The 57,671-nt window shown below is 65.6% G+C and carries 51 protein-coding genes and 1 tRNA gene (1 of these 52 running past the window's edge); 15 read left to right on the forward strand and 37 right to left on the reverse strand.

Features of this window, described 5'->3' with window-relative positions; genetic code table 11:
* Window positions 1-128: 128 nt before the first annotated feature.
* The 3 genes from ACWDTD_RS10340 to ACWDTD_RS10350 are packed head-to-tail and all read right to left on the reverse strand — an operon-like array spanning window position 129 to window position 2,781.
* Window positions 129-902 carry an amino acid ABC transporter ATP-binding protein gene (locus ACWDTD_RS10340; protein WP_449747017.1) on the reverse strand — a complete coding sequence of 258 codons (774 nt, stop codon included), beginning with the start codon at window positions 900-902 and terminating at the stop codon, window positions 129-131.
* Complete coding sequence (locus tag ACWDTD_RS10345; protein ID WP_449747018.1) at window positions 889-1,848, reverse strand: amino acid ABC transporter permease; 960 nt, start codon at window positions 1,846-1,848, stop codon at window positions 889-891. The genes ACWDTD_RS10340 and ACWDTD_RS10345 overlap by 14 nt, the downstream gene beginning before the upstream one ends.
* 3 nt (window positions 1,849-1,851) lie before the next feature.
* Window positions 1,852-2,781, reverse strand: a complete 930-nt coding sequence (locus ACWDTD_RS10350; RefSeq protein ID WP_449747019.1) for an ABC transporter substrate-binding protein — start codon at window positions 2,779-2,781, stop codon at window positions 1,852-1,854.
* 265 nt (window positions 2,782-3,046) lie between these two features.
* Between ACWDTD_RS10350 and ACWDTD_RS10355 the strand changes: the two genes are divergently transcribed.
* Window positions 3,047-4,312, forward strand: coding sequence for a lipase family protein (locus tag ACWDTD_RS10355; protein ID WP_449747020.1), 1,266 nt, complete (start codon window positions 3,047-3,049; stop codon window positions 4,310-4,312).
* A 13-nt stretch (window positions 4,313-4,325) separates the two neighbouring features.
* Here the strand turns inward: ACWDTD_RS10355 and ACWDTD_RS10360 are convergent, their stop codons facing one another.
* The 9 genes from ACWDTD_RS10360 to ACWDTD_RS10400 all read right to left on the reverse strand — a co-directional run bounded on the left by ACWDTD_RS10360 (window position 4,326) and on the right by ACWDTD_RS10400 (window position 14,925).
* Entirely contained in the window at window positions 4,326-5,414 is a 1,089-nt protein-coding gene (locus ACWDTD_RS10360) for an isocitrate/isopropylmalate dehydrogenase family protein (protein WP_449747021.1), read from the reverse strand.
* Complete coding sequence (gene polA, locus ACWDTD_RS10365; protein WP_449747022.1) at window positions 5,398-8,187, reverse strand: DNA polymerase I; 2,790 nt, start codon at window positions 8,185-8,187, stop codon at window positions 5,398-5,400. Before polA ends, ACWDTD_RS10360 begins: the two co-directional genes overlap by 17 nt.
* A 42-nt stretch (window positions 8,188-8,229) precedes the next feature.
* A complete protein-coding gene (locus ACWDTD_RS10370; RefSeq protein WP_449747023.1) occupies window positions 8,230-8,802 on the reverse strand; it encodes a GNAT family N-acetyltransferase in 573 nt (190 codons plus the stop codon).
* A gap of 35 nt (window positions 8,803-8,837) precedes the next feature.
* A complete protein-coding gene (locus tag ACWDTD_RS10375; RefSeq protein WP_449747024.1) occupies window positions 8,838-9,608 on the reverse strand; it encodes an ABC transporter ATP-binding protein in 771 nt (256 codons plus the stop codon).
* Window positions 9,592-10,563 (reverse strand): ABC transporter ATP-binding protein, encoded by a 972-nt coding sequence (locus tag ACWDTD_RS10380; protein ID WP_449747025.1) that lies wholly within the window; start codon window positions 10,561-10,563, stop codon window positions 9,592-9,594. Before ACWDTD_RS10380 ends, ACWDTD_RS10375 begins: the two co-directional genes overlap by 17 nt.
* Window positions 10,560-11,783: a branched-chain amino acid ABC transporter permease gene (locus ACWDTD_RS10385; protein ID WP_449747026.1), complete on the reverse strand. Its 1,224-nt coding sequence runs from the start codon at window positions 11,781-11,783 to the stop codon at window positions 10,560-10,562. Before ACWDTD_RS10385 ends, ACWDTD_RS10380 begins: the two co-directional genes overlap by 4 nt.
* Entirely contained in the window at window positions 11,780-12,826 is a 1,047-nt protein-coding gene (locus ACWDTD_RS10390) for a branched-chain amino acid ABC transporter permease (protein WP_449747027.1), read from the reverse strand. The genes ACWDTD_RS10385 and ACWDTD_RS10390 overlap by 4 nt, the downstream gene beginning before the upstream one ends.
* Before the next feature lie 82 nt (window positions 12,827-12,908).
* Window positions 12,909-14,135: a branched-chain amino acid ABC transporter substrate-binding protein gene (locus ACWDTD_RS10395; protein WP_449747028.1), complete on the reverse strand. Its 1,227-nt coding sequence runs from the start codon at window positions 14,133-14,135 to the stop codon at window positions 12,909-12,911.
* 166 nt (window positions 14,136-14,301) lie between these two features.
* A complete protein-coding gene (locus ACWDTD_RS10400) occupies window positions 14,302-14,925 on the reverse strand; it encodes an ANTAR domain-containing response regulator (protein WP_449747235.1) in 624 nt (207 codons plus the stop codon).
* Window positions 14,926-15,072: 147 nt separating this feature from the next.
* On the opposite strand from ACWDTD_RS10400, the gene ACWDTD_RS10405 reads away from it, so the two are divergent.
* Window positions 15,073-15,146: transfer RNA gene (locus tag ACWDTD_RS10405), tRNA-Leu, on the forward strand.
* 17 nt (window positions 15,147-15,163) lie between these two features.
* Here ACWDTD_RS10405 and ACWDTD_RS10410 read toward each other — a convergent pair.
* The 6 genes from ACWDTD_RS10410 to ACWDTD_RS10435 all read right to left on the reverse strand — a co-directional run bounded on the left by ACWDTD_RS10410 (window position 15,164) and on the right by ACWDTD_RS10435 (window position 20,074).
* Window positions 15,164-15,892, reverse strand: coding sequence for a hypothetical protein (locus tag ACWDTD_RS10410; RefSeq protein WP_449747029.1), 729 nt, complete (start codon window positions 15,890-15,892; stop codon window positions 15,164-15,166).
* A 76-nt stretch (window positions 15,893-15,968) separates the two neighbouring features.
* The gene (locus ACWDTD_RS10415) at window positions 15,969-16,370 is read right to left on the reverse strand and encodes a winged helix-turn-helix transcriptional regulator (RefSeq protein ID WP_449747236.1); all 402 of its coding nucleotides are present in this window, start codon (window positions 16,368-16,370) and stop codon (window positions 15,969-15,971) included.
* Between the two features lie 151 nt (window positions 16,371-16,521).
* The gene (locus ACWDTD_RS10420) at window positions 16,522-16,782 is read right to left on the reverse strand and encodes an alpha/beta fold hydrolase (protein WP_449747030.1); all 261 of its coding nucleotides are present in this window, start codon (window positions 16,780-16,782) and stop codon (window positions 16,522-16,524) included.
* Between the two features lie 45 nt (window positions 16,783-16,827).
* Window positions 16,828-17,388 carry an alpha/beta fold hydrolase gene (locus ACWDTD_RS10425; protein WP_449747031.1) on the reverse strand — a complete coding sequence of 187 codons (561 nt, stop codon included), beginning with the start codon at window positions 17,386-17,388 and terminating at the stop codon, window positions 16,828-16,830.
* A gap of 53 nt (window positions 17,389-17,441) precedes the next feature.
* The gene (locus tag ACWDTD_RS10430) at window positions 17,442-19,166 is read right to left on the reverse strand and encodes an FAD-dependent oxidoreductase (protein ID WP_449747032.1); all 1,725 of its coding nucleotides are present in this window, start codon (window positions 19,164-19,166) and stop codon (window positions 17,442-17,444) included.
* 86 nt (window positions 19,167-19,252) lie between these two features.
* Window positions 19,253-20,074, reverse strand: coding sequence for a helix-turn-helix transcriptional regulator (locus ACWDTD_RS10435; protein WP_449747033.1), 822 nt, complete (start codon window positions 20,072-20,074; stop codon window positions 19,253-19,255).
* A 241-nt stretch (window positions 20,075-20,315) separates the two neighbouring features.
* On the opposite strand from ACWDTD_RS10435, the gene ACWDTD_RS10440 reads away from it, so the two are divergent.
* A complete protein-coding gene (locus ACWDTD_RS10440) occupies window positions 20,316-21,134 on the forward strand; it encodes an alpha/beta fold hydrolase (protein ID WP_449747034.1) in 819 nt (272 codons plus the stop codon).
* The gene (locus tag ACWDTD_RS10445) at window positions 21,131-22,255 is read left to right on the forward strand and encodes an SLAC1 family transporter (protein WP_449747035.1); all 1,125 of its coding nucleotides are present in this window, start codon (window positions 21,131-21,133) and stop codon (window positions 22,253-22,255) included. Before ACWDTD_RS10440 ends, ACWDTD_RS10445 begins: the two co-directional genes overlap by 4 nt.
* Here ACWDTD_RS10445 and ACWDTD_RS10450 read toward each other — a convergent pair.
* Window positions 22,162-22,800, reverse strand: a complete 639-nt coding sequence (locus tag ACWDTD_RS10450) for a TetR/AcrR family transcriptional regulator (protein WP_449747036.1) — start codon at window positions 22,798-22,800, stop codon at window positions 22,162-22,164. The genes ACWDTD_RS10445 and ACWDTD_RS10450 overlap by 94 nt on opposite strands.
* A gap of 212 nt (window positions 22,801-23,012) precedes the next feature.
* On the opposite strand from ACWDTD_RS10450, the gene ACWDTD_RS10455 reads away from it, so the two are divergent.
* The 3 genes from ACWDTD_RS10455 to ACWDTD_RS10465 all read left to right on the forward strand — a co-directional run bounded on the left by ACWDTD_RS10455 (window position 23,013) and on the right by ACWDTD_RS10465 (window position 28,126).
* Entirely contained in the window at window positions 23,013-24,047 is a 1,035-nt protein-coding gene (locus ACWDTD_RS10455; protein WP_449747037.1) for an agmatine deiminase family protein, read from the forward strand.
* Entirely contained in the window at window positions 24,044-26,101 is a 2,058-nt protein-coding gene (locus ACWDTD_RS10460) for an amidase (protein ID WP_449747038.1), read from the forward strand. The genes ACWDTD_RS10455 and ACWDTD_RS10460 overlap by 4 nt, the downstream gene beginning before the upstream one ends.
* A gap of 519 nt (window positions 26,102-26,620) precedes the next feature.
* Window positions 26,621-28,126: an MFS transporter gene (locus ACWDTD_RS10465; protein ID WP_449747039.1), complete on the forward strand. Its 1,506-nt coding sequence runs from the start codon at window positions 26,621-26,623 to the stop codon at window positions 28,124-28,126.
* Between the two features lie 21 nt (window positions 28,127-28,147).
* Here the strand turns inward: ACWDTD_RS10465 and ACWDTD_RS10470 are convergent, their stop codons facing one another.
* The gene (locus ACWDTD_RS10470; protein WP_449747040.1) at window positions 28,148-28,906 is read right to left on the reverse strand and encodes a glutamine amidotransferase; all 759 of its coding nucleotides are present in this window, start codon (window positions 28,904-28,906) and stop codon (window positions 28,148-28,150) included.
* Between the two features lie 66 nt (window positions 28,907-28,972).
* Here ACWDTD_RS10470 and ACWDTD_RS10475 point away from each other — a divergent pair, with 66 nt between their 5' ends.
* On the forward strand, window positions 28,973-31,204 hold the full coding sequence (locus ACWDTD_RS10475; protein ID WP_449747041.1) for a GH92 family glycosyl hydrolase: 2,232 nt from the start codon (window positions 28,973-28,975) through the stop codon (window positions 31,202-31,204).
* Between the two features lie 49 nt (window positions 31,205-31,253).
* Here ACWDTD_RS10475 and ACWDTD_RS10480 read toward each other — a convergent pair whose 3' ends face one another.
* The 6 genes from ACWDTD_RS10480 to ACWDTD_RS10505 form a co-directional block, all read right to left on the reverse strand.
* A complete protein-coding gene (locus ACWDTD_RS10480) occupies window positions 31,254-31,472 on the reverse strand; it encodes a hypothetical protein (protein WP_449747042.1) in 219 nt (72 codons plus the stop codon).
* Between the two features lies 1 nt (window position 31,473).
* Window positions 31,474-32,802 (reverse strand): ammonium transporter, encoded by a 1,329-nt coding sequence (locus tag ACWDTD_RS10485; RefSeq protein ID WP_449747043.1) that lies wholly within the window; start codon window positions 32,800-32,802, stop codon window positions 31,474-31,476.
* Between the two features lie 474 nt (window positions 32,803-33,276).
* Window positions 33,277-33,831, reverse strand: a complete 555-nt coding sequence (locus ACWDTD_RS10490) for a hypothetical protein (RefSeq protein WP_449747044.1) — start codon at window positions 33,829-33,831, stop codon at window positions 33,277-33,279.
* 30 nt (window positions 33,832-33,861) lie between these two features.
* On the reverse strand, window positions 33,862-34,749 hold the full coding sequence (locus ACWDTD_RS10495; protein WP_449747045.1) for a sucrase ferredoxin: 888 nt from the start codon (window positions 34,747-34,749) through the stop codon (window positions 33,862-33,864).
* Between the two features lie 9 nt (window positions 34,750-34,758).
* On the reverse strand, window positions 34,759-35,976 hold the full coding sequence (locus ACWDTD_RS10500) for a cupin domain-containing protein (protein ID WP_449747046.1): 1,218 nt from the start codon (window positions 35,974-35,976) through the stop codon (window positions 34,759-34,761).
* 6 nt (window positions 35,977-35,982) lie between these two features.
* Window positions 35,983-36,237 carry a BatC protein gene (locus tag ACWDTD_RS10505; protein WP_449747047.1) on the reverse strand — a complete coding sequence of 85 codons (255 nt, stop codon included), beginning with the start codon at window positions 36,235-36,237 and terminating at the stop codon, window positions 35,983-35,985.
* 211 nt (window positions 36,238-36,448) lie between these two features.
* Between ACWDTD_RS10505 and ACWDTD_RS10510 the strand changes: the two genes are divergently transcribed.
* A complete protein-coding gene (locus tag ACWDTD_RS10510) occupies window positions 36,449-37,081 on the forward strand; it encodes a DUF2461 domain-containing protein (protein ID WP_449747048.1) in 633 nt (210 codons plus the stop codon).
* Between the two features lie 92 nt (window positions 37,082-37,173).
* Window positions 37,174-38,814, forward strand: coding sequence for an APC family permease (locus ACWDTD_RS10515; RefSeq protein WP_449747049.1), 1,641 nt, complete (start codon window positions 37,174-37,176; stop codon window positions 38,812-38,814).
* Window positions 38,815-38,840: 26 nt separating this feature from the next.
* On the opposite strand, the gene ACWDTD_RS10520 is transcribed toward ACWDTD_RS10515, so the two are convergent.
* On the reverse strand, window positions 38,841-39,248 hold the full coding sequence (locus ACWDTD_RS10520; RefSeq protein ID WP_449747050.1) for a YchJ family protein: 408 nt from the start codon (window positions 39,246-39,248) through the stop codon (window positions 38,841-38,843).
* 94 nt (window positions 39,249-39,342) lie between these two features.
* On the opposite strand from ACWDTD_RS10520, the gene ACWDTD_RS10525 reads away from it, so the two are divergent.
* The 4 genes from ACWDTD_RS10525 (at window position 39,343) to ACWDTD_RS10540 (ending at window position 42,618) form a co-directional block, all read left to right on the forward strand.
* Entirely contained in the window at window positions 39,343-39,660 is a 318-nt protein-coding gene (locus tag ACWDTD_RS10525) for a hypothetical protein (protein WP_449747051.1), read from the forward strand.
* A gap of 298 nt (window positions 39,661-39,958) precedes the next feature.
* Complete coding sequence (locus ACWDTD_RS10530; RefSeq protein WP_449747052.1) at window positions 39,959-40,780, forward strand: SDR family oxidoreductase; 822 nt, start codon at window positions 39,959-39,961, stop codon at window positions 40,778-40,780.
* Complete coding sequence (locus ACWDTD_RS10535) at window positions 40,777-41,874, forward strand: NAD-dependent epimerase/dehydratase family protein (RefSeq protein ID WP_449747053.1); 1,098 nt, start codon at window positions 40,777-40,779, stop codon at window positions 41,872-41,874. Before ACWDTD_RS10530 ends, ACWDTD_RS10535 begins: the two co-directional genes overlap by 4 nt.
* A gap of 9 nt (window positions 41,875-41,883) precedes the next feature.
* Window positions 41,884-42,618, forward strand: a complete 735-nt coding sequence (locus tag ACWDTD_RS10540) for a DUF998 domain-containing protein (RefSeq protein WP_449747054.1) — start codon at window positions 41,884-41,886, stop codon at window positions 42,616-42,618.
* Here ACWDTD_RS10540 and ACWDTD_RS10545 read toward each other — a convergent pair.
* Window positions 42,611-43,057: a GNAT family N-acetyltransferase gene (locus ACWDTD_RS10545; RefSeq protein WP_449747055.1), complete on the reverse strand. Its 447-nt coding sequence runs from the start codon at window positions 43,055-43,057 to the stop codon at window positions 42,611-42,613. The two genes, ACWDTD_RS10540 and ACWDTD_RS10545, sit on opposite strands and share 8 nt — an antisense overlap.
* A 69-nt stretch (window positions 43,058-43,126) precedes the next feature.
* Here ACWDTD_RS10545 and ACWDTD_RS10550 point away from each other — a divergent pair, with 69 nt between their 5' ends.
* Window positions 43,127-43,642 (forward strand): hypothetical protein, encoded by a 516-nt coding sequence (locus ACWDTD_RS10550; protein ID WP_449747056.1) that lies wholly within the window; start codon window positions 43,127-43,129, stop codon window positions 43,640-43,642.
* Window positions 43,643-43,694: 52 nt separating this feature from the next.
* Here ACWDTD_RS10550 and ACWDTD_RS10555 read toward each other — a convergent pair whose 3' ends face one another.
* From ACWDTD_RS10555 to trpB, 9 genes are all read right to left on the reverse strand, one after another.
* On the reverse strand, window positions 43,695-45,608 hold the full coding sequence (locus tag ACWDTD_RS10555; protein WP_449747057.1) for an ABC transporter ATP-binding protein/permease: 1,914 nt from the start codon (window positions 45,606-45,608) through the stop codon (window positions 43,695-43,697).
* Window positions 45,609-45,727: 119 nt separating this feature from the next.
* A complete protein-coding gene (locus ACWDTD_RS10560) occupies window positions 45,728-46,183 on the reverse strand; it encodes a hypothetical protein (RefSeq protein ID WP_449747058.1) in 456 nt (151 codons plus the stop codon).
* 41 nt (window positions 46,184-46,224) lie between these two features.
* Window positions 46,225-47,103, reverse strand: coding sequence for an acyl-CoA thioesterase (locus ACWDTD_RS10565; RefSeq protein ID WP_449747059.1), 879 nt, complete (start codon window positions 47,101-47,103; stop codon window positions 46,225-46,227).
* A 23-nt stretch (window positions 47,104-47,126) separates the two neighbouring features.
* Entirely contained in the window at window positions 47,127-48,560 is a 1,434-nt protein-coding gene (gene pyk, locus ACWDTD_RS10570; protein WP_449747060.1) for a pyruvate kinase, read from the reverse strand.
* 110 nt (window positions 48,561-48,670) lie between these two features.
* Window positions 48,671-50,176 carry a glutamate synthase subunit beta gene (locus ACWDTD_RS10575; protein WP_449747061.1) on the reverse strand — a complete coding sequence of 502 codons (1,506 nt, stop codon included), beginning with the start codon at window positions 50,174-50,176 and terminating at the stop codon, window positions 48,671-48,673.
* Window positions 50,169-54,740 carry a glutamate synthase large subunit gene (gltB, locus tag ACWDTD_RS10580; protein ID WP_449747062.1) on the reverse strand — a complete coding sequence of 1,524 codons (4,572 nt, stop codon included), beginning with the start codon at window positions 54,738-54,740 and terminating at the stop codon, window positions 50,169-50,171. The genes ACWDTD_RS10575 and gltB overlap by 8 nt, the downstream gene beginning before the upstream one ends.
* Before the next feature lie 130 nt (window positions 54,741-54,870).
* A complete protein-coding gene (lgt, locus tag ACWDTD_RS10585) occupies window positions 54,871-56,697 on the reverse strand; it encodes a prolipoprotein diacylglyceryl transferase (protein ID WP_449747237.1) in 1,827 nt (608 codons plus the stop codon).
* Window positions 56,698-56,752: 55 nt separating this feature from the next.
* A complete protein-coding gene (gene trpA, locus ACWDTD_RS10590; protein WP_449747063.1) occupies window positions 56,753-57,574 on the reverse strand; it encodes a tryptophan synthase subunit alpha in 822 nt (273 codons plus the stop codon).
* Window positions 57,571-57,671, reverse strand: the 3' portion of a protein-coding gene (trpB, locus tag ACWDTD_RS10595) for a tryptophan synthase subunit beta (RefSeq protein WP_449747064.1). Its footprint extends 1,219 nt past the window's final position; 101 of the gene's 1,320 nt are visible here — the last part of the coding sequence; its start codon lies beyond the right edge, outside the window; the stop codon is at window positions 57,571-57,573. Before trpB ends, trpA begins: the two co-directional genes overlap by 4 nt.

Raw genomic sequence — 57,671 nt, forward strand, 5'->3', positions numbered from 1 at the left:
CATCCCCAGACTCACCGCCCACACCCCGCGACCTTGCTCACCCACATCTTGTGCCCGCGAGAACCCGTTCTACGCACCGTCAATTCGGAAGAGCCGGTTAGCGCAGCCGTCGGTGAGCCGACCGACGGTCAGAGCAGTTTGGACAAGAACGTCTTGGTGCGTTCGTGCTGCGGATTGGCGAGCACTTCTCGTGGGTCACCCTTCTCGACCACCACCCCGCCGTCCATGAAGACGAGCTGATCGGCAACCTCACGGGCGAAACCCATCTCGTGGGTCACCACGAGCATCGTCATCCCGGACGCCGCGAGTTCGCGCATCACCCCGAGCACGTCACCGACGAGTTCCGGGTCGAGCGCCGAGGTCGGCTCGTCGAACAGCATCAGCTTGGGGTCCATCGCCAATGCTCGGGCGATGGCGACGCGCTGCTGCTGACCGCCCGACAGTTGCGCCGGGTAGGTCTCGGCCTTGTCGGCGAGGCCGACGCGGTCGAGAAGGTCCTTGGCCCGCGCGACGGCGTCGTTCTTCTTCTGCTTCTTGACCTGGGTGGGCGCCTCGATCACGTTCTCCAACGCGGTGCGGTGCGGAAACAGGTTGAAGTGCTGAAACACCATGCCGATGTCGCGGCGTTGTTTGGCGGCGTCCTTGGGGCTCATCTCGTAGAGCTTGTCGCCTCGCTCCCGGTAGCCGATCAGGTCACCGTCGACGTAGAGGCGGCCCGCGTTGACCACCTCGAGGTGATTGACGCACCGCAGGAAGGTCGATTTCCCCGACCCGGACGGACCGATGAGGCAGAGCACCTCGCCGCGCGCCACCTCAAGAGTGATGCCCTTCAGAACCTCTAGCGACCCGAAGTTCTTGCACACCCGGTCGGCGAGCACCATCGGCTGCTCAGCGGCGCTCATCGCTCTCCTCGGTGATCGGCGTGTTCAGTGCGTTCGCCTGCGCCTTGAGTTGGCGAGCCGTGAGCTGCCTGCTGGCCCCCTTGGAGTAATAGCGCTCCAGGTAGTACTGCCCCACCATGAGCACGCTTGTCACCGCGAGGTACCAGGTCGATGCCACCATCAGCAGCGGAATCGGCTGGAAGATGACTCCCGAAATGTCGCGGGCACGTCCGTACAGTTCGAGACTGAACGGCACCGCGGCCACAAGGCTGGTGGTCTTCAGCATGCTGATCACCTCGTTGCCGGTCGGCGGGATGATCACGCGCATGGCCTGCGGAAGAACGGTCCGCCGCATCGTCTGCGTCCACGACATGCCCAGCGCAACCGATGCCTCGGTCTGGCCCTCACCCACCGACGAGACGCCGGCGCGGACGATCTCCGCCATGTATGCCGCCTCGTTGAGTGCGAGTCCGATGACGGCGAAGGCGAATGCCGCATTGAGAGCCTGAATGTCGAAGTGGGCGAACTGCACGACGAACGGAATACCGAGATCGATGCGCTTGTAAATCGACGGGAACAGACCCCAGAACACCAACTGCACGTAGACCGGAGTGCCACGAAAGATCCACAGATACACCCACGACGTGGCCCGTAACACCGGGTTTGGGGAGAGACGCATGATCGCCAGGAGGATACCCAGCACAATCGCGATGACCATCGACAGAACAGTCAGCGCAAGGGTGTACCCGACACCCTGCAGGATTCGGGTGTCGAACAAGTACTTGGCATAGGTGTCCCACGCGTATGCGCCGTTGGTGGCCGCCCCGTACACGAACAGGGCGACCAGGATCAACACGATGATCGCGGTGACCCACTGGCCGGGATGCCGGAGTGGTACGGCCTTGATCGGGGAAGGCTCCGAGGTGTCGGTGCCGACCCCGATGGGACCCGTTGAGGGTGCGCTCACCAGCTAGCTGACGGCGCCGTTGATGACCGAAGTCGGAATCATGCCGCCCTCGAGTCCCCAGTTCGCCGCGATCTGCTTGTACTGGCCGTTGTCAATCAGGTGCTGTACCGCCTGCTGCATGGCCTTCCCCAGCGGTGACCCCTTCTGGACCGGATAGCCGTACGGGGCCGAATCGAAAACCCCACCCGCAGCTTCGAGCTTGCCGTCGGATCGCTTGATCGCGTAGGCGGTGACCGGCGAATCCGCCGACATCGCATCAACCTTGCCCAGCACCAGCGCGTTGGTCGCCTCGTCCTGGCTGTCGAACTTCACCTTGTCGATGGCGGGCTTACCGGCATCGGTGCACGCTTTGCTCTTGGCCGGGATCTCGTCTGTGTCCTCGGTGGTGGTGGCCTGCACTGCGACCCGCTTGCCGCAAGCGTTGTTTGGGTCGATGTTGCCGCCCTTCTGCTGGGCCCACTGCACTCCCGCGTTGTAGTAGGTGACGAAGTCGACCTGGTTCTCGCGTTCCTTGCTGTCAGTGAACGAGGACATACCTACGTCGTAGGTACCCTGCTGGATAGCCGGAATGATCTTGTCGAAATCGGCTTCCTTATAGACGGCGGTCAGCCCCAGTACGCCGGCGACGGCGTTCATCAGGTCGACGTCGAATCCGATGATCTTGCCACTCGGGTCCTTGAACTCATTGGGTGAGTAGGGGACGTTTACACCAACAGTCAGTTGACCGGTCTGACGGATTTTCTCGGGTACCAGCGCAGCAATCGAGTCGACCTTGGCAACCTCGACGGGCTTTGACGAACTGGCCGCGGCCTCGCCGCCGCTCTCATCGTTGTTCGAGCATCCCGCCAGGACCATGGCGACCACGGCCATCAGAACCGCGAGAATGAACGGAAGTCGCTTTGAGCCGGCCCTGAACGATCGGAGATCGCGCATCACAGTCCCTTCGTGCCCCGCGCTCCGGAGCAGCTGTCACAGTTGTGGCGACCCCGTGTCCCCACCCCGGGGAACTCTAGTGGCTCGGCGCCCACTTCACCGGCGAGTTACGCAGGATTTACCGACCGCCCGAAGGCGTGGGACGCCGCCGGGGCGGCGATCCAGCGGGCGCGCCGCCGGCAGTCGCCGCGCGGTATTCCGACATTCTTCTGATTTCGCATTTCACGTAGATGCTTATCTGAAGATTCCCGGTTAACATCCGTCCGTGAGAAACAAGCTGACCGTCCTCGTGATTCTGCTGGCGGTATTCGCCACCGGTTTCGGGGCACTCCTGAGCACGCCCGGAAAGGCCACGGCCGCGCCGCTCGTTCCGCCGTCGCATGACCCCTTCTACTCCACCGATCGAAACCTGCACAAGGTGTCGCCGGGGGCCCCGCTCAAGACCCGTGTGGTTCAACTCGCATATGGCGACAAGCGTTTCGCGGCGGTCGCCACGCAGATTCTGTTCCGCACCACCGATCAGTTCGGCATCCCCACCGCGGCGGTCACCACGATCCTCGAGCCTCCGGTGCCGGGTCCGCGCAAAATCATCTCCTATCACTCCCCCTATGACGCGCTCGGCTCACAATGTGATCCCTCCTATGCCCTTCGCGGCGGTAATACCGGACGTGGACCGGAATTCGACGACATCACCATTTCCTCGATGCTCGCCCAGGGGTACACCGTGGTCGTGCCCGATTACGAGGGCCTGAAGATGCGCTGGACGATGGGCCGTGAATCGGCACAGACCGCGCTCGACAGCATCCGCGCGTCCGAACGCCACCTGCGACTGCCCTCGTCGACACCCGTCGGCCTCTTCGGCTACTCGGGCGGTTCGGTTCCGACCGGTTTCGGTGCGGACCTCGCCCCGACCTATGCGCCCGAACTCAACATCGTCGGCGCGGCCGCCGGCGGCGTGCTGGTGCAGCCCTCCCACAACCTGCCGTACGTGAACGGCAGCACGCAGTGGGCGGGTGTCATCCCGGCGTTGATGAACGTGTACAACGACGTCTTCGACCTCAACATTCAGCAGTACCTGTCGCCCAAGGGCAAAAGCGTGCTGGCGCAAACCCAGGGCCAGTGTCTGATCGACTTCGCCACGAAGTATCCCGGGCTCACCGACACCCAGCTCCTTCTCCCTCAGTACCCCGGACTGCTGACCGTTCCGGGCATTCCCGCCGCGTTCAACCAGAACATCATGGGCTGGGTGGGTAAACCGAGGAACCCGATGTTCCTCGGCGTCGGCAATGTCGACGGTATCGGCGACGGAATCATGATCGACGGCGACGTGCAGGGTCTGGCGACTCGGTACTGCCGAGAAGGCGTGCCCACCCAGTACAAGACCTATCCGAAGCTCAGCCACTTCGAGGCGTTCTTGCCGTGGGCACCCGACGCCGAGGCGTTCCTCGCGGACCGGTTTGCGGGCCGCTCGGCCACCTATTGTTCTGGTATCCCGACCGGCAATCGGCTCGGTCCCATACCGACGAACTGACCGGTCTCCGCGTTTACGGCGCAGACGTGACGTGCGTGACGACGCCGGCCCCGAGATCGGCGGTGGTGGCCGTGCCACCGAGATCCGGGGTCAGCGTTGCGTCTGCGAGAACCGCGTCGACTCCTGACTCCATCCGTTCGGCCGCCCGGATCAGGCGATCGTCGCCGATGTGAGTACCCAACCATCGCAACGCCATCGACGTCGATGCGATGATCGCCACGGGATTCGCGATCCCCTGTCCTGCGATGTCGGGCGCTGCGCCATGGGAGGCCTGGGCCATCACCCTGGTGTCGGAGCAGTTGACCGATCCGGCCAGGCCGATCGACCCGGACAACTCCCCCGCGAGATCGGACAGGATGTCGCCGAACAGGTTCTCGGTGACCAGGACATCGAAGTCGGCGGGCCGGCGCACCAGCAGCGCGGCCATCGCATCCACGTGCTGCTCGTCGACCACCACATCGGGGTAGTCGGCCGCAACGGCGAGGCAGGCGTCGCGGAACAATCCGGTGGTCAGCGTGAGCACGTTCGCCTTGTGCACGATCGTGACGTGTTTTCCTCGATGCCGCGCGAGTTCGAACGCTTGGCGTGCGATCCGTTCGCTCGCCGATCGGGTGATCACTCCCACGGCGAGCGCGACATCGGGAGTGGGCATGAACTCGCCGGAGCCCACGGCCATGTTCCGGTCGGCGTAGAGCCCCTCGGAGTTCTCCCGGACGATCAGCACGTCGATGCCGGGTGCCACCGCGGGCACCCCCCGATGGGCGTGGCAGGGACGCAGATTCGCGTACAGGCCGAAGTGTTTGCGGATGAGGCCGCCCGGCGGTGCTTGCCGTCGAAACCGGTCCGGGTAGGCCGCGGAGTCGTGCGGACCCATCACCCAGATCGTCAGGCCGTCGAGGACGTCGAGAGTGCGCTGCGGAACGGGAACCCCCTCGCGTTCGATGGCGCCGAGTCCGATCGACGCGGGCACCCAGTCGAACGCGAATCCCTCCCGGGCGGCGGCCGCGTCGGCTGCCGCGACCGCCCACGGCACGATCTCGGGGCCGATGCCGTCGCCGTCAAGGACCCCGATTCGCACTCGGTCGCTAGTGGGCTGCGTCATCCCACGACCTGCCGAAGCCGACCGACACCTCGAGCGGCACGGATAGGTCGATCGCGCTACCCATCTCCTCGCGCACGACTTTCTCGGCCCGCTCGCGCTCGCCGTGGGCGACCTCGACGACGAGTTCGTCATGTACCTGCAACAGCATCCGGGATTTCAGGTTCTCGGCGGCGATCCGCTTGTGCACGTTGATCATCGCCACCTTGATGATGTCGGCGGCGGTGCCCTGGATCGGTGCGTTCAGGGCCATTCGCTCGGCCGCCTGACGCCGTTGCCAGTTGTCGCTGTTGAGGTCGGGCAGATAGCGCCGACGACCGAACAGGGTGGCCGTGTACTCGTTTCGACGTGCCTCCACCACCACGTCGTGGAGGTAGTCGCGAACTCCGCCGAATCGGTCGAAGTAGGCTTCCATCTGGTCTTTGGCCTCGTCGCGGCTGATGCGCAGCTGCGCCGCGAGGCCGAACGCCGACAAGCCATAGGCCAGCCCGTAGGACATCGCCTTGACGCGGTGACGCATCTCGGTGGTGACCTCGTCGATGGGCACCCCGAAGGCACGCGACCCCACGAAGTTGTGGAGGTCCTCGCCGGTGTTGAACGCCTCGATCAGGCCGGCGTCACCGGAGAGATGGGCCATGATGCGCATTTCGATCTGGCTGTAGTCGGCGGTCATCAGCGTCTCGTACGGTTTTCCCGAGCCGCCGGGACCGGTGTCGCTTCCGACGACGAATCCGTGGCGGATTTCCCTGCCCGCTTCGGTACGCACCGGGATGTTCTGCAGATTGGGTTCGGTCGACGAGAGCCGACCCGTCGCCGCGACGGTCTGATTGAACGTGGTGTGGATTCGGCCGTCGTCGGCAACGGACTTCAGCAGACCATCGACGGTGACCTTCAGCCGCGTCGCATCGCGGTGCTCGAGGAGGTAGGCGAGGAAAGGGTGCTCGGTCTTCTCGTAGAGCGTCTGCAGCGCATCGGCGTCGGTGGTGTAGCCGGTCTTGGTCTTCTTGGTCTTGGGCATGTCGAGTTTGTCGAACAGCACCGTCTGCAGTTGCTTGGGCGAGCCGAGGTTGATCTGCTCACCGATCACCTCGTACGCCGACTCGGCGGCGGCACGGATGCGCTCGGAGAACGTCTCTTCGAGTTCGCCGAAATGCTCGACGTCGACGGCGATGCCGGCGGCCTCGAGGTCGGCCAGCACGAACAGCAGCGGCAGCTCCATCTCGGTGAGCAGCGGCTTGGAGTCGATCCGGTCGAGCTCGGTGTCGAGGGTGTCGGCCAGTTCGGCAACCGCGCGCGCTTCGAGCATCGCCTGCTCGGCGATCTTGCCCGCACCGCCGTCATCGTCGAGGAGTGAGAGTTGCCCGGAGTCGGTGGCATCGTCTGCGCGCAGCTCGCGCCGCAGGTAGCGGAGAGCGAGATCGTCGAGATTGAAGGAGCGCTGACCCGGGCGTACGAGATATGCGGCGAGTGCGGTGTCGCTGGTGACGCCCGCAAGCGTCCACCCACGCGACCGGAGGGCGTGAATGGCCCACTTCGTCTCGTGCAGCGCCTTCTCGATGGCCGAATCGGCGAACCACTCGCCGAGCGCCTTCTCGTCGTCGGGTCCCAGCGCGGTGACGTCGACGTACCCCGACGTCCCGTCGGCCGCGGCGATGGCGACTCCGCTCACGTCGGCGCCGACGACCTGATGCGGCGCGGTCACGGTGAGCCCGCTGCGGCCGGTGCGCGCGTGCGCGTCGAGCCAGTCACGAACCTCGCCGTCGCCGAGGATCGAGCCGTCGAGCTCGAATCCCGCTTCCGCCTCAGGCTCCACCGAACTCAACGTCGAGAACAGCCGGTCGCGCAGCACACGGAACTCGAGGTCGTCGAAGAGGTGATGGATGCGGTCGCGATCCCACCCGACCATGGCCAGGTCGTCGGGGCCCGACGGCAACTGCATGTCGCGGACCAGTTCGGTCAACTGGCGGTTGGTCTGCACCGACGCGAGGTGCGCGCGCAACGCGTCGCCGACCTTGCCCTTGACCTCGTCGACGTGATCGATGAGCGACGCGAGAGAGCCGTACTCACGAATCCATTTCGACGCCGTCTTCTCCCCCACCCCGGGGATGCCGGGCAGGTTGTCGCTCGGGTCGCCGCGGAGCGCCGCATAATCCGGGTACTGCGTGGGTGTGAGGCCGTACTTCTTCTCCACCTCTTCCGGGGTGAACCGTGTCAGGTCGGAGACTCCCTTGCGCGGATAAAGCACCGTCACCGAGTCGTCGACCAATTGCAGGGAGTCGCGATCGCCGGTGACGACGAGGACCCGGTAGCCCTCGGCCTCGGCCTGCGTCGCGAGCGTGGCGATGATGTCGTCGGCCTCGTAACCCTCGATCGCCATGACCGGGATACCCAGCGCGTCGAGAACCTCCTTGGTGAGGTCGACCTGTCCGTTGAACTCGTCGGGAGACTTGGAGCGCTGCGCCTTGTAGTCCGGATACATCTCGGACCGGAACGTCTTGCGCGACACGTCGAATGCCGCGGCGATGTGGGTGGGCTCCTCGTCGCGCAGCAGATTGATCAGCATCGAGGTGAACCCGTACACCGCGTTGGTGGTCTGACCGGTCGCCGTCTTGAAGTTCTCCGCGGGCAGCGCGAAAAATGCCCGATAGGCCAGGGAATGCCCGTCGAGCAGCATCAACACGGGCCGGCGGGCCTTGCCGGCACCGCCCGCGGCGCGTGCACCGGTGGTAGCGGGCCTGGTCGATGCTGGGCCGACGGAACTCTGCGCTGGACTCACACAGGCGAGTCTAGTGACGACCGGTGACAGCCCATCGCCGACTCAGCCCGGCCGGTACATCGGCCACACGGTGGGCCCGTCGTGTGGCAACACCACCTCGCCGGTCACCTCGAAACCCCACCGCTCGTACAGCGGGATGTTGGCCCTGTTGGAACTCTCCAGATACGCCGGACCGGTGATGCGATCAAGTTGCGCCGCCAGCAGCGAGGTACCCACCCCACGCCCCGGGGTCACCGACCCCAGGAACGCCAGATACCAGTGCGGCTCGGAAGGCCGCTGCGGAGCGAAGAGGCGTTCGAGTTCGGTGCCGTACCTCACCCTGGTACCGATCGCGCCGATGAACCACGGCAGGGATCGCAGGACGTCGCGGGCCGACGGCTCGAATCCGGGAGGAGCGTCCCACACGGCGGCACCAGCGGGAATCCCGTCGCAGTAGGCAACCTCGATTCGGCCCCTCCGCCCGTGCCCGGCGCGAAACAGTGCGTCGAACAGGCGACGATGGCGACGCGTGTCTGGTTGGAGCCAGCGCACCACCGGATCGTCGACAAATGCTTGCGCGAGCAGCGACGCGGCGAGCCGCGTGTCGTCGGAGGACCGCACATCCACCTGGGTCACGCCTGCCACCGTACTGCCACTCCGCCTCGGCGAGGTCACGCCACCCCGAGGTAGGCCTCCCGCACCGCGTCGTCGACGAGCAGTTCCTTACCCGGACCCTCCTTGGTGATGGCGCCGGTCTCGAGGATGTATCCCCGGTCGGAACGGCTCAGCGCCTGCTGCGCGTTCTGTTCGACCAGCAGGATGGTGGTGCCGGTCTCGTTGATCTGCGCGATGATGCGGAATATCTGCTGGATCACCATGGGCGCCAGGCCCATCGACGGTTCGTCGAGGAGCAGCAGGGTGGGTCGCGCCATCAGCGCCCGACCGATGGCCAGCATCTGTTGTTCCCCACCGGACATCGTGCCGCCGTACTGTTTACGGCGTTCACCGAGCCTGGGGAAGGTCTCGAAGACGTGGTCGAGGGCTGCGTTGTAGGCCGCCTTGTTCTCGAATTTCCTTCCGTAGCAGCCCATGTCGAGGTTCTCGAGCACGGTCATGCCGGGAAAGATGCGGCGTCCCTCGGGCACCTGGATGATTCCGCGCGACACGCGTTCATGCGGTGAGAGGCGGGTGATCGATTCGCCGTTGAAGCGGATGTCTCCGGCGCTGAGCTTGTTGAGCCCGGAGATGGCCCGCATGGTGGTCGATTTGCCGGCACCGTTGGCTCCCAGCAGGGTCACCAGTTCTCCGGCACCAACGGCCAGGGAGATGCCGTGCAGCGCGCGGATGCGGCCGTAGTGGACCACCACGTCGTCGATCTCGAGGACCGGCCTGGTCGACGGCGCATCGTGCGGAACGGACTGCTCCTCAGGCGATTTGGTCATCGGGTACCCCCAGGTAGGCGGCGACGACCGCCGGGTTGTCGCGGACTTCCTTCGGTGTGCCGTCGGCGATCTTGCGTCCGAATTCGAGTACCACGATGCGGTCGGTGACACCCATGACGAGTCTCATGTCATGTTCGATCAGCAGCACGGTGTAACCGTCGTCGCGGATCTTCTGGATCAGACCCATCAGCGCGGTCTTCTCACTCGGGTTGAACCCGGCCGCGGGTTCGTCGAGGCACAGCAGTTTGGGTTCGGTGGCCAACGCCCGGGCGATCTCGAGTCGACGCTGGTCGCCGTAGGGCAGGTTGGAGGCCTTCTCGGCGGCGCGGGGGCCGATGCCCACGAACTCCAGCAGCGCCATGCCGCGGTCGACGGCGTCACGCTCCTCGTGATAGAGCCGGGGGGTACGGAAAATGCCGCTGAACACCGAACTCTTGTGCCGCGCATCGGTGCCGACGCACACGTTCTCCAGTGCGGTCATCTCCCCCCAGAGCCGCACGTTCTGGAAGGTGCGGGCGATGCCGCGCCGGGTGATCTTGTGCTGCTTCATCCGGCCGAGCGGGGCGCCGTCGAAGGTGACGGTGCCGCGACTGGGCCGGTATACGCCGGTGATGGCGTTGAAGCACGTGGTCTTGCCCGCGCCGTTGGGGCCGATGAGACCGAGGATCTCGCCGCGTTTGATGTCGAAGGTGACATCGTCGAGGGCGGCGAGCCCACCGAATTCGACGGTCAGTCCCTCCACGGTCAGCAATGGTTCGCCCAGTGCCGTGGCGATGTCGCGCTGCGGCGCGACGGCCTCGGCCACCGCCTCGGGGTCGGCCAGATCGGGATCGACGTCGGCCGGGTCGACGAACGTCGTGGCCTCCGGGTCGGATTCGGCCTCGGCGAGTTGCTCCTCGTTGTCGATGATCTCGTCGGGGACCCGATCCGGATCGTCGGGCAGACGATGGGTCATGCGTGGGCCTCCTCGCTGCCGGAAGGTGCGGGTTTCGGATTGCGTTGCACCGCGGCGTACACCTGGCGTCCGAACGTGACCAGGCGCGCCCGCGCCGGGAACAGTCCCTGCGGGCGGAAGATCATCAGCACCACCAGGGCGACACCGAAGAACAGGTACTTGAACTCACTCAACGACTGTCCGCCCACCTCGACGCCCTGCACCCGCGCGGGCAGGTACACAATGATGAACGCGCCGGCGATCACCCCGAGCTTGTTGCCCTGACCACCGAGCACCACCGCACACAGGAACAGCATCGAGTTGATCACCGTGAACGCCTTGGGATCGATGTACTGCACCTGGCCGGCGTACACCGCGCCGGAGAGCCCGCCGATTCCCGCGCCGATGACGAACGCCCACAGTTTGTACTTGAACGTCGGCACACCCATGATCTCGGCGGCATCCTCGTCCTCGCGGATCGCCACCCACGATCGGCCGACGCGGCTGCGTTCGAGGTTGCCGATCACGATGAGCACGAGGATCACCAGCACCATGCCCAGCCAGTACCACCACACGCCGTAGTTGAGCGTCGAGGCGTTGTTGGCACTGGAGAACACCCCTTCGGGGTGTTCTGCGGAACGGCCGACCTCGGGGAACAGCACGCCCTGCAGGCCGGAGGCGCCGTTGGTGACGTCGTCGAGGTTGTCGGCGAGCAGCCGCACGATCTCACCGAAGCCGAGGGTGACGATGGCGAGGTAGTCACCGCGTACCCGCAGGGTCGGCGTACCCAGGAGAAGACCGGTGATACCGGTGATGACGATGGCGAGCGGAACGCACGCCAGCCACGCCCACGGCCCCGAGAACAAGCCGTGGTCGGGACTGTTCCACAGCGGACTCGACGGGCTGGTCATCAGGGCGACCACGTAGGCACCGACGGCGTAGAAGCCGACATAGCCGAGGTCGAGCAGGCCGGTCTGGCCGACGACCACGTTGAGTCCGACGGCGATGAGGGCCGTCATCGCGAACGTGGCCATCACCACGCCGAAGTTGGTGGCGGTGGTGGTGATCAGCGGCGGCTTGATCACCGGAAGGGCTGCGAGCAGCAACAGCAGCGGTACGCCGATCAGCCACTGCTGCACACGCGGCAACCCGTTCCACCATCCGCGGATGGCGTCACCGACGCCGTGGGATTCATGCGCGTCCGGTGTGATGTCTCCGGCCGGGGTTTGCGCCGTGGTCATACCCTCGCCTTTCCTAGCTTCTCACCCAGGATGCCGGTCGGACGGAACATGAGCACCAGTATGAGCAGCACGAACGCGACGACATCCTTCCACTGGTTGCCGAGTAGCACCGATCCGTAGTTCTCCATCACACCGAGAAGGAGACCGCCGAGCAGTGCGCCGCGCACGTTGCCGATGCCGCCGAGCACCGCCGCGCAGAACGCCTTGATGCCGAGGATGAACCCGCCGTTGTAGACGATGTTGGTCGGCACGCGGAGTGTGTAGAGCAGCGCGGCAGCGCCGGCGAGAAGGCCTCCGATGAGGAAGGTGACCAGGATGATCCGTTCCCGGGAGACGCCCATCAGCAGCGCGGCGTCGGGATCTTGGGCCACCGAACGGATACCTCGTCCGAGCCGGGTGCGGTTGATCATGAAGTCGGTGCCGAGTGCGAGCACGATCGCCGACAGGATGATGATCATCGTCAGGTTGTAGACGGGGGCTCCGAAGAACGAGAACTCCTGCACGGGATTGACCAGCCGGATGGTCGGCTGCGCGGTGGATCCGCCCAGTGGTGGGTCGATCGGCACCTTGGGCAGCACGTAGTGCACGAATTCCTGGAGCACGAACGACATGCCGATCGCGGTGATGAGGAAGGCCAACGGTTTGGCACCGCGTCGGCGTAGTGGGCGGTAGGCGATGAATTCCAGACCCACCGCGGCGCCGCCCGAGACGATCATGCCGCACAGTCCGGCGATCACCAGGTACACCACCGTCATCAGGGTGCCCTCGGAGTAGGTGTTACCCGAGGGAGTGAATCCCAGCAGCAGCAGGCCGATGTAGGTGCCGAACATGCCGAGCATGAACACCTCGGAATGCGCGAAGTTGATCAGGCGCAAAACACCGTAGACGAGTGTGTATCCCACGGCCACGAGCGCATACACCGCACCGTAGGTCAGGCCCTCGATGGTCAGGCCCCAGAAGCTGTTGACCAGCGAATGCACGTCGAACGTGATGGTCGAGGCCACCGCCGTCGACGACTGGGCCACGAGAAATGTGGCGGTCATCGGTCCCCTTCACCGTATGAGTCACAGCACGAGGTGCGCCCGGACCGCTGTGTGTGGCGGCCGGGCGCACCTGGTGTGTGGGCTATTTGACCTCGTATACCCAGATCAGCGACGTGGACAGTTCACCCATGGGTGTCCACGAGTACTGGCGGGCCAGGCCTGGGCCGCTGTACTTGCTGATGTACTCGAGCAGCTTGGGCCGGGTGTTGTTGCCTTCCGCGATGCCCTTCATCATGATGGCCGCGATGTCGTAGGCCTCCACGGAGTAGACGCCGGGCTCCTGGTTGAACGCCGCCTTGTACTGCTGCGCGAACTCCGACGGGGCCGGACCGCACGGGCACGACAGGACCGCACCCTTGGCGGCATCACCGGCCTGCGCGGTGAACTGCGGATCGTTGGCACCGTCACCCGAGACGAACAATACGTTCGGATCGGCGGACTTCATCTGCTGCGCGAGCGGCGCGGCCTCGGCGTAGTAGCCGGCGTAGAACACGGCGTCGGGCGATGCCCCGGTGACCTTGGAGATGATGGCCGAGAAGTCACGCTCGCCCTTCTTCACATCACCCGAGCAGTCGGAGTCCAGTGCCGATCCGAGTGCGCCCTTGACGGCTTTGGCGAGGCCGGTGCCGTAGTCGGTGTCGTCCTCGATGACACAGACCTTCTTCTTGCCCATGGTTCCGGTCAGGTATTTGGCGACCGCCGGGCCCTGCACATCGTCGTTGGCCAGGCCACGGTAGAACGTCTTCCAGCCGTTGTCGGTGAGTGTCGGGTTGGTGGCCGACGCGGTGACCGACACCAGGCCGGCCTGGTTGAAGATGCCGCCGGTGGCCTTGGTCTCGCCCGAGAAGGCGGGACCGATCAGGCCGATGATGGAGTCGTCGTTGGTGATCTGCGGCGCCACCTGGGTGGCCTTCTGCGGGTCGCCCTCGGTGTCGAAGCGCTTCAGGGTGATCTTGCAGTTCGGGTTGGCCTTGTTGTGCTGGTCGACCGCGAGTTGCGCGCCGTCGACGATATTGATGCCCAGCGCGGCGTCGGCGCCCGTGAGCGCTCCGGCCATGGCGATGTTTGTCGGCTCGCAGGTGGCGTTGGTGGCCTGGCCCGGGTTGAGGGCGTCGGCCTCGGATACCTTGGGGGACTCCTTGCCCTGTGTATTGATCTGGGCGAGAGGCGAAATGGTGAGCCCAGAACCTGATCCCGCCGACCCGCTCGTTTCCGAGCCGGAGTCGGATGACTTACTGCTACATGCCGATACGGCGAGCACAGCGGCCAGCGTCGCTGCCAGCGCTGCCGTCGTCACACGACGGTGCATTTTCACTACCTCTCGTCCAGCCACCCGGCCCCCACGGCCGGGAGGTCTACTGAGGAGACCTTCGCTGAACATAGACCCAACATCCGGTGTGCGCGACGCATTGAGCGCAAACGCCCATGACAGGGGGCGTCGGGTTTTCACAGAATTTACGAGAGGTGCGACGGCGTCAGTCGCTGGGACCGAGGGTCTCCACCACCACCTGGGCGACGGCCTTCATCGTGGTACGACGATCCATCGCGGCGCGCTGTATCCACTTGAACGCCTCGGGCTCGGAGAGCGCCTGCTTCTCCATCAACAATCCCTTGGCACGCTCGACGAGTTTGCGCGTCTCGAGCCGCTCCTGCATTGTCGCGACTTCCTTTTCGAGCGTCGTGAGTTCGTGGTAGCGACTCACGGCCACCTCGATGGCCGGGACGAGGTCGGTCTTGGTGAATGGTTTGACGAGATAGGCCATTGCACCGGCGTCGCGCGCCTTCTCGATGAAGTCCCTCTGGCTGAAGGCGGTCAGCATCACGACCGGCGCAAGGCGCTTCTGTGCGATCTCGGTGGCCGCGTCGATGCCGTCGCGGACCGGCATCTTGATGTCCATGATCACGAGGTCGGGCTTAAGACTCTCGGTGAGGTCGACGGCGATCTGTCCGTTGGGGGCCTCGCCCACCACGTCGTAGCCCTCTTCGCGGAGCATCTCGATGAGATCCATCCGGATCAACGAGTCGTCCTCGGCGACCAGCACCTTGCGGGTCACCTGCTGCTCGACCTTGGCGTCGTCACTCTCGGCCACCGTCACCATTCCCTCTTCCCCCACGCTTGCGAGTGGCCACCACATCAAGGCCGGACAGCGCCGATGGTTGGCTCACCGATGAACCGAAAGCGTACCGCTTGGCGTCGCGGGCGGCCGATCATCTAGTGTTGACTGTTGCGACCGACACGGCCGCGCGCCCTCGTAGCCCAATTGGCAGAGGCAACGGATTCAAAACCCGTCCAGTGTGAGTTCGAGTCTCACCGAGGGCACTTGAAGTACCACCACGTCATCGCACGCGGATGTTCGACAATTCGATCGATACCACGAGCTGGTCGGGAATCGGGTGGCCCGCTGTGTCACGCACGTAGATCATCCGGCGTGCGGGGACGACGATGCCGTCAACCGTCGTGAAGTCCGAGACGTAGTGAGCCGCGGGCGACCCCCCTGCGATGTCGACGTCGTAGTCTCGGCGCCGGATCAATCCGGCGTCGTCGACATACAACAGCTGACGCGAGCTGTGTGTCGCGACGGTCGGCGGATAGTCGACGTACAAGCGCCGCCACGTCTGGTCGCCCTCGGTCCATGGATGCCCTTCTTCCGTACCGACACCGTCGAAGCAGAGATTGAACGGCTCGGCCAGATAGGTCCACATCGCGTAACCCGTGAAGTACGCCAACTGCAGTGGAGTCCACGGTGTTGTCAGCGTGTGCCCGGCGAACGACGCCCGCGGGTCGACGAGCTCCGCGGTCGTGGTGCCATCGAGAGAGTCGATCGCGACGCGGCGGGGTGTGTAGTCGGATCGCAAGGAGTCACCGGTGAACGGATACAGAGAGGTGTGCTGCTCTGAAATCCAGACCGTCAAGCTCCCGTCATCGACGACACCGGGTACCCGTTTGATGTCCCAGATCGCTCCGCCGAACCGCTTGTCGGCGGATATCGTCGATACCTCCCGCCACCGGTCGTAACCGCCGTAGGCGTCGAGGATCTCGTCAACCAGTGTGTTCTTCACTGTCATCACCAAATCTCCAATCAGATCACTATCGACCGCCGTCGGTCCCCCACGCGCTGACCGGTCGGTCGGCGCAGGTATTTCAGTTGGCCCCGCGTGACAGCACGACGTCTGCGGGCTTGACGCGCCGCCCGTCGCGATTCTCGACCCGCACCACTACCTGATCGCCCGTGGTCGAGTCGATGAACCGATTTGCCGTCTCCTCCGCCACGGGCAGGTGGACGTGTCCCCATTGACTCAGTGCCGCCAGGATCACGCTGGCATCCGCACCGGCCTCGGTCATCTCGTACGCGTGTCTGCGCCGGTCCCCTGGTTCCTGGTACTCGACGACGGCGAACACGCCGGCATCGACCAGCGTCGACAGTCGGGCGCTGAGTGTGTCGGCGGAAATCCCCAGGGTCTCGCGGAAGTCTGAGAACCGCGTGACGCCCAGCATCGCTTCTCGCAGTATCAGCATCGACCACCGTTCACCCAGGACCGCCATGCTGCGGGCGATGGGACACGCCTCGTCTTTCTCGCCTGCTCTCACCACGAGCTGACTCCTCTCGGTGCGTCAGGCCCCTCCATCGGGCACCCGATCCCGGGAATCGTATCGACGGGCACGATAACCAGCCGTCTTGCCTCGGAGTGCCACGTCATTCCAGAAAGCGCACGACTTCACCGGTGAAATCGTCGATGTGCTGGAACAGGAATCCGTGTCCCGCGTCGCTGTAGAGCACGATTTTGGCGTCCGGCAGTCTGCCCGCCATCGCGAACGTTGCGTACGCATCGATCATCCTGTCGTGCGACCCGTTCGCCACCAGCGCCGGAATTGTGATTTCCGCCAACCGATCCCACACACTCGATCCCGTCGAAGCGATCACTGCAAGCTGCGCTGTCATGGTGTCCAACGACACGGGAACATGCTCGACGGACGTTGCGCGTGCATCGAGTCTCCGCAATTATTCGACACCGAGACGTTGAGGATTCTCCTCCTCGGGGAAGAAGAGAAAGAGGAAGTCATCGTCTTCGTTGACCGGTTTGGTTGCAACCTGCCAGATCCTCGGGTCCGCTTGCGGCATGCCGGGAACGCCACCGCCGGGTGAACTGCCGGCGACAACAAGGCGACGCACCAGGTCCGGACGTTGTAATGTGGCCTCCTGCACCACGATTCCGCCCAGCGACCAGCCCAACAGGTCGATCTGCCGTAGGTTGAGCGCTTCGACGAAATCGATGAGTCCACCCGCGAGCGCATGCATTGTTGTCGGGGCGTCACCGTTGGTCTTTGCGTGCCCGATGTTGTCGAAGATCACCACGTCCCGCGACGCGCCGAGTCGGTCGAGGAAGTCGGGGTCCCAGTGATCCATCGTTCCACGGAACCTGAGCGCCAGCACCAGCGGAATGCCGCGTCGAACACCCAGACGTCGATACGCGAACCGCGCCTTCCGACCGTCGATGTACTCGGTGTGCGCGTCCGCAGCGAGAATCTGTCTCGTGGGCGCTGTGGAAATGATGTCGGTCATGTCTCTACTCCTCGTGAAGTCCTGTCGTGAAGTGCGCGATGTGTTTCACGGCGTCACACACGTGGCGCAATCGCTCGATGTACCGAATGGACCGCTGAGGCGCCTTCCCCGACGGCCGCTGCGACCCGCTTCATCGATCCGTGCCTTACGTCGCCTGCGGCGAAGACACCGAGAACCGATGTCTCGAACGGCAGCCTGTCGCGCCCCATCGCGCGCCACACGGCCTCCACGTCGTCGTCATCGGTGCCGATGTCCGTGTCGGTGAGAATGAACCCGTCGTCATCCCGGGACACCTCCGGAATCCACGAGGTCGCCGGTTCTGCGCCGATGAAACAAAACACTCCGCGCGCAGGAAAGCGCTCGACATCTCCGGTGGCCGTTCTCACCGATACCGAGTCCATCCGCGACTCGCCTTGCATTGCAATGACATTGGAGCCCTCCATGATCCGGATGCCCGGTGTCGCCCGTAACCGCTGCACCAGATACGACGACATCGCCGCATCGAGATCGCGGCGCACCACCATCGTCACGTCCGATCCCTGGCTGTTCAGGTACAGGGCCGCCTGGCCCGCCGAATTGGCGCCACCGATCACGACAACCGGATCCGGGACGCAGCTACGCGCTTCCATCTCCGTCGCTGCGTAGTAGACGCTTGTGTGTTCCAGGTCGGCCCAGCCCGGAATGTCCAGCGATCGATAGGACACGCCCGTCGCGAGTATCACCGCACGACAGGTGAATTCACGACCGTCGACGAGGAGCGTGCGCAGTGACTGGCTGTCGGAGGTCAATTCTTTCACCGGCGAAGCGGCCAGCAGTTCTGCACCGAACTTCTCGGCTTGCAGGCCGAACGTTGCCAGCAAATCCCCGCCGCTGATACCCGACGAGAATCCCGGGTAATTCTCAATACGAGCACTCGACGCTGCTTGACCCCCGACATCGACCGCATCGAGCACCACGGTCTGCAGCCCCTCGGACGCCCCGTAGACCGCCGCGGCCATACCCGCGGGTCCGGCACCTATCACCACAAGGTCGACGTCCCTGGCCGTGTCGGTGCGGAATCGAATGTCGAATCGCGCCGCGACGTCGGCCGGACTGGCGGTGACTATGGTGTCGGCCGCGCTCAGCACCGCGGGCAGGTCGGAGGCCCGCAGTCCTGCCGACTGCGCGCGAAGCGCACCCGACGGTTCATCGACGTCGAACCACTTGTGCGGGATGCGTTGTCGCGCAAACCAGCTTCGCAGGGCCAGAGACTCCCGGGTGTGCCGGGTTCCCACGACGTGGAATGAGTCGGCCACCACCCCGTAGCGGAGCAGGGACCGCCGGGCAGCGAACGCCCTCAGCAAGACGTCGGAGAGTTCGTTCTCCCTGTCCATCAGACTGCGATACGCCTCATGGGGTATTCGGTGGACTACCCCATCCGAGACAGCCCTGCTGGTGACGAACGACGGCTGGCCCGCGAGCGCCGAGAGTTCGCCGATGATGCTGCCGGGGCTGTGCCGGAGTACCGCGAGCCCCTCGCGTCGCTCGTGGCTGTAGGTCAGCACGTCCACTTCTCCCACATCGAGGAGGAACAGCTCATCACCGCGCTCACCCGCAGCGTGCAGTACGGTTCCCGGCCCGAAGTCCTCGGCCTCGCCGTACGCGCGAAGCGTGCGCAGTTGTTCCTCGGAGAGCGTGGGGTAGGCGATCGCTAGCAGTTCGCCATCCACCGGCTCGTCCACGAGGACGCGCGCTACAGAAGCGTCGACCATCGTCGGATTCGTGTCGAAATCGTCCATACGCAAAAGGTATGGCGCGTGCCGGCGATGGGCCTGCCCCTGCGGGGGTCAGGCTATTCGGAGCCCGCTGTCGGAGTCTGCGCCACCTACGGGTGAACATCAGCGATGCGAGATGCCAAGTACTCCATCACTTCTGCACTCCTGCTGCCCGGTTCGGCGACCAGAACACACAGCAGGTATCCGGGGGTGCCGGGGATGAGCAGTGTTTGGTATCTGAGGGGAACGGGGCCGAACCCCTGCACGGGAGGGTTGACGGTCCCGTTGTAGCCGGGGTCGGCGTCGTGGCGTTCCCAGAGGGTCCGGAAGAGCGGATCGACGGCAGACAGACGGTCGGCGAGTTCGTGCAGGCCCGGGTCGTAGGGATTGCCGAAGAACCGCAGCCGCTTGACCATCCGGGTGGCAAGCGCCTCCCAGGTGGGTGATGCTCGAATGATGTCGTCGGTGAAGACTGCCTCGACGATGTTCACGCCGACGGTGAATGGGCCCGACGCAACCTGCTGTGCCATCGCATTGGCCAGGAGGACGGTTTGCCGCGAATCCACGATGTAGGCCGGTGTGCCTGACCACGTCCCGAGCACCTCGTTGAGAAAGTCGGTTTCCACCGCGAGTCCTGCGGTCACAGGATCGAAGTCGAACGACCGAGCGAGGTTGAGAAGATGTTCCGTGGCACTCTCGTCCAGAAGCAGCGCTCGGGCCAGGGCACGCAACACCTGCTCCGACGGTCGACGATCCTTGCCTTGTTCGAGACGCAGGTAATACTCCTGGCTCATTCCGGCGAGGTCTGCGACTTCTTCTCGACGCAGACCGGGAACGCGACGACGAGTGTGTGTGGTGATCCCCAATTGCTCGGGGGTGACCAAGGTACGCCGAGCGCGCAGATACTCACCGAGCGCGGAGCGCGTCGGCATCGATGTACCGGGTTGCGGCGCGGCTGCATTCACGATCTCGAGGCCCGCGGACTCCGACGCATGGTCAAGAGTGTACCCACCTGAGTTGGATTTTCCAACTCATCTTCTGAGTCGGCGTTGGGTGACCCCGACAGGGACATGCGCACCGCCGAACCTCCTCCTAGCGTTCTGGTCAAGCCGTCGTCCGGCGGTAACCGCAGACTGACCAGCAACCACAACAGCGCAGACAAGGGAGCAAACGATGCCGACGATCACCACACCCGACGGAATCGAGATCTACTACACAGAGCAGGGCGAGGGTCAACCGATTGTGTTCGCGCACGGCTGGCCATTGAGTTCCGACGCGTGGCAGCCGGAGCTGAAGTTCTTCAGCGACAACGGCTTCCGTACAATCGCGCATGACCGACGCGGTCATGGGCGCTCGCAGAAGACGGCCGTCGGCCATTCCATTGACCAGTACGCGAAGGACCTTGCCGTACTTGTCGAGGCGCTTGACCTGACAGACGTGATCGTCGTGGGCCACTCGACAGGCGGCGGCGAAGTGGTGCGTTACGCGGCCGAGTACGGGCGTGATCGGGTGGCCAAGGTGATCACAGCCGGAGCCATCCCGCCGATCATGGTGAAGTCCGAGTCCAATCCCGAGGGAACCCCGATGGAGGCGTTCGACGATATCCGCGCTGGAGTACTCGACGATTCCGCACAGTTCTGGCTCGATCTGACCGAAGCGTTCTACGGAGCCAACCACGGACGCGCAGTATCCCAAGGAGCCAAACTCGACTTCTGGCGACAAGGCCAGTTGGTGAACCTCTCGGCAGCCTACGATTGCGTGAAGGCCTTCTCCGAGACCGACCAGACCGAAGACCTGAAGGCGCTCACCGTTCCGATTCTCATCGCGCACGGCGAGGACGATCAGATCCTGCCGATCAATGCCGCCGCGCGCAAGTCGATCGATCTGGTCAAGGACGGCACGCTCAAGGTGTATCCGGGCGCTCCACACGGCATTCACGGCGACTACCGCCGGCAACTCCAACAGGACATCCTCGCCTGGATCAGGCAGTGATTTCGACAAAACAGAAGTTCGGCACGCAAACCGAGCACCCTTCGAAGCGGCCTCGGATCGCGTTGAACACCTTCGGAATCGCCTTCGGTACAGCGGGACTGGCCGGGACCTGGACGGTAGCGGCGCAGCAACTGGCAGCGCCACAGGCGATCAGCGACATATTGTGGGTGGCCGCGGCGACGGTATGGATCGTGACGATCGCCCGATATCTCCATCGTGCGGGCGGATTCACGGCCATCAGAACCGATTTGGAGAACCCGGTACTCGGGCCTTTTGCCGCTCTGATACCCACGGTGGGTTCGTTGATCTCAGCACGTCTCGTCGAGTGGTGGCCGACCGTGGCCGTGGTGGGAGTGTGGGCAATGCTCGCGCCCACCACGGTCTTCGGTAGTTGGTTCGTGGCGAGGCTGGTGGCGGTCTCTCGCGATCCGAGCAACCTCCACGGGGGGTACCTGCTGCCGACAGTCGCGTCGGTGCTGATCGCGGCACAGTCGATGGCTGCGATCGGCCAGACAGCCATTGCGTTGGGCTACTTTTCGGTCGGGATCTTCTTCTCGGTGGTGATCACCACCGTGCTCATATTTCGACTGATGACCGGACCGGAGCTCCCGGATCCACTGGTGCCGACGCTCGCAATCGTCTCGGCACCACCGGCTGTCGCGGGAAACGCGTGGTGGGCCATCAGCCACGGAACACCGTCGAACGTCAACATCGTATTGGGCGCGCTGATGGTAGCGATGCTTGCACCGCAACTCTTTCTCATCCGGCACTATGTGCATACGGCATTCGTCCTCGGTTTCTGGGCGATCACCTTCACCGCAGCATCAAGTGGCACGTACGCGGTGCATCTGCTCACCGGTGAATCCGCCGGCGCCCGGGGATGTCGCGCTCGGTTGGCTCGCGGTGTTGATGGCAACCGTGGTGGTCGGTACGGTTGCTGTCCGCTCTCTCGGAATCATCGCCACCGGTCGCCGGCACCTTCGCGCCCTGCCTGGGGCGCCCCTGTCACACCAGGGCGCAGACCGGCTCAGCTGAGCGACTGCAACGTCCCCCGCGTCAGCCCGAGTTCGTTTTCCATCGCCCGCCGTACCAGTCGACCGCGGTCGGCGGTGGGCGCATAGTGCACCAGGGCGTGTGAGTTCACCCCGTCGATCATGCCGAGGAACTGCCAGCCGACGTCGGCAGCGTCGTCGGTGGTGAACTCGCCTGCGGTGATTCCCTCGCCGATCAATTCGGCGACCAACAGTTGCCACTCGTCCATCGCGGTACGTACGGCCGCGGCCAACGGCTCGTTGGTACGCCCGAGACTGAACGCATCAGCCCAGACGACGGTGACCTCGTCACGGCCCGGTTCGGTGAGCGTTGCGATGAGCCGGCGCAACTTGTCCGTGGGCGTCGATTCCGATCCGAGGAGGTCGCCGATCTCGGCGACCTCGGCCCCGGCGATCGCCGCGAACGTCGTCGCGATCAGGTCTTCCATGTTGGGTTCGTAGTGCGCGACCAGCGCCGGCGCGACGCCCACATGGGCTCCGATGGAGCGCAGCGTCAACGTGGGAAGCCCCTGCGACAGGGCAACTTCACAAGCCGCCGAACGGATCTCGTGGGCACGTTCGGCCGGCGACTTGCGTGGGGCACGGACACGCGACCCGCCCGACCCGCCGCTCATGACCGCCGGAGACCTCGCGGTTTCGCGGCCCACTCGTCTCCCCTACTCCCTGACACCGTCACATCAGCGATCATCACGCGGGGCGGTCATCACGTCAAGGACTATTGATCGATGAATCAATATCTTGCTCACAAGCCTTGACGACGGGCGCCGACCACCCTATGGTCTGAGTTATTGATTATCTGATCAATAACTCCCAGAGAGGTAGCCCGATGGCCTGGAGAATGCCCGCCGAGACCGCTCGGCACGACCGCGTGTGGATGGCCTTCCCCCGGATCAACACCACACTGGCCGAGAGCGCCGCCGACGCCGACACCGCGTATGCGGCGTGGAGCGAGGTGGCCAACACCGTCGTCGATTTCGAGCCGGTCACCGTGGTCGTCGATCCGACGGAGATGGCGCGCGCCCGGGGCCTGCTCGCGGGCGCGGTTGACATCGTCGAGGCCCCACTCGACGACGCCTGGATGCGGGACATCGGACCGACCTTTGTCACCGACGACTCGGGTCACCTCGCCGCGGTCACCTGGACCTTCAACGGCTGGGGCGCCCAGGAATGGGCCGAGTGGGACAACGACCGCCGGATCGGTCGTTTCGTCGCCGGGCAGGCCGGGGTGCCCGTGGTCAGTTCGATGCTCGTCCAGGAGGGCGGCGCCATCCACGTCGACGGAGAAGGCACCGTCCTGGTCACCGAGACCGTGCAACTCGATCCCGGACGCAATCCGTACGCCACCCGCGAGACCGTCGAGGCCGAACTCGAACGCACCATCGGCGCCCGCAAGGTGATCTGGCTGCCACGCGGATTGACCCGCGACTACGAACGTTTCGGTACCCGCGGCCACGTCGACATGGTTGCCACCATCCCCTCCCCCGGAACCCTTCTCCTGCACCACCAGGCGAACCCCGACCATCCCGATCACGCCGTCACCCGGGAACTGCGCGACTTCCTGGCGACCACCACCGACGCCGCGGGTCGCTCCTGGAACATCATCGATCTCCCCGCACCGGAGACCATCCGGGATTCCGAGGGCTTCGTCGACTACAGCTACATCAACCATCTCGTGGTCAACGACGGCGTGATCGCCTGCGGTTACGGTGAACCGGAGGCCGATGCGCGGGCCGCCGACATCCTGTCCGCCGCCCACCCGGGTCGCAGCGTGGTGAGCATCGACGCTCGCGAGCTCCTCGCCCGCGGGGGTGGCATCCACTGCATCACACAGCAGCAACCCGCAGTCGAGAACCACTCATGACCGGCACCACCACAACCCCACCCCTGGTCGAAGCCTCCATCGCCGAACTGGGTGCGGCACTGTCGAGTGGCGCGGTCACAAGTGTGGAACTCGTCGCCGGATACCTCAACCGCATCGCCTATTACGACCGGCACGGCTTGGCGCTCAACGCAATTCCCGTGCTGAACCCCGACATGTTCGTCGAGGCCCGCGCCTCGGATGAGCGCCGCGCTCGCGGTGAGACGCGCGGCCCGCTGGACGGAATCCCGTACACCGCCAAGGACAGCTACCGCATTCGCGGATTGACCGTGGCGTCCGGCTCGCCGGCGTTCGCCGATCTGGTGGCCGGGTCGGACGCCTTCGCCATCGAACGCCTGCGTGCGGCCGGTGCCATCTGTCTGGGTCTGACCAACATGCCCCCGATGGCCAACCGCGGTATGCAACGTGGGGTATACGGACGTGCCGAAAGTCCCTACAACCGGGACTATCTCGCGGCTGCATACCTGTCGGGGTCGTCGAACGGTTCGGGCGTGGCGACCGCGACGAGCATGGCCGCCTTCGGCCTCGGTGAGGAAACGTGGTCGAGTGGACGTTCGCCGGCGTCGAACAACGCGTTGGTGGCCTATACCCCATCACGCGGAGTGATCTCGGTGCGCGGCAACTGGCCACTGACCCCCACGATGGATGTGGTGGTGCCGCACACACGCACCGTCGACGACATGCTGACCCTGCTCGACGTTCTCGTGGCCGACGATCCCGACACGCGCGGCGATTTCTGGCGCACCCAGCCGTGGGTAACGCTCCCCACGGCATCGACGGTGCGGCCGTCGTCGTATCTGTCACTGCGTGACCGGGATGCGCTGCGTGGCAAACGTTTCGGTGTGCCGCGGATCATTCTCGGCCAGGACCCGCACGCCGGGTGGCCGATCACTCCGCGACCGTCGGTGATCGAATTGTGGAACCGCGCGCGTGCCGATCTGGTCAACGCCGGCGCCGAGGTGATCGACGTCGACTTCCCCGCCCTGACCAACTACGAACTCGATCGTCCCGGCGCCCGTGACGGCTATGTGCGCGGGATACTGCCCGAGGGCTACTTCGACGCCGAGATGTGGGATCTGACGATGTGGTCGTGGGATGACTATCTTCAGGCCACCGGCGATCCGGCGTTGCATCGGCTCGCCGACGTCGACGGTGACCTCATCTTCCCGCTGCCCGATCGCGCCATCCCGGACGAACTCGACGGATACTATGCGCGCTACAACCTCGACATCAGCGAATACCCCGCCCGCGCCGCGCGCGGTATTCCGACGCTCGAGGAGATCCCCGACCTGGCCGCGGGCGTGCGCGGCCTCGAGGAACTGCGTCGGGTGGATTTCGAGCAGTGGCTCGACGACCTCGGCTTGGACGCACTGGTGTTCCCGTCGGCGCTCGACGTCGGCGCCGCCGACGCGGATACCGACCCCGACGCACACGCGAGGGCGATGGCCAACGGAGTATGGGTGTCCACCGGCAACACCATGATCCGGCACTACGGCATCCCGACCGTGAACGTGCCCATGGGTACGATGCGCGACATCGGCATGCCGGTGAACGTGACGTTTGCCGGCCGCGCGTACGACGACAACACCCTGCTGGCCTGCGGTTGGGCCTACGAGCAAGCCGCGCGCCGACGGCACGCCCCGGCCTCGACGCCCGAGTTGCCGCCGCTCATGCGGGTCGGCACAGTGACCGGGGTTCGGGCACCGGAGCTGACCGTGGAGGTGTCCTTACATACGGGCACAACTGTGCCGGTGAATCCGGTGACGGCAACCCCGACAGCAACGAACCCGGTGTCGAGGATCGTCGTGTCGGGTTCCACGACTGCGCATCTGCTGCAGGTTCTCGTCAACGGGATCGGGGTGCCGGTGGACCGCAGCGGATCCACCTGGTCGGCCTCGGCGGAGATCCCGACATCGGAGTTCGAACGTCGGCACTCACAATGGCGTGCGCCGTACGGCGCGATCATTGCCGTAGTGGCCGCATCCGAGGACGGCGCAACGGCGGGCCGCTACTCGGTGATCGGTGGAGCCGGCTGATCGGCACAACCCTTACCTGCGTGTAAAACGTTCGGACACTTGCGCGACAAGCGCGCGGATTGCGACATCTCGCCCGCGACTTCGTGCCGTCTCATCGGCTGCGCGCCGGAACCGAACGTGACTTCCCGACAACGTGGACACAGTCGGATCGACCGACGGGCGCGTATGACGCGTGAAACCGTCCTCAGGCAACGCCTTCGCACCTCGCTCGACCAACACCGTGGATCGCTTCAGATCATCAACTCGGCAGGTCAGGCCGGGTCCACTCGGCCTCACGGTGACGGGACGGCCGAACGCCTGCCGTCTTCGCTGGTCCCACATCCCATGCGGCGACCCTCGAACCCGCCCCGGCACAGTCGATTCGACACTGTTCGGGGACATGTCCGGTGGGATTGTCCGAGTGCCATGATCAAAACCATGAGCGTCGCAATGTCTGCTTCCTCAACCGAATCCAGCGTCCCTCGGTTCACGTTGGTTCCAGCCCGGCTGGACCGATTGCCGTGGAGCAGGTTTCACTGGATGATTCTCGTCGGGCTCGGCTTCTGTTGGATCCTCGACGGACTCTCCGTCCAGATCGTCGCCTCGGCCGGCTACCAGAAAGATCTGGGTATGTCGTCGGCCCAGGTCGGCGCGATGGGCACGGTGTATCTCGTCGGCCAGATCGTCGGCGCACTGTTCTTCGGATGGATGTCCGACAAGTACGGCCGCCGAAAGATCTTCATCTGGACGCTGGTGTTGTACCTGGTCGGTACGGCGGTTTCCGGACTCGCGGCCAGCATCTGGTTCTTCGCCATCTTCCGGTTCATCTGCGGACTGGGCATCGGCGGCGAATACTCTGCCGTGAACTCCGCGATCGACGAGTTCATACCTTCCAAATATCGCGGCCGGATCGACATCATGGTCAATGGAACCTACTGGGCCGGTGCAGCATTGGGCGCTGTCGCCAACCTGTTCTTCCTCGACCCGAACGTCCTGCCGACGAACATCGGATGGCGCGTGGCGTTCTTCATCGGCCCGGTCATCGGTCTGGTGTTGATATTCGTCCGCAGGTCGATACCCGAGAGTCCCCGCTGGTTGATGACCCACAACAACATCGATGAGGCCGAGCAGATCGTGTCCGACATCGAAGTGCAGGTGACCGACCAGGCACGGGAGCAAAAGGTCGACGCCACTTGGGAATTGCCCGCCGTAGACCCGGACAAGGCAATGGCGGTGGGACCGATCTCGCGAGTCGGGTTGGGACAGATCGCCCATGTCCTGTTCACCAAATACCCGCGCCGCAGCCTCGTGGGCGCGACGATGATGATCACACAGTCGTTTCTCTACAACGCGATCTTCTTCACCTACGCCCTGGTATTGCAGAACTTCTACCACACGACTCCTAGTTCGACGCAGTACTACTTCTTCCCGTTCGCGTTGGGAAACCTGCTCGGGCCGCTGCTCCTCGGACGATTCTTCGACACGTGGGGCCGTCGTCAGATGATCTTCGCGACCTACTTCCTCTCGGGAGCGGTCCTCGCCGTCTCGGCCGGCCTGTTCCACGCCGGGCTGCTCAACGCCGCTACGCAAACGGTGTTCTGGTGCGTGTCCTTCTTCTTCGCGTCGGCTGGTGCATCCAGCGCGTATCTCACCGTCTCGGAGGTCTTCCCGCTGGAGATCCGGTCGCAGGTCATCTCCTACTTCTTCGCGCTCGCCCAGGTGTTCGGCGCCATCGCGCCGCTGATCTTCGGCATCATGATCGGCACCGGAACCTCCCGCGGCCCCCTCACCGCCGGCTACTTCCTGGGTGCGGGGATCATGATTCTCGGCGGCATCATCGCCGTCATCTTCGGAGTCGACGCGGCGGGCAAGTCGCTGGAGGACATCACCGAACCGTTGTCCAAGGCCGAGATCGTCGTCGAGGAAGAAGAGGCGACCGGCGACAGCACCGAACGGCAATCGCTCGAACTGGCCAAGCAGGAGGCGGTCGTGGCCGCCGAACACGAGGTGGATTCCGAAGCCGACAGAGCCGAGCGCAGACGCTGATCGGATGCTGCCGGCCGGACTTCACCCTGCGGCGCGCCGGTAACGCTCGACGAAACGGCGAAGGATCGCCGGCGCGTGCCTGGCATCGAGTTCGCGGGCCGCGGCCTTGATCGACTCGGCTTCGTGCGGTTCGAAATAGCCGAAATGGCGATACACGTCGACCCTCGTCGACAAACCGTCGGCATCGAGCTCCGGGTGGAACTGCGTTGCGTAGACGTTGTCGCCGACCCGGAACGCCTGCACGGGGCAGCCGGGTGAGGACGCGAGGTGAACGGCGGTGTCGGGCAGCGCTGCTGCCGACTCCTTGTGTCCCCCATAGGCATCAAAGGTGTCGGGTACATCGACGAACAGCGCATCTCGCCGGCCGGCGTCGGTCAGCGTCACGCACATGGATCCGACGGGTTCGGGATAGGTGCGGTCGATCGTGGCACCGATCACCGAGCCCAGCGTCCCGACCCCGTAACAGCATCCGAGGAAGGGGAAGTCGGCGTCGACGATCCGGCCGACAAGGTCGAGGAGCTCGTTTTCGACGCGCTCCTGAGTTGCCGATCTCGAGTCCGCGGGATCACTCACGTTGTACGGCCCGCCGCCGAGGATGATTCCCGACCAGTCGTCGAGGTCGACCGCCCCGAGTGGGCGCCGCGTCAGATTGACGGTGACCAACTCGTTCTGCGTGAGTCCGCCGAGTCGACTCACCGAGCGCTCCTCGTCGTCGGCCGCCTCGGGTTCGGCGCGGACGGAGAGCAGCAGGAAAGGCAAGGTGGTGGCGCTCGTGCTCATCTGGTCTCGACTTCCTGTTGCGCGTCGTTCACGCACCCGGGGTGCGACGTGTTAGAGCGTAGAGGTATGGCCCTGCGCGATCACGTCAACCCCTTCCAGGGAACCGACAGCATTCCGGAAGTGTCGACAGGCAACACGCTGCCGATCACGTCGCTGCCGTTCGGGATGGCGCACTGGACACTGCAGACGCAGCGCCACGGCGGGTGGATGTTCAACCCGCACAATCCGAAGCTCCAAGGGGTGCGGTGCACCCACCAGCCCAGTCCGTGGATGGGCGACTACGGATCGTTCGCCGTGCTCCCGCAGACGGGACCACCACGCCTCTCCGCGCACCGCCGCGCCACCGCCTGGCGACGGGACCGTTCCGTCGTTGCCCCACACCGTATGTCCCTCGACCTGGTGGCCGACGGCATTCGGGTGGACGTCGCACCCACCGCGCGCTGCGCGATCATGCGCTTCCGGTTTCCTGCCGGCTGCGACGCCAGGATCATCCTCGAATGCACGCGAGGTGAAAGCCACATTCGGGTACGACCCGACGGGCGAACCATCCTCGGATACACCCGCGGCAACTCCGGTGGGGTGCCCGATGATTTCGCTCACCACTTCGTCGCCGTGATCGACCGTGATGTGCTCGACTGGAACACCTTTCGCGACGATGCCGTCGGGACGCCACGGACGCCGGACACCGGTGAGGGCCTCGGCGTGGTCGCCGACCTCGGCAACACCGTCACGGAGGTGACCGTGCGCATCGCCACCTCGTTCATCAGCGCCGAGCAGGCCGCAGTCACCCTGCAGCGAGAACTCGGCACGCGTGATCCCGACCGGATCGCCGCCGATGCGGCCACCGCCTGGGATCTCGTGCTCGACCAGCTGGAGGTGGAACCGTTCGACGACGCCGCGTCCGATCCCGACACCACCATCGCGACGTTCGCCTCGTGCCTGTATCGCACCAAGCTCTTCCCCCGCGCGCTCCACGAAGTGGACGCCCACGGGCGCACCGTCCACTACAGCCCGTACGACGGCGGCGTCCACCCCGGCGTCCTGTTCGCCGACACCGGTACCTGGGACACCTACCGGACCCAGTTCCCCCTCCTCACGCTGCTGGATCCGGGGTTCGTGGGCGAGGTCCTCCAGGGATTCGTGCACGCCGGAATCGAAAGTGGGTGGCTGCCACAATGGCCGTCTCCCGGGCACCGGACGTCGATGCCGGGCACCCATCTGGATGCGATTGTCGCCGACGCGGTGGCCAAGGGCGTGAATGGCTTCGATGTCGAAACCGCGTACCGACTGATGCTGAGGCATGCGGATACACCGGTGGGTGAGGGCGCACCGCCCGGCGCAGGGCGTCGCGGCATCGAGGACTACCTGCAGCACGGCTACCGCACATTCGGGAAATCGGTCGCCGAAACACTCGACTACGCCTATGACGACTGGGCCATTGCCGTGGTCGCAGATCATCTGGGCGACAACGCTACCCGCGCCCGCATGTTGCAGAGGGCCACGAATTACCGCCATGTGTTCGACCCCGGAGTCGGCTTCATGCGTGCCCGCGACGCCGACGGATCGTGGCGCACGCCGTTCAACCCGTTCGAGTGGGGCGGACCCTACTGCGAAGGAGGTGCCTGGCAGAGTTCGTGGGCTGTGCCGCACGATCCGGCCGGACTGGCCACACTGTTCGGAGGTGCCGCCGCCATGGCCGGCACACTCGACCAGATGCTCACCACGCCGCCACGTTTCGAGGTCGGCGACTACGGCGCCGAGATCCACGAGATGACCGAAATGGCGATGGCCGACCACGGTCAGTACGCCCACTCCAATCAGCCGGTGCACAACGCCCTGTACCTCTACCTCGCGGCCGGCAGACCGTGGCGTACTCAACAGGAGGTGCGCCGCGTGCTCGACACCATGTACTCCCCCACCGCCTTTCCCGGCGACGAGGACAACGGCGAGATGGCCGCCTGGTACGTGCTGAGCGCGTTGGGCATCTACCCACACTGCCCCGGCCGTCCCGAATGGGGCCTGGGTTCACCGTTGATGCGCCGCAGCATCATTCACCTCGCGAATGGCCGCGACCTGGTGATGGATGCACCCCGCAATTCGAGCAGCCGACCGTTTGTCGACGCGATCACGGTCTCGACCCCGCGCGACGCAGCCCCGGACTCACACCACAACCTCGTGATGGCGCACACGGTTCTGACCGAGGGGGCAATCCTGCACTGGCACATGAGCGATCGTCCACGCACACAGATCACACCGGTCGACTCCCGACCGTCCTCGCTGAGTTCGTACGAGGACTGATCGGGAGTCGGCCGCGTGCGTGTCCCGAGCGGCGCCGCGCCGGAACCCGTCAGTACACCGGCGGTTCGCCCTCGGCTGCGGGCCCCGGCTCAACCGGGGTGTGCTCGATGATCGCCTTGTAGGCGTGGTTCTCGTGGGTGATCATGCGCGCGAAGAAGGCGATGAACAGAATCACGGCCAGGATGAACACCACCCACACGCCCACCGAGTTGCCGCCGAACGTGAACACCACATCGGCATTGTCATATGAGTCGATCGGACTGAACATCTCAGCGTGCCTCCTCGGCGATCAGAATTGCTTTCTCCGTACGCATCATGGTGACCGGGATACCCTCCGGGTACGGCGTTGCAGGGACCTCGGTCAGATCCAGGCCGTGCTCTTCGACTTCGGCCGGAATCCGCAGCATGCCGATCTTCTTCAGCGCCAGCGAAACCAGATACGCCGGAATGAAGCCAAGGGCGACGAAGATGATCCCGCCGACGATCTGGCCCCAGAACGAGATGCTCGGGTTGCCATCGGTGTTGGGGTATCCGGCCAAGAAGATCCCCACCATGACCACCGAGTACAGACCGATGCCTCCGTGGACGGCCACCGCGCCCACGACGTCGTCGATCTTGAACTTCTCCAACAGTTTTCCGATGTAGGGCACGAGTGCCCCGGCGACGAGCGCGATGATGAAGCCCAGTGCGGGGTGGTAGAGATCCATGCCGGAGGCGACGCCGATCACGCCCGCGAGCCCGCCGGAGATGGTCCAGAACGGTTCACCGCGCGAGGTCATGTAGGCGCCGATGATGCCGCCGGCCAGACCCATCAGCGTGTTGAATGCGAACGCCGACAGGGTTGTCGGGCTTCCGTAGATGGTCGCGTAGCCGCCCGGCCCGTAGATCACACAGCCCATCAGGAAGCCGAAGAAGCCCGCGAAGATGAGCATCAGGCCGACCATGGTGAGGGGCAGGTTGTGCGGACGGATCGTCACGGCCGAGCCGTCCGGGCGGAAGCGTCCGATGCGCGGACCGAGGTTGATCAAAATGCCGAGCGCCGCGAATCCCGCGATGGTGTGCACACATCCGGCCGCACCCACATCGTGGAACCCGAGTTTGGTGAGCATCCACCCGGCACCGTGCCAGCCCCACGCGGCGCCGATTATCCAGACCACCGAACCCACCAGGACGGTGAGGATCAGAAACGCGCTCGTCCGAATCCGTTCCAGCACAGCACCGGACATGATCGAACCGGTGGTGGCGGCAAACAGCGCGAACGCACCCCAGAAGATGCCGCTCGACGAATCCTGCACGTTGGGGCCCATGTTGTCGCTCCACGGCAGTGCAGCCTTCGCGGCGTCGTTGAATTCGATGAAGCCGCTGGGCATTGCGTTGTAGAGGAACCATCCGACGAAGTAGAACGACGCCACGATCGTCGCGAATGCCAGCAGATTCTTCATCGCCGTGGCGAGGACGTTCTTGGAGCGCGACGCGCCGACCTCGTAGGCGAGGAACCCCGCATGGATGAGCATCATCAGGGCGATCGACACCCAGTAGAAGAATTCGTTGTTGACCGACGACATCGTGGTGATGGCGTCATCGACTTCAGGTGGCACGAGAGGACCTCCGCTATGACAAGAAGAGTTTCACACGAGTGTTCAATGCGCACCGACGGTGTACGCGAGTCTGACTCTAGGTGGGCAACGATCTCGTTCTCGTGCCCGAATAGTAAATACGGCGTAAATCGGTCAGATAATCAGTGGGGTGGTTTCGACAAGCTCAACCAGCGGGGGGCGGCTCAACCAGCGGCGGGTGGTTTCGACAAGCTCAACCAGCGGGGGTCGGCTCAACCAGCGGTGGGCGGCTCAACCAGCGGCGGGGTGGTTTCGACGAGCTCAACCAGCGGTGGGCGGCTCAACCGGCGGGCGGGGTGGTTTCGACAAGCTCAACCAGCGGGGGTCGACTCAACCAGCGGGGGGCGGCTCAACCAGCGGGGGGCGGGGTGGTTTCGACACGCTCAACCAGCGGGGGTCACCTCAACCAGCGGGGGGCGGCTCAACCAGCGGGGGGGCGGCTCAACCAGCGGCGGGTTACATCGACTCGAACGCCCTGCCGAGTTCGGCGGCGACGTCGATGATGCGTGCCTGCTGGGTCTCCGGGCTGGAGATCTGCTCGGCCACGTGGGCCGCGATGAAGCGCCGGATCTCGTCGTCGACCTGGGCCACCATGCGGATGATCTCCCCGCGCAGGTTGCGGGAGGAGACGCCGACGATCACGTCACCGGGAGAGGGAGGGTCCACGTCGATGCGCAGCATCAGAGGTTCGGCCGCGTGCACGACCATGGGTAAGGTCACCAGTCCACGCACGTCGTACACCACACTGTCGACCCGCAGGTCCACGTGCAGGCCGATGGCCAGCGGTATGTCGACGGTGAAGGTGATCAGGTCACCGATCTCACGCGTGATGCGCAGGTCGTCGATGTCGACACGAGCCGACACCCGCGCGATCCCGCGGGGCCCCGACGGGATGGGGCCGACCTCGAAGGAGTCTCCGGTGATGGGCGCCAACGCCGCAGCCACACGCTCCTCGGTGACGGCCACCTCGAAGAACCGTCGGCCGAACTCCTCGTAGCTCAACATCGACATCTCTACATCCTGACAAATACCGGCTGGCGCCTACCCGATGGTACGGATCGATCCGAGCGAAAACTGGCGCACCGCACCCGGAATGCGCGCCGCACACGTGGACAGCAGCGGCTCCGACATCACCTCGTCGACGATCACCTCCACCGGCTGCCCCGACGTCTCCAACACCACCACAACCCGGCCGTCACGTGAATCCATCTCGAGCGGGGGGTACGCGTCGAGGCGGTTGTCGCCGAAGCGCTCCCGCGCGAAATGCTGGGCGGCCTGCACCGCAGGGGCCAACGACGTCCGGCCGCGCAGCCGGGAATCGTTCACCCTGCCCGCCAGGTAGTCGGCGACCAGAGTCGCCGGGTCGGCAACGGTGTCGACGCGGCCGTAGCTCAAGCCGTGCGGCATGATCAGCATCGTCGCGGCGAATCGGTCACCACCGAGGTGGGAGCACTCCCACGTCCAATCGGGGTACATCGACGCCACCGCAACAGCGGCGCGCCGCCCACGCACGGCGCAACACTGGTCGTGCTTGCCGTGTGCGCACACCACCACCAGCGGCGTATCCGACTGCGCGCCGTCGGACCCGTCGAGCGCCAGGTCGAGATAGTCGCGAGGGCCGGCCACCTCGCCACCCACGACACGTTCGGACCCCGGGGTCGCCGACGCGATGAACCACCGCCACCGCGGGGTTTCGGGCCGCTTGCCGGGCCGCCTGATCGCCACGATCCGCATCCGGGCCGACTCCACCCGTCGCACGATCTCCCGGCCCAGGCCGGTGTCGAGGATGCGCGGCGATTCCAGGAACGCCGACGGCCCCCAAGCGCCGCTGAGCTCCAAGAACACCCAGTCCGTCCCGGGCGAGGCTGTTCCGAACATGGGGTCGCCGCGGATCAGCGACTGATCACTACACGGGGTGCGGTCGGTCATCTCCGAACTCTACGAGGTGCGATCGACGACGATCACCGCTTCGCGCAGCAGCCGACGCACCAGCACCATGCCGTCGGCCTCATCGAGGCCGGGCAACGCGCCCGCGGTGTGCGACTGTCCGGAGTGCAGTGCCGTCACCGCACCGGCACAGAAGCCGGGGAATCCGATCGTGCGGTCGGGCAGGCGCAGTTCCACCCGACCACCGGTCTCGGTGACCGTCGCGATCAGGCCGTGCCGCCAGCGCACCGCAGTCTCGGCGTCGAGCGCAGCGATCGCATCGACGGTCGATAGGGGTCGAACGGCTGTCGGCCGTGTGCGGTTGGCGAATCGGGCGGAGAGTCGCTCTGCGGCGGCGTCGGCGAATTCCCGGCCACGGTCGCGCAGCACGTCGGCGAGAACCGACAACGTCTTGCCGGCGATGGCGGCCGCCTCGTCGTGATCGGTGAGGTCGGGTGTCATACGCAATGCAGCACGCAGTTCGGGGACGGACTTCCCGATCTCCTCGATCACGGCGGTCACCACGTCGAACTCGGTGACCGCGGCGACACCGATCGTGAGATGGATCGACGTCTCTCCGAGAGCCTTCGCCGAATGCAGCCACCCCCGGGGCAGGTAGAGGGCGTCGCCCGGTTCGAGCACCGTGTCGATGACGGGGCGCTCGCGCACCCGGGCATCGATGGCCGCCCGGTGGTCGGTCCACGGCTGATCGTGCAGCGGATCGGTGAACACCGGCGGGTGCACCGTCCAGTGCTTGCGCCCGGCGGTCTGCAACACGAAAACGTCGTGGACGTCGTAGTGCGGGTCGAAACCGCGATTGCTCTGGGGTGTGATGTAGGCGTTCGCCTGCACGGGGTGGCCCAGGTCGTCGACGAGGGCGCCCACGAATTCGATCACCGGCGGCCACAACCGGTGCAGGCCTTGCAGCACGATCGTTGCGCCCGCGGCGAATTGCGCGAGCACCTTGGCCGAGTCGACCTGATCGGGCATCTCGGCACCCAGACCGGCCGGCCCGAGGTAGTCGTCGCGGGCCAGCAACCCACCCTCGCGAGCCATCCGGATGAACGGCGCCCGCACCCCGCGTTCGGCGATCAGCTCATCGACCGTTGCGGCCGAGAGCAGATCGCCGAAGTCGCGGGGAAGCCGGGCGGAACGACTGAGCAAGGGGCGCCGCCCCCAGAAGTCGCGGCCGAATTCGTCGGAATCGACCGCGATACAACGACTCAGCATCGCGACTCAGGCGGTACCGTCGGCCCCGCCGTCGTGCCCATCGGGGTTCGACCCGCCGTCGGCAGGACCTTCACCCGCACTCGCGGTGCCATCAGCACCACCGTCATGCCCACCGGGGTTCGACCCGCCGTCGGCAGGACCTTCACCCGCACTCGCGGTGCCATCGGCCCCGCCGTCGTGCCCACCGGGGTTCGAACCGCCGTCGGCAGGACCTTCACCGCCCGCGCTGGATGTGGTGATGTCGTCGTCGTCGAGTGCCATCTCATACCTCCGTCGTGGTCCGGACACCCGCGTCGGATGCCTCTCCTCCACTATGTCGAGAACGCCACACACATGTGTCCGGTTCGCCCGCCTCGGCCGAAATTCGTTGCACAAACGATCCGGAGGACACGGTTTGGTGTCGGTCCGATGTCGCATACCCGAATCGGGACGGACGAAGCGCTCGTCGTGACGACACCCGTATGCTCGGCAGATGGGATTCGAAGGTTTCCCCGAGGCCGCCCTCGACTTCTACGACGACCTGGAGATGGACAACAGCAAGGTGTTCTGGGAGGCCCACAAGGAGGTCTATCGCAACGCCGTCGCCGCACCGATGCGGGAGTTGACCGCTGCGCTCGCGGATGACTTCGGCGAGGCGAAGATGTTCCGCCCGTATCGGGATGTGCGCTTCTCCCACGACAAGTCGCCGTACAAGACCCATCAGGGCGCCTACGTGGCGGTGGCCCCGGCGACGGGCTACTACATCCAGATCGGCGCCGCCGGAGTGCGGGTGGGCGCCGGCTTCTACGAGGCGTCGGCCGCTCGGCTCGCCGCGATTCGTGGAGCCATCGACCAGAACCGGTCGGGCCGCGAACTCGAGCGGGCGCTGGACGATCTGACGTCGCACGGGTGGGAGCTCGGCGGCGATCGGCTCAAGACGGCGCCTCGCGGATGGGACACCGGTCATCCGCGCATCGAGCTGTTGCGGCACAAGACATTGACCGTCATGCGGGATTACGGCTTCGATTCCGTGATCCATTCCTCGGAATTGGTCGACCGGGTGCGATCGGACTGGACCGAGACCCGTCCCCTCATCGACTGGATCATTCGACACGGCAATGCCTGACGATGTTTCTCGCACATCACATCTTTCGCGACATTGACGACATTCGCGACAACGGGCTTGTCGACACCGGATTGCGCGCAACAATGAATTGAATGGATTCACGAACCGAACAGTTGGACTACGCATCCTCCCAGGACCGGCGACTGCATCGCCATCTCGGTTTCTGGTCTCTCGTCGCCGCCGGGGTGGGCAGCGTCATCGGGTCGGGATGGCTGTTCTCCGCGATGTATGCCGCCCAGGCCGCGGGGCCGGCGGCGATCGTCTCGTGGCTCATCGGTGGCGGCCTGATGTTGTTGATCGCCTTGGTCTTTGCCGAACTCGGCCTGGTGAAGCCGGAGTCCGGTGGTCTCGTTCGCTACCCGCTGTACACCAACGGCAGGATGACCGCCAGCATCATCGGCTGGGCGATGTGGCTCTCCTATGTGGGCAATCCGCCGACCGAGGCCTCCGGTGTCGTGCAGTACGCGTCGGCCTATCTGCCCGGGGTGTTCTCCGACGAGAAGTTGACCACGTTGGGCATCCTGCTCGCCGTCGCGCTGATGGCAGTCTTCGTGGTGATCAACTATTTCGGTGTGGCGGTGTTTGCCAAGTCCAACAACGTGGTCACCGCCGTCAAGGTCTGCATACCCCTCATCACGGTGGCGTGTCTGATCGCGAGTGGCTTCGACCATCGCCATGCGGTGGGCTCGCACGGCGGGTTCGCCCCATACGGCTGGGGAGCGGCGCTCGGCGCGATCGCCACCGCCGGACTCGTGTTCGCCTACACCGGTTTTCGGAACATCATCGAGCTGTCCGGGGAGGCGCGCAATCCGCGCAAGCACCTCGCGCCGGCGATGATCGTCACGATCCTCTTCACCATCGTGCTGTATCTCGCGCTGCAGGTAGCGTTTCTGGTTGCGGTCCCCGACAGCACGCTGCTGCACGGGTGGTCCGGGGTGAACTTCGATTCGCCGTTCGCCGACCTCGCGCAACTGCTCGGCTTCACGTGGTTGTACTGGTTGCTGATCGCCGACTCGATGGTGTCACCGTCGGGATCGGGGATCGTGTACACCGCCGCCAACAGCCGAAACGTGTACGGACTGGCCAAGAATGGCTTCTTTCCGCGCTGGATGATGGAAGTGGACCACCAGCGCGGAGTGCCGGTTCGGGCGTTGATGCTCAATTTCGTCGTCGGCATCGGCTTCCTGCTTCCGTTGCCGAGCTGGCATGCCATCGTCGAGGTGATGAGTGCGATGGCGGCACTGACCTTCTCGATCGGTTCGGTCTCGGTGTTCGTCTTCCGCAACGTGGGGCTCGGACACGCATCGGCGCGGCTGCCGGGTATGCGAATCATCGCGCCGCTGGCGTTCATGGTGAGTTCACTGGTCATCTTCTGGGAACCGTGGGACAAGTTGTGGAAGACGATTCCGATCGTCGCAGTGGGCGGCGTGTGGTTCGTGATCACCTACTGGCGCGGTGAGCGCGATCCGGGGGACATCTCGGCGGGATTGTGGCTCGTCGCCTACCTGGTGTTCGTGTATGCCCTGTCGGCACTCGGGTCGTTCGGAGGCCATGAGTTCATCACCGCGCCTTGGGATTCGATCGTCGTGGCGCTCGGTTCACTCACCATGTATTTCTGGGGCGTGCGTGCGGGCACCGTCTTCTTGTCCAACCATCACAGCCTGCTGAACATCCTGCGCGCCGAAGAAGAGGAGGAGTCGCAGCGGCAGGCCGCGGTCGATGCCGCGACCTGACCCTGGTGGTCGGGTACGCCGGGTGGTCAGGCAGGCGGACCGACGACACCGTCGAGGTAGGACCAGCGGCCGTGCTCCCGCACGAACCTGCTTGTCTCGTGCAGCGCTCCCCGAGTGCCATCGGACCGGTAGTAGGCGGTGAACGCAACGGTGCCTCCGGTATCGGATAGTCCTCCACCAGTGCATGATTCGATGTCGAGCCGGTACCAGCGCAGCGAGTCGACGAGGTCGAGTTCGGCGGGACGGGTGTCGCGGTGCCAACTCGCCAGCAGGTGATCGCGGTTGCCCACGGCGAATGCGGTGAACCGCGACCGCATCAGCGCCTCGGCGGTCGGTGCGCCACGCTCACCGCGCAGCAGCGGGCCGCAGCACTCACCGAAGGTGGACCCAGAGGTGCAGGGGCACCGATCGTCATCGGCGGGCGTCGGATTCATCGCGCACAGCCTATCGCCTGCGGTCGGATGATCACCCAGCCGACTGCCAGTCGGGACACACGACGATGACAGCCGCGGGAGTTGTGATGGTGTCATGACCATTTGCACACAGCACGCCGACACGATCCTGCTCGTGATGGACGGCAGCGTCCGCGCTCACTCCGTCGCCCGGCAGGTGCTCTCGGCGGGCAAACACCTCGTTGTCACGGGAAGCTCCAGCCGAGATCTACTCCCCTACGTCGACGCCGCCGTGCACGACCGGACCTGGGTTGCCATCGCCGATCCGGCCTGCCCCGACCAGATCGACGAAGTGATCGACCGGGCGACCGAGATGTCGGGCCCGGTGATCATGATCGTGGACCCCGGAGGCCTGCTGACCGACGTCGCCACCGCGGACCGCCGCGCGGCGTGACCAAACCTGTCGTGACGACAGCTTTTCAGCGGGCCGGCACGACCGACTTCGCGAAGCCAGTAGAGCCACGCGCCGACATAGGTCGTGGCGTCGGTGTCGAGGTGCGGTGCGAGACCGACCTTGTTTGATCAAGACGACGTCGGCCGCCCGAAACATCACGCGGGCGCACGCATCATCGGTATCGTGACCGACGAACACCCCGGAATGGTCGTGGGATGCACCCCGTTCGGCACCGAACGCGTCATCGAACGTGAACTCGGCGAACAGCTTCCGCGCATCTGTTGAGACAGGAGACATCGTGACGCGTCAGGTGATCGTGATCGTGGGGACCGGCGGCATGGGTGAGGCCATCGCGCGCCGACAGGCCGCCGGTCACCATCTGATCCTCGCCGACTTCGACCAGGAGGCACTCGACCGCCGTGTGGATGCGCTCGCTGCCGAGGGCTTCACGGCCACCGGCCACCACGTCGACGTCTCGTCGGCCGACTCGCTGGGAGCACTCGCCGACGACGCCGCGGCGTCGGGCCCGGTGATGCACGTGGTGCACACCGCGGGTCTGTCTCCGGTGCAGGCGCCCACCGAAGCGATTCTGCAGGTCGACCTGTTGGGGGTGGCGCTGAGTCTGGATGCCTTCGGTGCGGTGATCGCCGACGGCGGTGCGGGCGTGGTGATCTCCAGCATGGCGGGGCATCTGTTCCCGCCCGTCACCGCGGAACAGGCCGGCGCACTGGCGCACACCCCATCCGCCGACCTACTCGGACTCGATTTCCTGCAGCCCGAGGCGATCGGCGATCCGGGCACCGCGTACGGGATCGCCAAACAGGCCAACCAGATCCGGGTCCGCGCGGCGAGCGTCGCCTGGGGCCGCCGCGGAGCACGAGTCAATGCGATCAGCCCCGGTGTCATCGGAACGTCGATGGGCAATGCCGAACTCAGCGGACCGAGCGGGGAGATCATGCGCTCGTTCATCGAGATGTCGGGCACCGGACGCATCGGGACCGCCGCCGACATCGCCGACGCCGCAGCCTTCCTCCTGAGCCCGGCGGCATCGTTCATCACCGGCACCGACCTCCTCGTCGACGGTGGTGTGGTGGCCGCGGTGACCACGGGTGCGCCGTGACCGACTCGTCGAATCCGGTTGTGGTGACCGGTGCGTGCGGCCTCGTCGGTTCGGCGGTGGTCGAGGCGATGTGCCGGCGTGGTTACCGCGTGGTGGCCACCGATCTGGACACCCCTGGCAATCGGAAGACGGCCGGCGGATTCGCCGCATTCGAGACCGCGTCAACGGGGACCGTCGACGTCCGGTGGGCCGACCTGACCGAATCCGACCAGGTGTCGAACCTGTTGACCTCGGTGCAACCGCAGGCGGTCATCCACCTTGCGGCCATGATCCCGCCCTTCTGCTATGCGCGACCCGAGTTGGCGCGCCGGATCAACGTGGACGCCGTCGGCCTGCTGGCCTCCGCGGCCGCGGCCTTGCCCGAACCGCCACGATTCGTGCTGGCGTCGAGCATCGCCGTGTACGGTCCGCGCAACCCTCATCGCCACTCCGGCCTACTCACCCCGCAGACTCCCACGCATCCGGTCGACGTCTACGGCGGGCACAAGGTGGAGGCCGAAGCGCTGCTCCGGGCGTCGGGTCTCGACTGGGTCATCCTGCGTCTCGGTGGCGTCCTCAGCGCACGGCAGGCGCTCGGGGTGGACCAGGACTTGATGACGTTCGAGGCCATCCTGCCCACCGACGGGCACCTGCAGTCCGTCGTCGTCGGCGATGTGGCCACGGCGTTCGCCAACGCCGTCATCACCCCTGAATCCCGCAAGGTCTTTTTGATCGGCGGCGACGAAACACACCGCCTGACCCAGGGCGAGATCTCCCGGCGTGCCGCCTCCGCGCTGGGCTTGATCGGCGGCATTCCGCCCGGCCGCACGGGCGATCCCGACGACGACTCGTCCTGGTTCGCCACCGATTGGATGGACAGTTCCGACGCCCAACGCGCCCTGGCGTTCCAACGTGTCACTTTCCCCGCACTGCTCGACCAGATGCGGGCACAGATCGGCCCGCTGCGTCACCTCGTGCCGCTGGCCGTCCCGGCCGCCCGCATCTTCCTGACACTGCGCTCCCCCTACCGCGGGTACCCGGGGCGGTATGCGAACCCCTGGGAACTCGTGCGCAAGCTGTGGGGAGATCCCGGAGCCGATCAGCCGGTGAACTAGTCTGGCGTGATGCCATCGTCGCCGTCGGGACGCGATGCGCGCCTCGACCGTGCCGGTGCGCGCGCCATCATCGCGGGAGTGCTCATCGCACTCGCTGGTGTCTGCTACTCGTCGTGGGTGCTGGAGTTCCTCTGGCACAGTCCGCTCGATCCGCTCAACAGCTTTCTGAGTGAACTCGACGCCGCGCATCGGCCGCATCGCGAGGTGTACGAGTGGGGCGACATCATCACGTCGATCCTCGCAGTACTCACCGCTGCAGTGCTGTTGTGGCCGCGATCGATCGTCTCGGGGGTGTATGCGCGCACAGCCGTCATCGCCTTCGCGGTCTTCGGCGGCGCGACGATCGCCGACGCGCTCGCCCCGATCGAGTGTGTCCCCGGTATCGATCCGGACTGCCCCTACGAACCGAGCGGCCTGCTCCCCCAACTCCACCACATCCACGCCCTGACCAGCACGGTCGCAGTGTTCGCGATCTTCACGACGATGATCGCCGGGGTGGTGGCGGCCTATCGGCAGGCGCCGTTGTGGCCGGCATTGCGGACGGTGGGGCTTGCCGTTCTCATCATCATCGCCGTCACCACGGCGTGGATGATGGCTGCCGACAATCTGACCGGCGACTACTATCTCGGGCTGGCCCAACGCATTCAGGTGGGTGGGATGTCGGTGTGGCTGGTGACCTGGGGCGTGTCGGTGGCCAGATCCCGGACACGGCGAGCGGTCGATCTCCAGCCGGTCGCTACGTGAGATCGATCTCGTAGACGATGAAGTCGTTGGCGGCGACGAGGTCGTAGAGCCGACGTGCCCGCTCATTGGTGTAGGCGGTCTGCCAGTAGACCTTGGGCAGCCCCTGCGCGCGGGCCCAGCCGACCACGTGATCGATGAGGGCGCGTCCGGTGCCCGTCCCGCGGACGTCGCCGGCGACGAACAGATCCTCGAGATAAACGTAGGGGTCGTCACTCCACGTCGATGCGTGGGTCAACCAGTGCACGATCCCCACGGCCCGGCCGTCATCGTCGCGCGCAATGGCCCCGTACATCGCGACGTCCGGGTCGAGGATGCGGGCATACGTCGACGCCGTCTGCTCGTCGCTCAAAGTGTGTTCGTAGAACTCGAGGTAACCCGCCCACAGCGGCTCCCAGTCGCCGCGGTCGGCATCGGTCAGCGGCGCAATCGTGCTGGACATGGTTTCACCTTGTCACGACATGCGGCGCCGGGCAGCGTCGGGGTAAGGGGCTGACGATAGCCTGACACAATGCTGATCAGCGGTGCCGGAGACTCCTACGCATACGAGGTCGGGGCTCCCGGAGTCGACGTCCTGTGGGGACTGTGGACCACTCACCGCGACGTCGACGGCCACGAAACAGAGTCCGCCGTCACGGCGGTTCCCGACGGTCCGCTGGGTATCGAGACACGGATCGCCCACGAACTGGCGTCTCGAGATGTGGTGGCCGTCAGCGGATCGATGTGGTCGCGCAGCGTTCGGCTCCGCGACGGGCGCACCGTCGACTTCGCCATCACCCTGGAGGTCACCGATTGGCGCTGTCTCGACTGCGGCCAGGACATGAGCGAGGTCGACGAGTACTACTTTCTGCGCGACGACGTGTGGCTCAGCGTCGTCCCCGGCCGTGCCGGCCACCTCTGCATCGGGTGTCTCGAGGTGCGCCTGGGCCGCGAACTCGTCGCCGGGGATTTCAAGGAACGACCGACTCTCGATGAGCGGATGACCGACAGGCTGCGCGAGCGGCTCAACCGCACCGCCGGTCCCTAGACTCCTCACTCTCCCCCCACAGGGGTGTCGACCACCGAGCGGGTTGAGTGCGTCAGGAGTTTGTCGACAATGCTCGCAGTTCCCACCCGCCTCCGCCGGTGAGTTCGAGAAGGTCGGTGTGATGCTGATCAGTGGTGCTGCGATGGCTCACCGACACCACGATCGTCTCCGGCAGCTCGGTCCGGATCAGCTGGTAGAGAGAGTATTCCAGGCCCTCGTCGACCGCCGAGGTCGCCTCGTCCATGAACACCACCTGCGGCCGCACCAGAAGGATTCGCGCGAACGCCACCCGCTGCTGCTCACCCGGTGAGAGCACCTTGGCCCAGTCCTCCTCCTCACCGAGCCGGTCGAGGAGATGTGGGAGGAACACCTGGCCGAGTGCGCTGCGGATGGCATCGTCGCCCACCTCGTCGGGTTCGAGGGGGTAGGCGACCGCGGTGCGCAGGTCACCGAGCGGGATGTACGGGATCTGCGAGAGGAACAACGTCTGGGTGCCCGCGGGCCGGCTGAACTCGCCTTCGACGAAGGGCCACAGGCCGGCCAGGCCACGTAACAGGGTGGTCTTTCCCGATCCGGAACGTCCCTTGATCACCAGCGCCTGTCCGGGCGCGAGTGACAGCGTCAGGTCGCGGATGAGTTCGTCACCCGATGGAGTGGAGATCACGACGTCGGCAAGCCCGACCGCGCGATCCTGATCGACCGTGGTCATCGTGGGTAGTGTCCGGGACGTCTCGTTGGCATCTTCGAGCCCGTCGAGGCGGTAGAGCGATGCGCGAAGGTCGGCGAAGCTGTCGTAGGCCTCGCGGAAGAACGACAGCGAATCGTGCACGTTGCCGAACGCCGACCCGGTCTGTTGTATGTCGCCGAGGCTGATCTGTCCGGCGAAGAATCGCGGCGCCTGGATGATGTAGGCGAACACCACCGACAATTGATTCACCACGAAGTTCCAGCCGTTGAACTTCAGGGTGCGGAACACGATGCGCCAGAAGTTTCCGACAACCGCACCGAATCGTTCGAGTAGACCCGCACGTTCGGCGCCCTCGCCGTTGTAGAACGCCACGTTCTCGGCTCCGTCGCGCACGCGCACCAACGCGTACCGGAAGTTGGCGGTGAGACGTTCACGCAGGAAGTAGAGCCCGATCAGTGGGTGTCCGAGCCAGAAGGCGATCACCGTGGCCACCAGCACGAAAACGTAGACGAACCACACCATCGCCCGCGGCACATCGGTGCCGAAGACGCTCATCGGGCCCGACAGGTCCCACAGGATCTTGGTGAACGAGACGATCGTGATGATCGCCGGAATGACCCCGTTCGTGTTCGACCCGCCGTATCCGAACACCAACTGTCGGCTGCTGCTCGCAACATTGGTGATGTCGGATTCGATTCGCTGGTCGGGATTGTCGACGCCCGGCTGGATGCCGGAATCCTCGCCCTGGATACCCGTGTGCACAAATCGGTTCCGGAAGAACGCCTTTCCCTCGAGCCAGTCCGCAGTGGATTGTTGGGTCATGTAGGCGCGTAAACGGATCTCGAACATGCTGCCCAGGTACAGCTCGACCAGTGTGCGGAGCACGTGCAACGTTGCGAGGATGCCGAAGATGCCCATCGCCTTCCAGAAGGCGGACCTCGCGGCGTCAACGGCAGCGGAACTGTTCTGGGTCAGGCCCTGGGCGCCGAGTTGGAGAGCGGTGAACATGTCGTTGCCCTGGTAGGAGAACAGGACTGTGAGCCGCACACCCGCCACGGCGAGCACGAGCAACACCACCACGAGAGTCCAGGCGACCACCCGCGTGGTGGGATCGACGAGGAAGCCGCCGGCCACCCGCCAGTACTGCCGACCCCAGGTGGTGAAGCGGGACAAGAGGTATCCGATGACGAGCATTCCGACCAGCGAGATCAGGAAGACGATGCCGATCCATTTCAGCGAGGCCAGTACCTCGTCACCCCAGTCGATGCTCTCGGTCACCGTTTCCCCGTCCTTGCCCCGGCCGGCAGCCACCGGCAGTTCAGATCGCGTGTGAGATCGAGGAAGTCTAACCCGCGGCCAACGTCGTCACCGGGCGACACGGACAACACGGATCTGCGTCAAGACGCCGGCCGCAGCACCACGCCGTCACGCAACGCCGATGAGCTCACCGGCTGGCTGAAATCGTCGCCCACGCGGACCACGTAACCCGAACCGCTGACCGGCATCTGGGCGATCTCGAAGGCCAGCCGGCACTCTCCGGAGACCTCTACTCGACGGTCGAGTCGGGCGGTGGCCAGTTGCTCGCCGGTTTCCTCGTAGATCCGCACGGGGGTGTTCTCGGCGATGCCGGTGCTCGACCAGGTGCCGCAGTCCACCACCACTTCCCCCTTGGCGTCGATGTGCGTCCTGCTGACGTGCCCGACGCCCAGCGCCAGCACCGCCACGCCCGCGAACAGGGCGGCGGCGATGGTGGTCACCACGATGACGATGATCCGCGTCCTGTGCTGCCAGCTACGCCGCGGCAGCATCGGTCCGGGCGTGAGCCAGTATTCGGGGACGGAACCTGCCGGCACGTGCTGGGGATCGGGACGACCCGTGCCGTACGGCTGCACGTTCACTTCTTGGGCGGGAAATACTTGATGAGGGCTTCTTGCACCACCGAGGTGGCCAGGGTGCCGTCACGCGTCCAGAATCGGCCCGAACCCATGCCGCGAGAACCGGTGGCCACCGGCGACCTGGTGGCGTACAGCATCCACTCATCGAACCGGAAATCACGATGGAACCACATCGAATGGTTCACCGTGGCGGCAAAGAGCCGATCGATACCCCAGGACAGTCCGTGGGTGGTGATGATCGAATCGAGCACCGTGGTGTCCGAGGCGTAGCACATCGCGGCCACGTGCATGATCGGGTCGTCGGGCATCACCCCGTCGGTCTTCATCCAGACCCTGTTGTCGCGCAACGTTTCTCCGGCTTCGCGCATCTTCCAGGACGGGTCGTTGGCAAACCGGATGTCGATGGGATGCAGTGCGTTGACGAAGGTGGCGATGCGATCCTCGAACCCCTTGAAGTGTTCGCCGAGCGGCGGTAATTCCTCGGGGTAGGGAACCTGCGGGATCTCCACGGCGTGCTCGAGTCCGGCGGTGTTGTCCTGGAAGGCAACGAGCATCGTGAAGATGGCCTCGCCCTTCTGCATGGCGGTGACCTGGCGGTTGGCGAACGACTTTCCGTCACGGAAGCGGGCGACGTGATATTCCATCGGCTCGCTCACATCGCCGCCACGAATGAAATGGGCGTGCAGCGCATGGATCGGCGGGTTCCCGCGCGTCAAGGTGCGCGCCGCAGCCACCACACCCTGACCGAGCATCTGCCCGCCGAAGGTGCGTGCCGTCTTCTGCTCCGGATGCGCGCCCACGAACAGATCGTCGTCCCGACGTTCCACGTCGAGCAGGGCGAGCAGTTTGGCGAGGTCGCCGGTGGCCTCCACTGTCATGGTGACCACCCTAGGGCACGGCGTCAGTGGTCCTGTTCGCCGATCCGGTGGACCTCGATCATGTTGGTGGAGCCGACGGTGCCCGGGGGGGTGCCCGCCACGACCACCACCACGTCGCCGTGCTTGAGACGGCCGATCCGCTGGAGTTGGTGATCGACCTGATCGATCATCTGATCGGTGGTGTCGACGTGGTCGACGATGAACGTCTCCGTACCCCAGCTCAGCGCCAGTTGGCTGCGGACCGCTTGCGTGGGGGTGAAGGCGAGCAACGGCAACCTCGAGTGCAACCGGGCGAGGCGTCGGACGGTGTCGCCGGACTGGGTGAACGCGACCAGCGCCTTGACTTCGAGTCGCTCACCGATGTCACGGGCGGCGTAGGAGATGATGCCGCGCTTGGTGCGTGGAACATGCGAGAGCGGTGGCACGTCGCGGGAGCCGCCCTCGACCGCCACGCAGATGCGGTCCATCGTGCGGACCGTTTCGATCGGGAACTTGCCGATCGACGTTTCGCCGGAAAGCATCACGGCATCGGTTCCGTCGAGCACAGCGTTGGCCACGTCGGACGTCTCGGCGCGGGTCGGCCGAGAGTTCTCGATCATGGAGTCGAGCATCTGGGTTGCCACGATCACCGGCTTGGCGTTCTCGCGCGCCATCTGGATCGCCCGCTTCTGGACCAGCGGCACCTGCTCGAGGGGCAATTCGACACCGAGGTCGCCGCGCGCGACCATGATCGCGTCGAAAGCGAGGACGATCGCCTCCAGGTTGTCGACGGCCTCGGGCTTCTCCAGCTTCGCGATCACCGGCACGCGGCGTCCCACCCGGTCCATCACCTCGTGCACCAACTCGATGTCGGCGGGACTGCGCACGAACGACAGCGCCACCATGTCGACGCCCAGCTTCAGCCCGAACTCGAGGTCGGCGATGTCCTTCTCCGACATCGCCGGAACCGAGACATTCATGCCCGGCAACGAGATGCCCTTGTTGTTGCTGACCGGTCCACCCTCGGTGACGGTGCAGATGACGTCGTTGCCGTCCACAGAACTCACCACCAGACCCACCTTGCCGTCATCGACCAGCAGGCGGTCACCGGGCTTGGCGTCCTCGGCGAGTTGCTTGTAGGTGGTGGATACCCGGTCGTGAGTGCCGACGATGTCGTCGACGGTGATGCTGACGGTCTCGCCGGTTGCCCACATCACCTCGCCGTTGAGGGCGCCGTCGTCCTCGAACTTACCCAGGCGGATCTTGGGTCCCTGGAGATCGGCGAAGATGCCGACGGCTTTGCCGCTGGCGTCGCTGGCCTTGCGCACACGGTCGTACACGGCACGATGGTCCTCGTAGTTGCCGTGGCTGAAGTTCAGCCTCGCAACATCCATGCCGGCCTCGACGAGTTCTTTGAGGCGCTCGTCGCTACTCGTGGCCGGACCCAGCGTGCAGACGATCTTCGTTCGGCGTGTCACCGTGCTCACCTTAGTCCCGTCGTGTCGGCATGGCCATCGGTGCGATCAGTTGTCATCACGCGTCAACGCGCTGTTCTCGGTCCGGCAGTCACCTCACCGGCCGTACCCTTTCAGCGCACCGAGAGGGGCAGCTGCGCCGGTTTGACCGGCGACGGCAAATCGGAAGCGCCCATGAGGTACTCGTCCACCGAGCGTGCCGTCGAGCGTCCCTCGGCGATCGCCCAGACCACCAACGACGCTCCCCGATGGGCGTCACCGCAGACGAAGACACCGGGAGCATCGGTCTGCCAGTCGCTGCCGCAGCTCAGATTGCCACGGCGGTTGGGTGCGATACCGAGATCGGTGAGCAACGCGGTTTCCCGGACACCGGCGAAACCGATCGCGAAAAGTGCTAGTTCGCAGGGGATTTCGAACTCGTCACTGACCGGGGTGATCACACGGCGCCCGTCGGGTTCGCGGACCACCTGCACCTCGGCGAGCACCATCGCAGTGACGTTGCCGTCGTCGTCGCCGACGAATCGCTGTACGGCCACCTGGTATTTGCGTTCACCACCCTCCGCGTGTGCGCTCGAGGTGCGCATGATCAGCGGCCAGGTGGGCCAGGGCGAACGATTGTCGTCGCGGTCGCTGGGCAGCTCGGGGTTGTAGTCGAGCTGCACGACCGACGCGGCGCCCTGACGGTGCGCGGTCCCGAGGCAGTCGGCGCCGGTGTCGCCGCCGCCGATGATCACGACGTGCTTGCCCGCGGCCGTGATGGGCGACGGACCGTCGCCCTCGCACTCCCGGTTGGCCGGCACCAGGTGCTCCATGGCCAGGTGGACGCCGTTGAGGTCACGTCCGGGTACCGGATTGTCGCGTGCGGTCATCGCGCCGATCGCCAGCACGACGGCGTCGTGACGGCTGCGCAGCTCGTCGACGGTCAGGTCGATACCGACATCACAGCTGGTCACGAATTGCGTTCCCTCGGCACGCATCTGGGCCAGACGACGATCGATATCGGACTTCTGCAACTTGTATTCGGGGATGCCGTAGCGCAGGAGCCCGCCGAGCCGGTCGTCCTTCTCGTACACGGTGACATCGTGACCGGCGCGAGTGAGTTGCTGGGCCGCGGCCAGGCCGGCCGGGCCAGACCCCACCACGGCCACCGACTTTCCCGAGGTGGCGCCCGGCGGTTCGGGACCGATGACGCCCTCGGCCCACGACTCGTAGGCGATGGTCTTCTCGATGCGTTTGATCGTGACGCTGCCACCGGTGGTGGATTCCGAGATCGACAGCACGCACGCCGCCTCACACGGTGCCGGGCACACCATCCCGGTGAACTCCGGGAAGTTGTTGGTGGCGTGCAGCCGCGCGCTCGCCGCATCCCATCGACCCCGGCGCACCAGATCGTTCCACTCGGGAATCAGATTGCCCAACGGGCACCCGGCGGTACCGGAATGGCAGAACGGGATACCGCAGTCCATGCACCGACGCGCCTGCTCGGACACCTCGGCCAGGTTGCCGAGCGGGTCGGGGCCGTGCGCGTACACGTCCTCCCAGTCCCCGATGCGCTCGGCGATCGGCCGGTACTTCGCTTCCTTCTTGTTGACTTCCAGGAATCCGCGTGGGTCAGCCACGTGCCGCCTCCATGATCGCTGAATCGACGTCGCGTCCTTCGGCCTCGGCCATCCGGGCCGCGTCGAGTACGCGCTTGTAATCGCTGGGCATGACCTTGGTGAAGGCCAGGCAACGGCGCGGCCAGTCGGCGAGCATCGAGGCGCCGATCGCCGAGCCGGTGAGCTCGGTGTGTTTGCTGATGGTGTCGTGCAACCAGTGCAGATCGTCGGGGTCGGGCCGCAGCAGTTCGACCATCGCCTTGTTGACCTTGGACGCGTCGAGGTCGTAGACGTAGGCGATACCGCCGGACATGCCGGCGGCCATGTTGCGTCCGGTGTCGCCGAGGATCACCACCCGGCCGCCGGTCATGTACTCGCAGGCGTGGTCGCCGACGCCCTCGACGACGGCGGTGGCACCGGAGTTGCGCACCGAGAACCGTTCTCCTACGCGGCCACGCAGATACACCTCGCCCGACGTCGCGCCGTAGAGGATGGTGTTGCCGGCGATGACCTGGTCTTCGGCGATGAACCAGGCGTCCGGGTCGGGTGCGACGACGATCTTGCCACCGCACAGTCCCTTGCCCACATAGTCGTTGGTGTCGCCGGTCAGCCGGATCGTCACGCCCGGGGGCAGGAAGGCGCCCAGCGACTGACCCGCGGACCCGGTGAGCTTCACCGTGATCGTGTCCTCGGCGAGCCCGTCGGCGCCGTAGCGCCGGGTGACCTCGGAACCGAGCAGGGTGCCGACCGTGCGGTTGACGTTGCGGACCGGCAGCTCCAACGTCACCGGGTGGGCATCCTCGAGGGCACCCTCGGCGAGTTGGACGAGGGTCTGGTCGAGCGCCCGCTCCAAGCCGTGGTCCTGGCCACGCAGCCTGCGGGTGGGGCCCTTGTCCTCGATGCGGCGGAAGATGGGGCTCAGATCAAGACCCTTGCTCTTCCAGTGCGCCACCGCGGTGTCGGTGTGCAGTCGCTGCGACTGTCCGATCGCCTCGTCCAGGGTGCGATATCCCAGCTGCGCCAGATACTTTCGCACGTCCTCGGCGATGAAACGGAAGAAGTTGACGATGTGTTCGGCCTGGCCGGTGAACCGCGAGCGCAGCACCGGATTCTGGGTGGCCACACCCACCGGGCAGGTGTCGAGGTGACACACGCGCATCATGATGCATCCAGACACGATCAGGGGTGCGGTGGAGAATCCGTACTCCTCGGCGCCGAGCAGCGCGGCCATGATCACGTCGCGGCCGGTGCGCAGAGCGCCGTCGCACTGCACCGTGATGCGGTCGCGTAATCCGTTGAGCATCAACGTCTGCTGGGCGTCGGCCAGGCCGATCTCCCAGGGTGTGCCGGCGTGTTTGAGCGACGTCAGCGGTGAGGCACCGGTGCCGCCGTCGTATCCGGAGATGAGTACCACGTCGGCGTGCGCCTTCGAGACACCCGTGGCGACCGTGCCCACACCGACCGCACTGACCAGTTTCACGTGGATGCGGGCGTCGGAGTTGGCGTTCTTGAGGTCGTGGATGAGCTGCGCGAGATCCTCGATGGAGTAGATGTCGTGGTGCGGCGGCGGGGAGATCAGCGCGACACCCGGCGTGGAATGCCGCGTCTTGGCGATCCACGGATACACCTTGTACGCCGGCAGCTGCCCGCCCTCGCCCGGCTTGGCGCCCTGGGCCATCTTGATCTGGATGTCGGTGGCGTTGATCAGGTAGTCGCTGGTGACGCCGAACCGGCCGGATGCGACCTGTTTGACCGCGCTGCGTCGTTCCGGGTCGTAGAGACGGTCGACGTCCTCGCCGCCCTCACCGGAGTTGGATCGGCCGCCGATCCGGTTCATCGCGATGGCGATGGTCTCGTGCGCCTCGGCGGAGATCGACCCGTAGCTCATGGCGCCGGTGTTGAAGCGCTTCATGATCTCCTCGATCGGTTCCACCTCGTCGAGCGGAACCGGATCGCGTTGGGACAGATCGAGATCGAACAATCCGCGCAGCGTGCCACCCTTACGCGACTGTGCGTCGACCTTCTCGGTGTATTGGGCGAACACCTCGTCGCGCCCGGTCTTGGTGGCGTGTTGCAGCAGGAACACGGTCTCCGGGGTGAACATGTGCAATTCGCCCTCGCGCCGGTACTGGTACTCGCCGCCCACCTCGAGGCGGCGGTAGACCTGCTCGGTGGGATTCTCGGGGAACGCGCGGTGATGACGCAGCCGGACCTCTTCGGCCAGTTCGTCGAGTCCCACGCCCTCGATCCGGGACACCGTGCGGGTGAAGTACTCCTTGACCACGGCCGACGAGAGTCCCACCGCCTCGAACGCCTGCGACGCGGTGTAGGAGCTGATGGTGGAAATACCCATCTTGCTCATGACCTTGAGCACACCCTTGCCGAGGGCCTCGATGTAATTGCGCTTGGCCTTCGACGGCGTGACGCCGATGAGTTCGCCCTCGCCGATGAGATCCTCGATGGTCTCCAGCGCCAGATAGGGGTTCACCGCGGCGGCACCGAAGCCGATGAGCAGTGCGATGTGGTGCACCTCGCGGGCGTCACCGGACTCCACGATCAGCGCGACCTTGGTGCGTTCCTTGGTGCGCACCAGATGATGGTGGACCGCGGAGATCGCGAGCAGCGACGGGATGGGCGCGTGCTCCCGGTCGGTGTGCCGGTCGGAGATGACCAGCGTGGTGTGCCCTTCGGCGATGGCCTGGCTCGAGCGCCTGCGGAGGTCCTCGAGCGCGTCGGCGAGTCCCTCACCGCCGCGGTTCACCTCGTAGAGTCCGTGCAGCACCTTCGCCGACAGTCCGGGGTTGTCGCCGTCGTCGTTGATGTGCACGAGTTTGGCGAGGTCGTCGTTGTCGATGACCGGCCAGTGCAACAGGATCTGACGGCACGACGCCGCGGTGGGTGCCAGCAGGTTCTGTTCGGGACCCATCACGCGCGCCATCGAGGTGACGATCTCCTCGCGGATCGCATCCAACGGCGGATTGGTCACCTGCGCGAACAGTTCGACGAAGTAGTCATAGAGAAGCCGCGACCGCTGTGACATCACCGCGACGGGGGTGTCGGTGCCCATGGAACCGAGAGGTTCGTATCCCGAAGCCGCCATGGGTGTCAGCAGCACCCGCAGATCCTCCTCGGTGTAACCGAAGGACACCTGTCGGCGCACCACGGTGTCGTGGTTGGGCTGGTAGACGGGGCGATTGGGCAGCGTGGCGATGTCGAGGAGCCCGGCGTGCAGCCATTCGCCGTAGGCCTCGGCGTTCATCAGCTCGCCCTTGACCTCCTCGTCGGGAATGATGCGGCCCTGCGCGGTGTCCACGAGGAACATGCGTCCGGGTTCCAGGCGCCCCTTGGAGACGACGTCGTCGACGGCCACGTCGAGAACACCGGCCTCGGAGGCGAGGATCACCCGGCCGTCCCGGGTCTGCCACCAGCGGCCGGGCCGCAGGCCGTTGCGATCGAGCACCGCACCGACCACTGTGCCGTCGGTGAACGTGACACACGCCGGACCGTCCCATGCCTCCATCAGCGAGGCGTTGAACTGCAGGAACGCGCGACGCTTCGGGTCCATCGACGGCACGTTCTCCCAGGCCTCGGGCACCATCAGCATCACCGCGTGCGGCACACTGCGGCCACCGAGATGGACCATTTCCAGGACCTCGTCGAGCGATGCCGAATCCGATGCCTCGGGGGTGCAGATCGGGAAGGCGCGGGCGAGGTCGCCGGGGATCAGATCGGTGTCGAGCAGGGCCTCACGCGCACGCATCCGGTTGCGATTGCCGCGCACGGTGTTGATCTCGCCGTTGTGGGCGAGGAAACGGAACGGGTGCGCGAGCGGCCACGACGGAAAGGTGTTGGTGGAGAAGCGGGAGTGCACGATCGCGATGGCGCTCATGCAGCGGTCGTCGCGCAGGTCGGGGTAGTAGAGCGGCAGCTGCATCGTGGTCAGCATGCCTTTGTAGACGATGGTGCGGCTCGACAGCGACGGGAAGTACAGTCCGGTGCCCGCCTCCTCGATCTCCGGGGTGACGCGTTCGGCCTGCTTGCGGAAGGGGTAGATGAAGCGGTCGAGGGCGATGCCGCCGATGCGGTCGGCGCCCGGTCCGGGGTCGACGGTGACGAACAGTTGGGCCATGTACGGCATGCAGCCGACCGCCGTCTCGCCGATGTCGGCGCCCTCGGTGTCGACGGGCAGTTCCCGCCACCCGAGGATGGTGATTCCCTCGGTCTCGGCGAGGGCGGCCACCCGGTCCATCGCCGCGTTCCGCAGGCCCGGGTCGGTGGGCAGGAAGCAGGTGCCGGCGGCGTAGGTGTTCTCCCCTGCCGCGGTGGGTGCCGGCAGCTCGAAATCGACTGTTGCACGCAACAATTCGTCGGGGAGTTGGATCAGGATGCCCGCGCCGTCACCGCTGTTGACCTCCGCGCCCGCCGCACCCCGGTGTTCGAGGTTCTCCAGCGCGAGCAAACCGTCGGCGACGATCGAATGCGATCGTCGGCCGTGGATGTGGGTGACCATGGCGACACCGCACGAGTCGACCTCGGCCTCCGGGTCGTACAGGCCCTGCTTGGCGGGAAGCGCAGAAAACAACATCACTACCTCCACTCGATTCTGCCGAATCAAATGCCGAAGTCCTCAGGGACAACATTGGCCCGGTGGAGTCATGTAATGGCCGCACGGTGGGACTGGTGCGAACCGCGAGCTTTCACTCTAGCCGACGCGACTACGAATCGTGCTTCGGCGCCTCTCCGCGCGGGGTCCAGGCGGTGGCGTCGGCGGACTCGCCGGTGCCCTCGACGATGTCGGAATCATCCGGGTCGGTGTCGAGGACGTCGACCGGTCCCCCGGCCTCGGTGGCCTGCCCGTCGGCCAACTCCGGCTCGTCCTCGTCGACCCCGGCCGCATCCGTGTCGCCCTCGTCGACCGCCTCATCCTCGATCACCTCGGTGACACCCTCGGCATCCTCGGCCGCGGTCTCCGGTTCGTCGGAGGCCACGGTAGAAGCATCGTCGGTGTCGGCGAGCAACTCCGACTCCGCAACCTCACCCTCCTGCTCGGCACCCGGGGTCCAGGCGGTAGCGTCGGCGGACTCGTCGGTGCCCTCGACGATGTCGGAATCATCCGGGTCGGCGTCGGTCACCTCGACCGGTCCCCCGGCCTCGGTGGCCTGCCCGTCGGCCAACTCCGGCTCGTCCTCGTCGACCCCGGCCGCATCCGTGTCGCCCTCGTCGACCGCCTCATCCTCGATCACCTCGGTGACACCCTCGGCATCCTCGGCCGCGGTCTCCGGTTCGTCGGAGGCCACGGTGGAAGCATCGTCGGTGTCGGCGAGCAACTCCGACTCCGCAACCTCACCCTCCTGCTCGGCACCCGGGGTCCAGGCGGTGGCGTCGGCGGACTCGCCGGTGCCCTCGACGATGTCGGAATCATCCGGCTCGGCGTCGGTGACCTCAGGTCCCTTGGCCTCGGAGTGGGCTTGCTCTGATTCGCTCACCGGTTCCTCCTCGTCCGACTGGTCGGTGTCGATGTCGACCCCGTCGTCTGTGATCTCATCGTCGCTGTTCTCATCGTCGCTGCTCTCATCGGCGCTGTTCTCATCGGCGCTCGCGGTGCGAACCGGTTCGTCCCGGTCGAGATCACTGTCGGGTTGGTAGCCGGTCATCCCGAGCGCCTCGAGTTCCTCGGCCCGCTCACGGTGATAGACCTCGAGGCCGGTTTCGCGACCCTTGGGCGCCACGATGAAATAGACAGCGCCGCACACGAACAGCAACGCCGCGGTGAACACGTTGATCCGAACACCGGCAATGTGGGTGAATGCAGGGTCCGAGCGCATCAGTTCGATCGCGAAGCGACCCGCGCAATAGCCGGATACGTAGAGCGCGAAGAGCCGACCGTGCCCGATGCGGAAGTGTCGGTCGACGAGCACCAGCACGATGACGACGGCGATGTTCCACAACATCTCGTAGAGGAACGTGGGATGAACGACCGCCACCACGTTGCCGGTGGAGTGTCCGGTGATCTGGGAGGGACCCACGATGCCCTGCGCGTCGACGCGATCGTAGATCTCCAGGCCCCATGGCAGGTTGGTGGGACGGCCGTAGAGCTCCTGGTTGAAGTAGTTGCCGAGCCGGCCGATCGCCTGGGACAGCAGGATGGGTGGGGCGATCGCGTCGGCGAACGGCGGGAGTTTGATGCCGCGTTGCCGGGCCCCGATCCAGGCACCCACGCCCCCGAGGATCACCGCTCCCCAGATACCGAGACCCCCGTCCCAGACGTAGAGCGCCTCGATCGGGGTCTTGCCGCCGTCGCCGAAGTAGATCTGCCAGTCGGTGAGAACGTGATAGAGCCGTCCGCCGACGAGGCCGAACGGAACCGCCCAGATGGCAACGTCGAGCACTTCGCCGGGCTGCCCGCCGCGCGCCACCCACCGGCGGTTTCCCCACCAGACGGCGACGATGATGCCGACGATGATGCACAGTGCGTAGGCGCGGATCGGGACCGGACCGAGATACCAGACACCCTGGGGTGGACTCGGGATGTAGGCGAGCATCGTCGTCGTCGGCGCTGTCACGGTGCCACCCTAACCGACTCCGCTGTGGCCGGGATCAGAGGTCGGGTCGCGGCGCACGAACGCCTTCGGCGAGCTCGGTGACCAGTCCGGCGAGGTGGTCCTGCCCCGCATGCGCCGCGGTGACCAGCGCCGATCCGACGATGACGCCGTCGGCGTAGGAGGCGATCTGCGCAGCCTGTTCGCGGTTGCGCACGCCGAGGCCGACGCCGATCGGGATGTCGGAGTAGGCGCGCACCCGGGCACACAAATCGGGTGCGGCATCCGACACCGCATCCCGCGCGCCGGTGACACCCATGGTCGACGCCGCATAGACGAAGCCGCGTGATGCGTCGACGGTCAGTGCGATGCGTTCGGTTGTCGACGAGGGCGCGACGAGGTAGATGCGGTCGAGGTGATGGGCATCGGACGCCTCATGCCACGCCCCGCCCTCCTCGGGGATCAGATTCGGTGTGATCAGACCTGATCCGCCGGCGGAGGCCAGGTCGGCGGCGAAGCGTTCCACGCCGTACTGCAGCACCGGGTTCCAGTAGCTCATCACCACGGCCTTGCCGCCCGCGGATGCGATGGCCTCCACCGCGGTGAACACGTCGCGTACCCGCACGCCGTTGGTGAGGGCGATGTCGGCGGCCTCCTGGATGGTGGGACCATCCATCACCGGGTCGGAGTAGGGCACCCCCACCTCGATGAGGTCGCAGCCCGCGGCCACCATCGTGCGGAACGACTCCACCGACTTCTGCACGGTCGGATAGCCGACCGGGAGGTAGCCGATGAGTGCGGCGCGGCCGTCGGCGCGGCATTGTTCGAACAGGGGGCCGAGCTGCGACTGTCCGGCGTGTGCGCGGGTCGGGGTGGTCATCGGATCTCCTCCCCTGCCGTCACGCCGACCTCGGTGTCCGACGGCGGGGGGTCGAACAGGTGGAACCACCGGGCGGCGGTATCGACATCCTTGTCGC

It is taken from the genome of Gordonia sp. NPDC003425, assembly GCF_053588635.1.

Coding starts and splice junctions, on each gene's coding strand:
- ACWDTD_RS10520 (WP_449747050.1), bottom strand. CDS start 39,248: ATGAATCCGACGCCCGCCGATGACGATCGGTGCCCCTGCACCTCTGGG.
- ACWDTD_RS10490 (WP_449747044.1), bottom strand. CDS start 33,831: ATGTCGATGTTGAGCTACGAGGAGTTCGGCCGACGGTTCTTCGAGGTG.
- ACWDTD_RS10505 (WP_449747047.1), bottom strand. CDS start 36,237: ATGGCACTCGACGACGACGACATCACCACATCCAGCGCGGGCGGTGAA.
- ACWDTD_RS10495 (WP_449747045.1), bottom strand. CDS start 34,749: ATGACCGACCGCACCCCGTGTAGTGATCAGTCGCTGATCCGCGGCGAC.
- ACWDTD_RS10460 (WP_449747038.1), top strand. CDS start 24,044: ATGACCGGCACCACCACAACCCCACCCCTGGTCGAAGCCTCCATCGCC.
- ACWDTD_RS10385 (WP_449747026.1), bottom strand. CDS start 11,783: ATGACCACGGCGCAAACCCCGGCCGGAGACATCACACCGGACGCGCAT.
- ACWDTD_RS10545 (WP_449747055.1), bottom strand. CDS start 43,057: ATGTCCAGCACGATTGCGCCGCTGACCGATGCCGACCGCGGCGACTGG.
- ACWDTD_RS10340 (WP_449747017.1), bottom strand. CDS start 902: ATGAGCGCCGCTGAGCAGCCGATGGTGCTCGCCGACCGGGTGTGCAAG.
- ACWDTD_RS10565 (WP_449747059.1), bottom strand. CDS start 47,103: ATGACAGTGGAGGCCACCGGCGACCTCGCCAAACTGCTCGCCCTGCTC.
- gltB (WP_449747062.1), bottom strand. CDS start 54,740: ATGTTGTTTTCTGCGCTTCCCGCCAAGCAGGGCCTGTACGACCCGGAG.
- ACWDTD_RS10375 (WP_449747024.1), bottom strand. CDS start 9,608: ATGACCAAATCGCCTGAGGAGCAGTCCGTTCCGCACGATGCGCCGTCG.
- ACWDTD_RS10415 (WP_449747236.1), bottom strand. CDS start 16,370: ATGGCGGTCCTGGGTGAACGGTGGTCGATGCTGATACTGCGAGAAGCG.
- ACWDTD_RS10515 (WP_449747049.1), top strand. CDS start 37,174: ATGGATTCACGAACCGAACAGTTGGACTACGCATCCTCCCAGGACCGG.
- ACWDTD_RS10430 (WP_449747032.1), bottom strand. CDS start 19,166: ATGGACGATTTCGACACGAATCCGACGATGGTCGACGCTTCTGTAGCG.
- ACWDTD_RS10440 (WP_449747034.1), top strand. CDS start 20,316: ATGCCGACGATCACCACACCCGACGGAATCGAGATCTACTACACAGAG.
- lgt (WP_449747237.1), bottom strand. CDS start 56,697: ATGCTCGCCTACATCCCGAGTCCACCCCAGGGTGTCTGGTATCTCGGT.
- ACWDTD_RS10450 (WP_449747036.1), bottom strand. CDS start 22,800: ATGAGCGGCGGGTCGGGCGGGTCGCGTGTCCGTGCCCCACGCAAGTCG.
- ACWDTD_RS10475 (WP_449747041.1), top strand. CDS start 28,973: ATGGCCCTGCGCGATCACGTCAACCCCTTCCAGGGAACCGACAGCATT.
- ACWDTD_RS10550 (WP_449747056.1), top strand. CDS start 43,127: ATGCTGATCAGCGGTGCCGGAGACTCCTACGCATACGAGGTCGGGGCT.
- ACWDTD_RS10395 (WP_449747028.1), bottom strand. CDS start 14,135: ATGCACCGTCGTGTGACGACGGCAGCGCTGGCAGCGACGCTGGCCGCT.
- ACWDTD_RS10360 (WP_449747021.1), bottom strand. CDS start 5,414: ATGACGCAGCCCACTAGCGACCGAGTGCGAATCGGGGTCCTTGACGGC.
- ACWDTD_RS10390 (WP_449747027.1), bottom strand. CDS start 12,826: ATGACCGCCACATTTCTCGTGGCCCAGTCGTCGACGGCGGTGGCCTCG.
- ACWDTD_RS10525 (WP_449747051.1), top strand. CDS start 39,343: ATGACCATTTGCACACAGCACGCCGACACGATCCTGCTCGTGATGGAC.
- ACWDTD_RS10500 (WP_449747046.1), bottom strand. CDS start 35,976: ATGCTGAGTCGTTGTATCGCGGTCGATTCCGACGAATTCGGCCGCGAC.
- ACWDTD_RS10400 (WP_449747235.1), bottom strand. CDS start 14,925: ATGGTGACGGTGGCCGAGAGTGACGACGCCAAGGTCGAGCAGCAGGTG.
- trpA (WP_449747063.1), bottom strand. CDS start 57,574: ATGACCACCCCGACCCGCGCACACGCCGGACAGTCGCAGCTCGGCCCC.
- ACWDTD_RS10470 (WP_449747040.1), bottom strand. CDS start 28,906: ATGAGCACGAGCGCCACCACCTTGCCTTTCCTGCTGCTCTCCGTCCGC.
- ACWDTD_RS10455 (WP_449747037.1), top strand. CDS start 23,013: ATGGCCTGGAGAATGCCCGCCGAGACCGCTCGGCACGACCGCGTGTGG.
- ACWDTD_RS10480 (WP_449747042.1), bottom strand. CDS start 31,472: ATGTTCAGTCCGATCGACTCATATGACAATGCCGATGTGGTGTTCACG.
- ACWDTD_RS10350 (WP_449747019.1), bottom strand. CDS start 2,781: ATGCGCGATCTCCGATCGTTCAGGGCCGGCTCAAAGCGACTTCCGTTC.
- ACWDTD_RS10380 (WP_449747025.1), bottom strand. CDS start 10,563: ATGACCCATCGTCTGCCCGACGATCCGGATCGGGTCCCCGACGAGATC.
- ACWDTD_RS10465 (WP_449747039.1), top strand. CDS start 26,621: ATGATTCTCGTCGGGCTCGGCTTCTGTTGGATCCTCGACGGACTCTCC.
- ACWDTD_RS10540 (WP_449747054.1), top strand. CDS start 41,884: ATGCCATCGTCGCCGTCGGGACGCGATGCGCGCCTCGACCGTGCCGGT.
- ACWDTD_RS10425 (WP_449747031.1), bottom strand. CDS start 17,388: ATGACCGACATCATTTCCACAGCGCCCACGAGACAGATTCTCGCTGCG.
- ACWDTD_RS10435 (WP_449747033.1), bottom strand. CDS start 20,074: ATGCCGACGCGCTCCGCGCTCGGTGAGTATCTGCGCGCTCGGCGTACC.
- ACWDTD_RS10510 (WP_449747048.1), top strand. CDS start 36,449: ATGGGATTCGAAGGTTTCCCCGAGGCCGCCCTCGACTTCTACGACGAC.
- ACWDTD_RS10410 (WP_449747029.1), bottom strand. CDS start 15,892: ATGACAGTGAAGAACACACTGGTTGACGAGATCCTCGACGCCTACGGC.